The organism is Leptolyngbya sp. FACHB-671 (assembly GCF_014695745.1).
Taxonomy (GTDB): domain Bacteria; phylum Cyanobacteriota; class Cyanobacteriia; order Elainellales; family Elainellaceae; genus JAAUTN01.
The window spans coordinates 57672-114018 of sequence record NZ_JACJOV010000164.1; the positions used below are offsets into that span (position 1 = coordinate 57672).

General features: G+C 48.9%; 60 protein-coding genes (1 of these 60 running past the window's edge). 37 read left to right on the forward strand and 23 right to left on the reverse strand.

What is annotated here, in order from left to right; translation table 11 throughout:
* Positions 1 to 112 precede the first annotated feature (112 nt).
* From H6F93_RS31015 to H6F93_RS31040, 6 genes are all read left to right on the forward strand, one after another.
* Positions 113 to 3640 carry a PAS domain S-box protein gene (locus H6F93_RS31015; protein WP_190689595.1) on the forward strand — a complete coding sequence of 1176 codons (3528 nt, stop codon included), beginning with the start codon at positions 113 to 115 and terminating at the stop codon, positions 3638 to 3640.
* Between the two features lie 42 nt (positions 3641 to 3682).
* Positions 3683 to 4222, forward strand: a complete 540-nt coding sequence (locus H6F93_RS31020; protein WP_190689599.1) for a GNAT family N-acetyltransferase — start codon at positions 3683 to 3685, stop codon at positions 4220 to 4222.
* Positions 4223 to 4330: 108 nt separating this feature from the next.
* Positions 4331 to 4558 carry a type II toxin-antitoxin system Phd/YefM family antitoxin gene (locus H6F93_RS31025; RefSeq protein WP_190642433.1) on the forward strand — a complete coding sequence of 76 codons (228 nt, stop codon included), beginning with the start codon at positions 4331 to 4333 and terminating at the stop codon, positions 4556 to 4558.
* Positions 4555 to 4941 carry a PIN domain-containing protein gene (locus H6F93_RS31030; protein WP_190689602.1) on the forward strand — a complete coding sequence of 129 codons (387 nt, stop codon included), beginning with the start codon at positions 4555 to 4557 and terminating at the stop codon, positions 4939 to 4941. Before H6F93_RS31025 ends, H6F93_RS31030 begins: the two co-directional genes overlap by 4 nt.
* A gap of 2 nt (positions 4942 to 4943) precedes the next feature.
* Positions 4944 to 5687, forward strand: a complete 744-nt coding sequence (gene sfsA, locus H6F93_RS31035) for a DNA/RNA nuclease SfsA (protein ID WP_190689606.1) — start codon at positions 4944 to 4946, stop codon at positions 5685 to 5687.
* Positions 5688 to 5865: 178 nt separating this feature from the next.
* The gene (locus H6F93_RS31040) at positions 5866 to 6090 is read left to right on the forward strand and encodes a hypothetical protein (RefSeq protein ID WP_190689609.1); all 225 of its coding nucleotides are present in this window, start codon (positions 5866 to 5868) and stop codon (positions 6088 to 6090) included.
* A 49-nt stretch (positions 6091 to 6139) separates the two neighbouring features.
* On the opposite strand, the gene H6F93_RS31045 is transcribed toward H6F93_RS31040, so the two are convergent.
* Positions 6140 to 7129 (reverse strand): glycosyltransferase family 2 protein, encoded by a 990-nt coding sequence (locus H6F93_RS31045; RefSeq protein WP_524538048.1) that lies wholly within the window; start codon positions 7127 to 7129, stop codon positions 6140 to 6142.
* A 12-nt stretch (positions 7130 to 7141) separates the two neighbouring features.
* Positions 7142 to 7354 (reverse strand): hypothetical protein, encoded by a 213-nt coding sequence (locus H6F93_RS31050; RefSeq protein WP_190642431.1) that lies wholly within the window; start codon positions 7352 to 7354, stop codon positions 7142 to 7144.
* Between the two features lie 101 nt (positions 7355 to 7455).
* On the opposite strand from H6F93_RS31050, the gene H6F93_RS31055 reads away from it, so the two are divergent.
* The 6 genes from H6F93_RS31055 (at position 7456) to H6F93_RS31080 (ending at position 15823) form a co-directional block, all read left to right on the forward strand.
* The gene (locus H6F93_RS31055) at positions 7456 to 8133 is read left to right on the forward strand and encodes a pentapeptide repeat-containing protein (RefSeq protein ID WP_199314231.1); all 678 of its coding nucleotides are present in this window, start codon (positions 7456 to 7458) and stop codon (positions 8131 to 8133) included.
* A 196-nt stretch (positions 8134 to 8329) separates the two neighbouring features.
* Positions 8330 to 10513, forward strand: a complete 2184-nt coding sequence (locus H6F93_RS31060; protein WP_190689615.1) for an esterase-like activity of phytase family protein — start codon at positions 8330 to 8332, stop codon at positions 10511 to 10513.
* A 568-nt stretch (positions 10514 to 11081) separates the two neighbouring features.
* Positions 11082 to 13304, forward strand: coding sequence for a sensor histidine kinase (locus H6F93_RS33580; RefSeq protein WP_199314233.1), 2223 nt, complete (start codon positions 11082 to 11084; stop codon positions 13302 to 13304).
* A 96-nt stretch (positions 13305 to 13400) separates the two neighbouring features.
* Positions 13401 to 13706 (forward strand): acylphosphatase, encoded by a 306-nt coding sequence (locus H6F93_RS31070; RefSeq protein ID WP_190689617.1) that lies wholly within the window; start codon positions 13401 to 13403, stop codon positions 13704 to 13706.
* 121 nt (positions 13707 to 13827) lie between these two features.
* The gene (locus H6F93_RS31075; RefSeq protein ID WP_190642426.1) at positions 13828 to 15255 is read left to right on the forward strand and encodes an NCS2 family permease; all 1428 of its coding nucleotides are present in this window, start codon (positions 13828 to 13830) and stop codon (positions 15253 to 15255) included.
* A gap of 79 nt (positions 15256 to 15334) precedes the next feature.
* Positions 15335 to 15823: an ureidoglycolate lyase gene (locus H6F93_RS31080; RefSeq protein WP_190689619.1), complete on the forward strand. Its 489-nt coding sequence runs from the start codon at positions 15335 to 15337 to the stop codon at positions 15821 to 15823.
* Between the two features lie 136 nt (positions 15824 to 15959).
* Here H6F93_RS31080 and H6F93_RS31085 read toward each other — a convergent pair whose 3' ends face one another.
* The gene (locus H6F93_RS31085; RefSeq protein ID WP_190689622.1) at positions 15960 to 16424 is read right to left on the reverse strand and encodes a hypothetical protein; all 465 of its coding nucleotides are present in this window, start codon (positions 16422 to 16424) and stop codon (positions 15960 to 15962) included.
* Between the two features lie 190 nt (positions 16425 to 16614).
* Between H6F93_RS31085 and H6F93_RS31090 the strand changes: the two genes are divergently transcribed.
* From H6F93_RS31090 to H6F93_RS31100, 3 genes are all read left to right on the forward strand, one after another.
* Positions 16615 to 16893, forward strand: coding sequence for a hypothetical protein (locus tag H6F93_RS31090; protein ID WP_190642421.1), 279 nt, complete (start codon positions 16615 to 16617; stop codon positions 16891 to 16893).
* A 271-nt stretch (positions 16894 to 17164) separates the two neighbouring features.
* Positions 17165 to 18295 (forward strand): HetZ-related protein 2, encoded by a 1131-nt coding sequence (locus H6F93_RS31095; RefSeq protein ID WP_190689624.1) that lies wholly within the window; start codon positions 17165 to 17167, stop codon positions 18293 to 18295.
* Between the two features lie 70 nt (positions 18296 to 18365).
* Complete coding sequence (locus H6F93_RS31100; RefSeq protein ID WP_199314234.1) at positions 18366 to 19685, forward strand: ATPase, T2SS/T4P/T4SS family; 1320 nt, start codon at positions 18366 to 18368, stop codon at positions 19683 to 19685.
* A 107-nt stretch (positions 19686 to 19792) separates the two neighbouring features.
* On the opposite strand, the gene aroF is transcribed toward H6F93_RS31100, so the two are convergent.
* The 4 genes from aroF to H6F93_RS31120 all read right to left on the reverse strand — a co-directional run bounded on the left by aroF (position 19793) and on the right by H6F93_RS31120 (position 22543).
* Positions 19793 to 20851, reverse strand: a complete 1059-nt coding sequence (gene aroF, locus H6F93_RS31105; RefSeq protein ID WP_190689625.1) for a 3-deoxy-7-phosphoheptulonate synthase — start codon at positions 20849 to 20851, stop codon at positions 19793 to 19795.
* Positions 20852 to 21097: 246 nt separating this feature from the next.
* Entirely contained in the window at positions 21098 to 21661 is a 564-nt protein-coding gene (locus tag H6F93_RS31110; protein WP_190689627.1) for a PAM68 family protein, read from the reverse strand.
* A 29-nt stretch (positions 21662 to 21690) separates the two neighbouring features.
* A complete protein-coding gene (rpsO, locus tag H6F93_RS31115) occupies positions 21691 to 21960 on the reverse strand; it encodes a 30S ribosomal protein S15 (protein WP_190642417.1) in 270 nt (89 codons plus the stop codon).
* A gap of 115 nt (positions 21961 to 22075) precedes the next feature.
* Positions 22076 to 22543 (reverse strand): DUF4278 domain-containing protein, encoded by a 468-nt coding sequence (locus H6F93_RS31120; protein ID WP_190689630.1) that lies wholly within the window; start codon positions 22541 to 22543, stop codon positions 22076 to 22078.
* A gap of 231 nt (positions 22544 to 22774) precedes the next feature.
* Between H6F93_RS31120 and H6F93_RS31125 the strand changes: the two genes are divergently transcribed.
* On the forward strand, positions 22775 to 23080 hold the full coding sequence (locus tag H6F93_RS31125; protein ID WP_190642415.1) for a DUF3288 family protein: 306 nt from the start codon (positions 22775 to 22777) through the stop codon (positions 23078 to 23080).
* 45 nt (positions 23081 to 23125) lie between these two features.
* A complete protein-coding gene (corA, locus tag H6F93_RS31130) occupies positions 23126 to 24310 on the forward strand; it encodes a magnesium/cobalt transporter CorA (RefSeq protein ID WP_190689633.1) in 1185 nt (394 codons plus the stop codon).
* A gap of 18 nt (positions 24311 to 24328) precedes the next feature.
* Here corA and H6F93_RS31135 read toward each other — a convergent pair whose 3' ends face one another.
* On the reverse strand, positions 24329 to 25174 hold the full coding sequence (locus H6F93_RS31135) for an SH3 domain-containing protein (RefSeq protein ID WP_190689636.1): 846 nt from the start codon (positions 25172 to 25174) through the stop codon (positions 24329 to 24331).
* A 260-nt stretch (positions 25175 to 25434) separates the two neighbouring features.
* Here H6F93_RS31135 and H6F93_RS31140 point away from each other — a divergent pair, with 260 nt between their 5' ends.
* From H6F93_RS31140 to H6F93_RS31170, 7 genes are all read left to right on the forward strand, one after another.
* Positions 25435 to 25947 carry an adenine phosphoribosyltransferase gene (locus tag H6F93_RS31140; protein ID WP_190642412.1) on the forward strand — a complete coding sequence of 171 codons (513 nt, stop codon included), beginning with the start codon at positions 25435 to 25437 and terminating at the stop codon, positions 25945 to 25947.
* A gap of 68 nt (positions 25948 to 26015) precedes the next feature.
* Positions 26016 to 27077 carry an ABC transporter permease gene (locus H6F93_RS31145; RefSeq protein WP_190689638.1) on the forward strand — a complete coding sequence of 354 codons (1062 nt, stop codon included), beginning with the start codon at positions 26016 to 26018 and terminating at the stop codon, positions 27075 to 27077.
* Between the two features lie 17 nt (positions 27078 to 27094).
* Complete coding sequence (locus H6F93_RS31150; protein ID WP_190689640.1) at positions 27095 to 27409, forward strand: hypothetical protein; 315 nt, start codon at positions 27095 to 27097, stop codon at positions 27407 to 27409.
* Positions 27410 to 27550: 141 nt separating this feature from the next.
* Complete coding sequence (locus tag H6F93_RS31155; RefSeq protein WP_190689875.1) at positions 27551 to 28306, forward strand: winged helix-turn-helix domain-containing protein; 756 nt, start codon at positions 27551 to 27553, stop codon at positions 28304 to 28306.
* Positions 28307 to 28401: 95 nt separating this feature from the next.
* On the forward strand, positions 28402 to 29799 hold the full coding sequence (locus tag H6F93_RS31160; RefSeq protein ID WP_190689878.1) for an ATP-binding protein: 1398 nt from the start codon (positions 28402 to 28404) through the stop codon (positions 29797 to 29799).
* A 112-nt stretch (positions 29800 to 29911) separates the two neighbouring features.
* Entirely contained in the window at positions 29912 to 30688 is a 777-nt protein-coding gene (locus H6F93_RS31165) for a pseudouridine synthase (RefSeq protein ID WP_190642409.1), read from the forward strand.
* A gap of 21 nt (positions 30689 to 30709) precedes the next feature.
* Positions 30710 to 31519 (forward strand): helix-turn-helix domain-containing protein, encoded by an 810-nt coding sequence (locus tag H6F93_RS31170; RefSeq protein ID WP_190689642.1) that lies wholly within the window; start codon positions 30710 to 30712, stop codon positions 31517 to 31519.
* Positions 31520 to 31571: 52 nt separating this feature from the next.
* On the opposite strand, the gene malQ is transcribed toward H6F93_RS31170, so the two are convergent.
* Positions 31572 to 33086: a 4-alpha-glucanotransferase gene (gene malQ, locus H6F93_RS31175; RefSeq protein ID WP_190689644.1), complete on the reverse strand. Its 1515-nt coding sequence runs from the start codon at positions 33084 to 33086 to the stop codon at positions 31572 to 31574.
* A 271-nt stretch (positions 33087 to 33357) separates the two neighbouring features.
* Here malQ and H6F93_RS31180 point away from each other — a divergent pair, with 271 nt between their 5' ends.
* Positions 33358 to 33495, forward strand: a complete 138-nt coding sequence (locus H6F93_RS31180; protein WP_190642406.1) for a photosystem II reaction center protein K — start codon at positions 33358 to 33360, stop codon at positions 33493 to 33495.
* A 138-nt stretch (positions 33496 to 33633) separates the two neighbouring features.
* On the opposite strand, the gene H6F93_RS31185 is transcribed toward H6F93_RS31180, so the two are convergent.
* Positions 33634 to 34098, reverse strand: coding sequence for a hypothetical protein (locus H6F93_RS31185; protein ID WP_190689647.1), 465 nt, complete (start codon positions 34096 to 34098; stop codon positions 33634 to 33636).
* Between the two features lie 461 nt (positions 34099 to 34559).
* Here H6F93_RS31185 and H6F93_RS31190 point away from each other — a divergent pair, with 461 nt between their 5' ends.
* The gene (locus H6F93_RS31190) at positions 34560 to 35348 is read left to right on the forward strand and encodes a tetratricopeptide repeat protein (RefSeq protein ID WP_190689649.1); all 789 of its coding nucleotides are present in this window, start codon (positions 34560 to 34562) and stop codon (positions 35346 to 35348) included.
* Positions 35349 to 35469: 121 nt separating this feature from the next.
* Here the strand turns inward: H6F93_RS31190 and H6F93_RS31195 are convergent, their stop codons facing one another.
* Entirely contained in the window at positions 35470 to 36591 is a 1122-nt protein-coding gene (locus tag H6F93_RS31195; RefSeq protein ID WP_190689652.1) for a trans-sulfuration enzyme family protein, read from the reverse strand.
* A gap of 118 nt (positions 36592 to 36709) precedes the next feature.
* Here H6F93_RS31195 and H6F93_RS31200 point away from each other — a divergent pair, with 118 nt between their 5' ends.
* Complete coding sequence (locus H6F93_RS31200) at positions 36710 to 37501, forward strand: YdcF family protein (protein ID WP_190642402.1); 792 nt, start codon at positions 36710 to 36712, stop codon at positions 37499 to 37501.
* Here the strand turns inward: H6F93_RS31200 and H6F93_RS31205 are convergent.
* Positions 37469 to 38464, reverse strand: a complete 996-nt coding sequence (locus H6F93_RS31205) for a CHAD domain-containing protein (RefSeq protein WP_190689657.1) — start codon at positions 38462 to 38464, stop codon at positions 37469 to 37471. The genes H6F93_RS31200 and H6F93_RS31205 overlap by 33 nt on opposite strands.
* A 336-nt stretch (positions 38465 to 38800) precedes the next feature.
* Between H6F93_RS31205 and H6F93_RS31210 the strand changes: the two genes are divergently transcribed.
* On the forward strand, positions 38801 to 39037 hold the full coding sequence (locus H6F93_RS31210; protein ID WP_190689660.1) for a hypothetical protein: 237 nt from the start codon (positions 38801 to 38803) through the stop codon (positions 39035 to 39037).
* On the opposite strand, the gene H6F93_RS31215 is transcribed toward H6F93_RS31210, so the two are convergent.
* Together H6F93_RS31215 and H6F93_RS31220 are read right to left on the reverse strand one after the other, a co-directional pair.
* On the reverse strand, positions 39032 to 39259 hold the full coding sequence (locus H6F93_RS31215) for a ferredoxin-thioredoxin reductase variable chain (RefSeq protein ID WP_190642399.1): 228 nt from the start codon (positions 39257 to 39259) through the stop codon (positions 39032 to 39034). The two genes, H6F93_RS31210 and H6F93_RS31215, sit on opposite strands and share 6 nt — an antisense overlap.
* Positions 39260 to 39484: 225 nt before the next feature.
* Positions 39485 to 41533 (reverse strand): PP2C family protein-serine/threonine phosphatase, encoded by a 2049-nt coding sequence (locus tag H6F93_RS31220; protein WP_190689662.1) that lies wholly within the window; start codon positions 41531 to 41533, stop codon positions 39485 to 39487.
* 340 nt (positions 41534 to 41873) lie between these two features.
* On the opposite strand from H6F93_RS31220, the gene H6F93_RS31225 reads away from it, so the two are divergent.
* The gene (locus H6F93_RS31225; protein WP_190689665.1) at positions 41874 to 42323 is read left to right on the forward strand and encodes an NfeD family protein; all 450 of its coding nucleotides are present in this window, start codon (positions 41874 to 41876) and stop codon (positions 42321 to 42323) included.
* 30 nt (positions 42324 to 42353) lie between these two features.
* Complete coding sequence (locus tag H6F93_RS31230; protein ID WP_190642397.1) at positions 42354 to 43334, forward strand: SPFH domain-containing protein; 981 nt, start codon at positions 42354 to 42356, stop codon at positions 43332 to 43334.
* Here H6F93_RS31230 and H6F93_RS31235 read toward each other — a convergent pair.
* Positions 43331 to 43741 (reverse strand): Fur family transcriptional regulator, encoded by a 411-nt coding sequence (locus H6F93_RS31235; RefSeq protein ID WP_190642396.1) that lies wholly within the window; start codon positions 43739 to 43741, stop codon positions 43331 to 43333. The genes H6F93_RS31230 and H6F93_RS31235 overlap by 4 nt on opposite strands.
* A gap of 27 nt (positions 43742 to 43768) precedes the next feature.
* Between H6F93_RS31235 and H6F93_RS31240 the strand changes: the two genes are divergently transcribed.
* Positions 43769 to 43906, forward strand: coding sequence for a hypothetical protein (locus H6F93_RS31240; protein ID WP_190689668.1), 138 nt, complete (start codon positions 43769 to 43771; stop codon positions 43904 to 43906).
* A 359-nt stretch (positions 43907 to 44265) separates the two neighbouring features.
* On the opposite strand, the gene H6F93_RS31245 is transcribed toward H6F93_RS31240, so the two are convergent.
* The 5 genes from H6F93_RS31245 to bcp all read right to left on the reverse strand — a co-directional run bounded on the left by H6F93_RS31245 (position 44266) and on the right by bcp (position 48026).
* Positions 44266 to 44832: a late competence development ComFB family protein gene (locus H6F93_RS31245; RefSeq protein ID WP_190642394.1), complete on the reverse strand. Its 567-nt coding sequence runs from the start codon at positions 44830 to 44832 to the stop codon at positions 44266 to 44268.
* A gap of 139 nt (positions 44833 to 44971) precedes the next feature.
* The gene (locus H6F93_RS31250; protein ID WP_190689671.1) at positions 44972 to 45922 is read right to left on the reverse strand and encodes a M23 family metallopeptidase; all 951 of its coding nucleotides are present in this window, start codon (positions 45920 to 45922) and stop codon (positions 44972 to 44974) included.
* A gap of 164 nt (positions 45923 to 46086) precedes the next feature.
* Entirely contained in the window at positions 46087 to 46899 is an 813-nt protein-coding gene (locus H6F93_RS31255) for an alpha/beta fold hydrolase (RefSeq protein ID WP_190689674.1), read from the reverse strand.
* A 139-nt stretch (positions 46900 to 47038) separates the two neighbouring features.
* Entirely contained in the window at positions 47039 to 47494 is a 456-nt protein-coding gene (locus H6F93_RS31260; RefSeq protein WP_190642391.1) for an NUDIX domain-containing protein, read from the reverse strand.
* A gap of 61 nt (positions 47495 to 47555) precedes the next feature.
* Positions 47556 to 48026 (reverse strand): thioredoxin-dependent thiol peroxidase, encoded by a 471-nt coding sequence (gene bcp, locus H6F93_RS31265; protein WP_190689677.1) that lies wholly within the window; start codon positions 48024 to 48026, stop codon positions 47556 to 47558.
* A gap of 154 nt (positions 48027 to 48180) precedes the next feature.
* On the opposite strand from bcp, the gene H6F93_RS31270 reads away from it, so the two are divergent.
* From H6F93_RS31270 to H6F93_RS31295, 6 genes are all read left to right on the forward strand, one after another.
* Entirely contained in the window at positions 48181 to 48927 is a 747-nt protein-coding gene (locus H6F93_RS31270) for an MOSC domain-containing protein (protein ID WP_190642389.1), read from the forward strand.
* A gap of 306 nt (positions 48928 to 49233) precedes the next feature.
* A complete protein-coding gene (gene psbV / locus H6F93_RS31275; RefSeq protein WP_190642388.1) occupies positions 49234 to 49725 on the forward strand; it encodes a photosystem II cytochrome c-550 in 492 nt (163 codons plus the stop codon).
* 138 nt (positions 49726 to 49863) lie between these two features.
* Positions 49864 to 50352 carry a photosystem II cytochrome PsbV2 gene (gene psbV2, locus H6F93_RS31280; protein ID WP_190642387.1) on the forward strand — a complete coding sequence of 163 codons (489 nt, stop codon included), beginning with the start codon at positions 49864 to 49866 and terminating at the stop codon, positions 50350 to 50352.
* 232 nt (positions 50353 to 50584) lie between these two features.
* Entirely contained in the window at positions 50585 to 51004 is a 420-nt protein-coding gene (gene petE, locus H6F93_RS31285) for a plastocyanin (protein WP_190642386.1), read from the forward strand.
* A 386-nt stretch (positions 51005 to 51390) separates the two neighbouring features.
* Positions 51391 to 51834, forward strand: coding sequence for a VOC family protein (locus H6F93_RS31290; protein WP_190689680.1), 444 nt, complete (start codon positions 51391 to 51393; stop codon positions 51832 to 51834).
* 494 nt (positions 51835 to 52328) lie between these two features.
* On the forward strand, positions 52329 to 53576 hold the full coding sequence (locus tag H6F93_RS31295; protein WP_190689683.1) for a pentapeptide repeat-containing protein: 1248 nt from the start codon (positions 52329 to 52331) through the stop codon (positions 53574 to 53576).
* Between the two features lie 248 nt (positions 53577 to 53824).
* Here H6F93_RS31295 and H6F93_RS31300 read toward each other — a convergent pair whose 3' ends face one another.
* The 3 genes from H6F93_RS31300 to ppsA form a co-directional block, all read right to left on the reverse strand.
* Positions 53825 to 54082, reverse strand: coding sequence for a hypothetical protein (locus H6F93_RS31300; protein WP_190689686.1), 258 nt, complete (start codon positions 54080 to 54082; stop codon positions 53825 to 53827).
* 165 nt (positions 54083 to 54247) lie between these two features.
* The gene (locus H6F93_RS31305) at positions 54248 to 54832 is read right to left on the reverse strand and encodes a L,D-transpeptidase (RefSeq protein ID WP_347277385.1); all 585 of its coding nucleotides are present in this window, start codon (positions 54830 to 54832) and stop codon (positions 54248 to 54250) included.
* Positions 54833 to 55113: 281 nt separating this feature from the next.
* Positions 55114 to 56347, reverse strand: partial view of a phosphoenolpyruvate synthase gene (gene ppsA / locus H6F93_RS31310; RefSeq protein WP_190689689.1) — the final stretch only. 1298 nt of this gene lie beyond the right edge of the window; the window shows 1234 of its 2532 coding nt (coding positions 1299-2532); the start codon falls outside the window, past its right edge — the gene reads right to left on this strand; it ends in the stop codon at positions 55114 to 55116.

The following is a 56347-nucleotide window of genomic DNA, read 5'->3' on the forward strand; positions in this document are numbered from 1 at the left end:
ATGAGTTAAATCGATAAATGTTTCCTTGGAACGGTGTGTAAAACCTGTCATCCCCCTTAAGGTAAGCAGAGCTACACCCGTCCATAGTTTGAGGACCAGGCAACTCGTCACTATGCTCAATGTCACCCGTTCCTCACTCCAGCGCTGTGGCGTAGCTGCTTTGTCCGTTGGGCTGGCTTTGGTGCTCACAATCTGGCTGGGGGCGTTGATTCAGCCTAAAATTCTGATTTTGTTTTTTGCGGCGGTGACGGTGAGTGCCTGGTTTGGTGGGCTGACAGGTGGACTGACTGCAACGATACTGTCTTGTCTGGCGATCGCCTTTTTCTTTATTCCGCCCCTCTATTCATTCGTCGTTGACAGCCAGGCTGACCGCTTTCAGCTAATCACATTTGGGCTGGTTGGACTTCTGATCAGCAGCTTAAATGCCGACTTGCGAAATTCCAAGCAAAGAGCTAAAACCGCTCTGGCTCAATTGCAAACGAGTGAGGATCGGTATCGGCAAATCCTGGATACCTCCTATGAAGGGATCTGGCTACTGGATGCCAACTTACGTACCGAGTACGCCAATCAACGGTTAGCTGAAATGCTGGGCTACAGCCTGGAAGAGATGCAAAACCGCTCTTTGTTTGATTTTATGGATCAGGCAGGGCGGGTTGAGGCTGAATATCGGATCGAACGCCGCAAGCAGGGAATTAAAGAGCAATTTGACTTTCGCGTTCTTCGCAAAGATGGCTCAGATCTATGGGTGCTAGTTTCAGCTAGCCCAATTTTGAATCAGCGTGGTGAGTTTGCTGGAACGTTAACCATGCTGACCGATATTAGCGATCGCAAACAGTCTGAAGATGCCCTTCGAGCCAGCGAATCTCGCTTTCGGCGGCTGTTTGAATCCAACATTATTGGCATTAACTTTGGCGACCTGCAGGGCAACATCCTCGATGCCAACGATGCCTTCTTAAACTTGATTGGCTACACGCGAGCAGACTTGCAGGCGGGGCAACTCCAGCTTGAGGCCATTACTCCACCTGAATATCACCATTTGGACGAACAGGCTGGACGTCAAAGCCTTTCCTCCGATGCCTGCGCTCCTTACGAAAAAGAATACATTCGTAAAGACGGGAGCCGCGTGTCTGTCCTGGTTGCAGGCGCTCGACTAGAAGCTTCCAAGACAGGAATTGGGTTTATCGTAGACCTGACAGAGCGCAAACGAATTGAGCAAACCCTGCGCTACCTTGCCGAAACCAGCATTGACTTGTCCACCTCTCTGGACTATCAAACTACGCTGGATCGGGTTGCCCAGATTGCCGTTCCAGAGATGGCAGACTGGTGTACGGTAGACCTGCTCAACTTTGACGGCACGATTTCTCGCCTGCCTATTGCTCATGCAGACCCAACAAAGGCAGTATGGGCACAGCAACTTCAGCACTATCCCCCCAACCCACAAGGAAAAAATCCGATCGCCCAGGTCTTAAAAACAGGCGAGTCTGTTCTGTTAGCCGAAATTCCTGATGCGCTGATCAAACAGTTAAGCCATAACGCTGAGCATCTGCAAATAGTCGAATCGTTGTCCCTCAAGTCTGCAATGATTGTGCCGCTGATTGCCCGTCAGCAAATTTTAGGAACCCTCTCACTCGCTATAGCCGCATCAGAGCGACGCTATAGTATGGACGACCTGTCTCTGGCAGAAGATTTAGCCCGTCGTGCAGCCCTGGCGATTGACAATGCCAGACTATATCGCGCTACCCAGGAAGCTCAGCGGGCTACAGAACAAACGGCTAATCGCACCGCTCGACTGCAAAAAATTACGGCGGCGCTTTCAGAAGCACTAACCCCTCACCAAGTCGCTGATGTCGTCATGAATCAGGGAATCGCTGCCCTGGGAGCTACTGCTGGCTCGGTGGCGCTATTGGTAGATCAGGGATTGTCGATTCGGGTGGTGAATGCGATCGGCTATCCGTCAGAGGTGGTGCAGCCCTGGCAAAGCTTTTCCGTAACAGCCCCCACGCCCCTGGCAAAAACGGTGCGAACGGGAGAAGCTATTTTTTTGGAAAACGCCGAAGCATTGGTGGCAGACTATCCTCACCTTGCCGATGAGATCGCCACAACTGGCAATCAAGCATTCACCTGTATTCCGCTGAATGTTGAGGGACGCACACTGGGTGCAATGGGCTTAAGCTTTAGAACTGCCCAGTCTTTTAACGAAGAAGATCGAGCCTTTATGCTGACTCTGGGACAGCAGTGTGCCCAAGCGATCGCCCGCGCTCAGCTTTATGCTGCCGAGCAAACCGCCCGCAGTGCCGCCGAATCAGCTAACCGAGTCAAAGACGAATTTCTCGCTGTGCTTTCCCACGAATTGCGCACGCCGCTCAACCCGATTTTAGGCTGGACTCAGCTGCTCAAAAACCGCAAACTTGACGCTCAAACCGTTGCCCGTGCCCTGGATACAATTGAGCGCAACGCCAAACTGCAAACCCAACTGATCGAAGATTTGCTGGATGTATCGCGGATTTTGCAGGGAAAGCTCAAGCTCAACTTCTGTCCGGTTAACTTGGTTTCTGTGATTGAAGCGGCAATCGAAACGGTGCGTCTCTCTGCTGAGGCTAAATCTATTCAGCTTAGTTTTCACCTGCTGGATGCAGGCTTTGATCAAGACGAGGTTGAGGCGATCGCCCTCCCTTCCCCCACTCAGTCACAAGCAGTCGAAACGGATGCAGTCACCCCAACAAATCCGGCAACTCAGCCCAACCTCACCGTTCTGAGCGAACCACCACAAAGCTCGCACTTTCAAGTCTCAGGGAATCCGGCCAGACTCCAGCAAATTGTTTGGAATCTGCTCTCTAATGCGGTCAAATTTACCCCTAACGACGGCAGGGTAGAAATCCGCCTGGAACAGGTGCAAACGGAAGAAGCGATCACCTACCCATACGCTCAAATCACCGTCAGCGACAGTGGCATTGGCATCAACCCTGAGTTTGTCCCCTACATCTTTGACTACTTCCGTCAAGCTGATAGCGCTACCACACGCAAATTTGGCGGACTGGGACTGGGGTTAGCGATCGTGCGTCATCTGGTCGAGCTACACGGTGGTACCGTTCGTGCTGAAAGCTCAGGAGAAGGACAGGGTGCTACCTTCACGGTCAAACTACCGCTCTGGCAAGACGAAGAAACTTCGGGTACAGCGCCAACCCCGCCAGCTAATCTAGGGCTCTCTTCCACCCCGTACTCGGAGGGACCTATTCCAACTTTTACCGCTGCTTTGGCAGGTATCCGAGTGCTGATTGTAGATGATGAGCCAGACACGCGAGAACTACTGGCTTTCCTGCTTAGGCAGGCGGGAGCAACGGCGATCGCCGCCGCTTCTGCCGGGGACGCTTTGGAGACTCTAGACCAGTTCCCTCCTCAGACTCAACCTCACATTCTGTTAAGTGATATCGGAATGCCTGAGATCGATGGATACATGTTGATCGAGCAAATCAGAGCCCGATCGCCTGACCAATGCGGAGACATTCCAGCGATCGCGCTCACTGCCTATGCCGCAGAATATGATCAGCAACGGGCAATATCTGCTGGATTCCAAATGCACCTGGCAAAGCCAATTGAGCCTCAGCGGTTAGTTGAGGCGATTATTCAATTGTTGGCTTAGGGGAATTGGGGTTTGGAGATTAGGGGTTGGGAGTGAGAAATAATGGCTATCTTGACGGAAACTGAGCGTCTGGTTATTCGGAATTGGATACCCCAGGATGACGCAGAGCAAGCTTTTGAGATTTATGGCGATCCTGAAGTAATGCGTTTTATTGGCGGCGGCAAGGAGGAGAACGTTGAAACTCAGCGGCGATCGCTACAACAAAGAACCGACCGCACTGCTGCTCTAAATAATGGAACTGGATTTTGGGCGATCGCCGACAAAGAAACTGGCGAAATCTTTGGAACCGTTATCCTCAAACAACTGCCCGACAACGACGGAAACCCCACCTCGGAAATTGAAGTCGGCTGGCACCTTAAAAAAGCCGCCTGGGGCAAAGGATACGCTACTGAAGCAGGGCAGGCTGTCCTGAACTACGGATTTAACGTGCTGAAACTGCCCGTCATCTACGCTGTCGTCAACCCCGAAAACACCGCCTCTATCCAGGTCACCCAACGACTAGGTATGTCTCCCCTCGGACGCACTCAACAGTATTACGGAAAGGAGCTAGAACTCTTCAAGCTAGAAGCCCCTAATCCATGAACATTTAGTTTCATTCCAATTCCTTGCACGGAGTGTTTGGGCAAGAAAGACGCTTATCACAGCAAGCATCGACTATATTAGGAGACTGGTTCTTTTTAGGAATCACCCATGCATCAAGTCAACTTAAAAGAAGCTGAAACTCAATTGGCAAAGCTAATTGAAGAAGCGGCAAATGGAGAAGAAGTGATCATAACCCGCAGCGACGGTACCTCTTTTAAAATTATGCCAATCAGCACTGTAAGGGCAATTCCAAAATTTGGTAGTGCTAGAGGATTGGTAAAGATGGCAGAGGATTTTGATCAGCCACTGGAGGACTTTGAGGAATATGCTCCGTGAAGCTCTTGCTCGATACACATGCGTTTCTGTGGTTTATCGAAGGCAATTCTACTCTCAGTGAGCTGGCAAGAAATCTGATTGAGGAACAGGCAAATCAGAGATTTTTGAGTGTTGCAAGTCTTTGGGAAATAGCGATTAAGAGTAGCATTGGCAAACTAGAACTCAAGATGACACTGACTGAGCTAGTTGAACGAGAAGTGTATGGTAACGCCATTGAGCTGCTTGAAATACAGCCAGAACACTTGGATGAGCTAACGAAACTGCCTTTTCATCACAGTGATCCATTTGATCGACTCATACTCGCGCAAAGCTTGACAGAGAATATTCCCGTGGTAACAAAAGACGATGAATTCAAGAGTTACTCTACAACCCTACTTTGGTAAACGTGCAACAAGCTGATACAACGAGCGATTGGTTTTATCCTTACCCAACTCTTTATCCAGGTATCTTATTGAAGCGCTACAAGCGCTTTTTTGCTGACATTGAGCTAGATTCGGGCGAAACCATCACCGCTCATTGCCCCAACACTGGTCCAATGACGGGCGTTTGCAAAATTGGCAGTCGGGTTCAGGTGTCTCGCAGCGATAGCCCAACCCGCAAGCTCCCTTACACCTGGGAACTGATTCAGGTTAAAGACACACTAACCTGGGCAGGCGTCAATACTGCCTTACCCAATCGCGTCATCAAATCGGCACTAGAAGCAAAGCTCTTTCCCCTGAGCGACTACAACCAGATTTTGCCAGAAGTGCGCTATGGGGCAGACCAAAAGAGCCGAGTCGATTTTCTACTAATGGGTGACGAATCCGCTCCACCCATCTACGTAGAAGTGAAAAACACCACCTGGACACAGGGAAAACTGGCGCTGTTTCCTGATACCGTCACCACACGCGGGCAAAAACACCTGATTGAGCTAACAGCACTCTTGCCCAAAGCCAAAGCGGTAATGCTCTATTTCATCAATCGCGGTGACTGCACCCATTTCGCCCCGGGTGACAGCGCTGATCCGCTCTATGGGAAGCTGCTGAGGGAGGCGATCGCCCTCGGCTTACAGGTTCTTCCCTGCCGCTTTGACATTAGCCCAGCCGGAATTCGCTATCTGGGGTTGGCAGAGACGTTTTTTGAGGATTAGGAGTTTGGGATTGGGAGTTAGGACTCGGTGAAATCTTTTGCTGAATGCCTTTGATTCGGATTGCGCTACCATTTTTTTAGACTTGGTAAAGCTGGGCACAAACGCACTCAAGTTGGCAGCTACAGCGGAAAAAGTCTGCCGATCGCTTTGGTGAATGAGAACTGAGGAGAAGTGTTTAATGGAACCTGCTCAAATTGACTGTGCAGTCTCTTGTGTAAATGGCTGTGTATTGGGTGACCGATGCCCCAACTTGGAATACAAAGAACAGGCCTCAAAGTTTGTTCAAGAAACATCGTTGGATGACATGATTGCGATCGCCGAAGAAGCCATTCGCAAAAAAGCAATGCAATCGCCGCAATGGGTCTTTCCTGAAGACGGCATTGCGCCCGACGAAAAACCTTGAGTTGTGTAGGGGCTGGGGGCTGGGGGCTAGGGAAGAAGATGTTCCCCCCTCATCCTTCATCTTTCAAAGCGTCCGCATAGGCGGCATACACGCCCTGTACGTTGTACCAGTTGAGAAAAATGCGGGCGGCTTCGAGTGCCAGTTGGGGTTTACCGCTGTCGATCAGCCATTGCAGAAAAGGTGCCATGGTGCGTTCGTTTAACCTGCCGCCTAGGGAAAGTAGTCCCCAAAGAACTCGGTGCAGCCAGGTCATCTGGATCATCAGTCGCACATCCCAGGTTGGGTGTTTTTGGTAAAACAGCACGCCCATACGTCCCCGCTGAATTTCACGGTCAATCATGAGCGGAATCTGGTCAAGTGAGAAAGGGGGATGCCAGTGATAGCCTGGGGCTTCAGGACATTTGACCAGCTTCAATCCAAGCTGCTTCAGCCGCACGCCCAACTCCAGATCTTCCCAGCCATAAAGCTGAAAGCGAGTGTCAAACAGCCCGGACTGGTCGAGCCACTTGCGAGCAATCGCCACATTTCCCGTGGCAAAATACGCTGCTGAAAAGTCCGTTAGCTTATACGGTTCGGAAGTGGGCTGATCAAAGTTGCTGGTGTTGATCACAGCCCCGTAGGTAAAGAGGCGATCGCTTCCCAGTTTCTTCTCTCCCTCAATCAGCGCATCGGCATGAGCCTGTAAAAAGCTCTCCGTCACGACCAGATCACTATCAATAAAGATAATCGTGTCGCCGACCGCCTTTTCCACACCCAGATTCCGCGCTGCTGCTGGTCCTTGATGGTCCTGCTGAAACAGGCGTACATGGGGAAAATGGGTAGTGGGGGATCGCAGCCAGTCTACCGTGCCATCGGTCGAACCATCATCGACTAGCACCACTTCATAACCTTCAAGGATCGTATTTGCTGCCAACTGTTGGTTTTCCAGCGCTTTCAGGCACTTCTCCAAAATTGGCTTACGGTTGTACGTCGGAATCACAACGCTGAAAAACACACCATTCTCCCCACCCAACACAACAGTTATCGCCGGATGCAGCACACCACAGCTTTTCTAGCGTACCAACTGTAAAGGGAATTTTTGGAGGGCGATCGCCAGCCATTTCTCAGAAATAATCCAGCCAGGGCTTGAAGAAACTGTAGGGATGTTTGCCTCTAGTCCGAGTTCAACACGTAGGGGCGTAGCATTCGGCAAGCAGTCTTTGGAGTTGATCAAAGATTCTTGCCCGAATGCTACGCCCTCACGGAGACATTCGCTACGTCTCAAACATCCCTAAGCAGAATGACAGTGACGAGATTCTGAGTTCCTTAGATAAGCCAGGGTCTTATATCAGTGACATTTCCTTATAGCGTTGTATTTCTGAAGCTATGTCAAACCTTGGTCAAAACATGGAGCAAACAGAACAACCGTCTCAACGTTCAGGCTGGCGACTGTGGATCAATCGCCGCTCCCTCATCGTTGGTGGTTTCGGTTACATTGCTGGATTTGCCACACTTCCCCTTGCGGTGATTTTATGGGTCAACACTCCCGAAGTTAGGCAAGAAAAATTCCTGGAAGGAGTCCTGCGTGACTGCCCAGCCTGTGATTTGTCAAATGAAGATTTATCCTTTGCAGAATTAGAGGAAGCCGATTTATCAAAGGCTAACCTTGAGGGTGCAATTCTAGGAGCTGCGAAGCTGAGTTCTGCTGATTTGTCTGGAGCAAATCTCAGGTTTGCAGTTTTACGGCAAGCTGAATTGTACAACACAGTTTTTGATGGTGCAGACCTGACCTCTGCGGAGTTTCGCTGTGGCGCGGGCACCTGCACTGGGCTTTCAGGCACCAGCTTTAGAAATGCTAATCTTACCCGCGCCGATTTCAGAGTCGTGGGATTTACTCCAGTCGGTGAAGAGGGGCTAGAAGGAGTTGATTTTACCGGAGCAGACCTCACAGAAGCGTCCTTTGAAGGTGCAAGTTTAAGAGGCGCTTTGATGGAGCAAGCCAAATTTTGTCGAACGGTCATGCCCGATGGCTCCCTCTCCAATCGAGATTGCGAAGCGGAGTAGCGATCGCGTTCTGATGCTTAAGTACTGCCTGGATTTAAGCTTGAGCTAGATCGAATTTCTAACTAACCATTCTTTGCAACCACTGCTCAATGAGAGCTTAACCTTCTCATAAACCAGCCACCATCTGCATCGTTTTATACTCCCATCGATTGGAATTAACTGTCACATCGACATCTTGGTGAGGAGTGCTGGGTTTATGGTGAAGTTCTCAATTCATGCTCTTATTTCTGCATCTTTAGTCTCAACGGTGCTGTTGGGCAGTGCTGGAGTTGCTCAAGCGCAGATTCGTAGCTTTGTGCCGCTCAATCGCTACGTAGTGGGTGGCGCAGTGGCGGAAATTATTGACGTTAGCCCCGATGGAAACACGCTGGTTTTCACCAACTCAGGCGACCAGCAAGTTGGCTTTGTTGATATCACCGATCCCACAAATCCGCAGCCGCTTGGAATCATTGAGGTGGCTGGGGAGCCGACTTCGGTTGCGGTTACGCCTGACGGTAAGTATGCGATCGCCGCTGTCCTTTCCCTCATTGACGAAGATGCCGGGCAAACGATCGCCGATCAGCAACCCGGCAACCTCGTCTTCATTGACCTGATGACTCGCGAAATCGTCGGACAGGTGCAGCTTCTGGGCATTGGACCTGACAGCATTGACATTTCCCCCGACGGCAGCAAAGTAATTGTGGCGCTTGAGGACGAGGAAGACACTGACAACCTGCCTGGCTCTCGTCCTGGCTCGATTAACTTTGTCACGATTAACTATGACAACCCGAGTGAGTCTACCGTTTCGGCAGTAGAAATCGATCTAAGCGGTGTGGAAGGCGTGAACTATATCGAAGACCCGCAGCCAGAGTATGTCAAATTCAGTCCCGATGGCAGCACGGCCGCTGTAACGATTCAAGAGAATAATGCGATCGCCCTAATCGACGTTGCTTCCGAAGAAATCACTCGTATCTTCTCTACTGGCAACTCCATCCATTTAGCTGACCTGACTGAGGATGGTGAGATTACTGTCACTGAAGAGTTTGAAGGACGCAGAGAGCCGGATGCGATCGCCTTCACCCCTGATGGTCAATACCTTCTTACCGTCAACGAAGGGGACACCGAGTTAGAAAGCTTTGGCGACAACATTTGGTCAGGTGGACGCGGCTGGACAATCTTTGACCTGGAAGGCAATGTCGTTTACGACAGTGGCAGCAGCGTTGAGGAACTCGCAGTTACCAGAGGGCAATATCCTGACGATCGCTCCGAAGATCGTGGACTTGAAATGGAAGGTGGCACCATGGCCGACTTTGATGGACAGCCCATTGCTTTCGTCGCCTCTGAGCGGGGTAGCTTTGTCGTCGCTTACGACATTAGCAACGTCGAGGAACCTGAACTGCTAAGCTTCCTGCCTACTGGACTGGCCCCCGAGGGAGTTTTGGCAATTCCACAGCGCAATCTGCTGCTAACCTCCAATGAAGACGATGGTACAATCGACTTCTTTCAAGCTTCAACTGACCCAGCTGCATCAGCCTATAGCCCAACTGAGCCGCTGATCACCAGCACAGGGTTAGGTTTACCTTTTAGCGCCATTAGTGGACTACATCAGGTACGCTATAACCCGAATGCCCTGTACGCCGTACCCGACAACGCGGTGTCACCTTCTCGCATTTATCGAATTGAAATGGAGAATTCAGTCGCTACAGTTGTCAGTGCGCTGCCAATTACCAAGGATGGCGAACCTGTCAGCTATGACCTGGAAGGCGTAACCCTTCATCCTCCTGGTGGTTTCTGGGTGGTCAGCGAAGGAGATGATCGTGAAGGTCAAGAAGCCCCCAACTTACTCAGCTATGTCAACGGCATGGGCGAAGTGCAGCAAGAAATTCCGCTACCCGAAGCGGCAGCAGGCACAATCACCCGCTTTGGCTTCGAAGGAGTCGCAACCAACGCCGAAGGCACCAAAGTCTATGTCGCAATTCAGCGCGAGTTTGAGGGCGACCCAGAAAACACCGTGCGAATTGCCGAATATGACCTGGAAAACCAAACCTGGAATTACTATTTCTACCCGCTCGACACAGACAACGTAGAAGAAAGCTGGGTTGGCTTGAGCGAAATTGCCCGCGACACCGACGGCAGTTTCTTGATCGTTGAGCGAGACAATCAGGGCGGTGAGAATGGCTCAGCCAATGCTCGAATCAAGCGCATCTACCGCGTTTCTCTAGCCGACGCAGAACCTGGCGCAACGCTAGAGAAAACCCTGGTGCTGGATTTGCTCTCCGATTACGACTGGATCGAGGAAAAAATCGAAAGTCTAGCCGTAACCGAGCAGGGTTATTGGCTTGCCAGCGACAACGACGGCGGCATTAACTACACTCGAATGCTATTTGTGCCCAGACCATAGGAAGTGAACGGGTTAGAACAAGCTTAGCTCAGGTCTACGACTTCTTCAGGAAGTTGCAGACCTGACAGCATCTGCTTAGGTCAGTACCGTTTGATGAGAATGGTACGGTTCAGGAAGGACAGCAAACCCAATCGAGTTGAGTTGACCTCGATAGTCAGTCGTTGCAACTTGGACAAGAAAGAGGAATAAGGTTTTAATGAATTCAATCAGGTAAAAGGGCGCAAGTATCATATCGTTAGAAATGCGCTGGGCTTAGTGCTGGGATTGTATGTGACTGCAGCTATCAGCAGAACAATTACCCAGTCACTGAACTAACAGTATTTGTGTAGTCCAAATTGGCTTTGGATGAACTTACATCCTTAACTGTTTCTGCACAGGGTTAAGTTGTGTCGTTTTAGGTGTGAGCACTTGATGACTGGGAATTCTAAGAATGGAAGAGTAATAGCTTTAACCTATGCGACAGAAGAGCCAAGCAGTACTGCCTAGCACAAACTTCTTTGAGGGATACACTCGTATCATCTTCGCCACGTTCTCGTTAGTCACTGTCGTATCATCCAGCTTATTTTACTTGCAATTCCGTTCGCGCTACCAAAATGAATTAGAGCAGCTGCAAGCAAGATTTCTACAGGAGGCATCCAGTCTAAACTATCTTGTGAAAGGAGCCTCTGACCATGTCCATAGCCTTAAAACTGAAGCCGAGTTTTATCTAGCAACTCATTCTTCTGAGGAGACACCTTCCCTACTCCTCTCTCAGTTACAGAATCTACCAGAAGAAGATTACTACGTCTTAGATCAGATTCAGCCTCCTTTTACTAAGGACATGGTTGGTAACGTGACTGGAATAGGCTCAGTGGAGCAGATTTCACCCGATGTCAAGCGAGAGATTGAGATGGCGTTATCACTCAACCCTCTTTTTCAAGCGTCCAGAGAAAATATACCTAATTTCGCTTGGGTATATTACATATCAGAAAACAGATTCGTTAATATTTATCCCTGGGTTTCAAGCAGTGAGTACTTGATTAAGGAGAGTGATTACGATCAAGATTTTTATCAACTTGGACTACCAGAGAACAATCCTCAACGCCAAATTTTTTGGACTCACGCCTATACCGATACAGCAGGCAAAGGGTTGATGGTTACCATTTCCGCCCCAATCTATGACAAAGATAATTTCTTAGGTACCATTGCTTTAGATTTTACACTAGATGTACTGAATGAAACGATCAAAAACTCTGCGATTGAGCGCGATCGCCAAATAAATACATTTATTATTAATCAATACGATCAACTATTAGCTCATCCCGACTTAGTTAACTCAACCGATGCTAAAGTAAAGTCTATTCAAGCTGCATTGCCAGAAGATTTACAAAACCAATTTAAGCAACTTCTACAAACTCCTGCCGACCAAATCAACTCCGTCAATTCCTATATATTACTTCACCATCAACTAGAAAATGCACCATGGAAGCTAGTTCTGTGGGTTCCTAAAACAGCAATTACTTTAAAGGCTTTATCTGGAACGAATTGGCTATTTCTAGCTCTCCTACCTGGACTAGGTTTAATCCTTATCGTTGCTAATCATCTCACTCGCAAAAGATTTATCTTACCCGCTCGAAAATTAGTAGAACACATTGAAACCGAGAGCCAAGGAATTATCTCTGATGAATTAGAGGTGCCTAAAATTTGGCAGCCCTGGTTTGAAAGAATTTCTTACATTTTTGGTGAAAACCGCACTCTACTTCAAAGGTTGGAAGCCTACACTCAACAATTAGAAGCTAAGAATGCTGATTTGCAGAGAACAGAAAACTTGTTAGCTGAGCATAACCGCAACTTAGAGATTCAGGTTGAAGAGCGAACTAACCAGCTCAAGCAAGTTATTTTACAACTTCGCCAGCAAACTCAAGACTTAGAAAACACACTAGAGGAATTAAGACAAACGCAAACTCAGCTTATTCAAAGTGAAAAAATGTCTAGTATGGGCCAACTTGTTGCAGGAGTTGCCCATGAAATTAATAACCCAGTTAACTTTATTTATGGCAATATCGAACCTGCTAGTAATTATGTTGAAGATCTATTTAATCTAATTGATTTGTATCAAGAATATTATCCCAATTCGTCACCAATTATCCAAGCAAAACTTGAGGAAATCGAACTTGAGTTTTTAAAGGAAGATCTACCTAAATTGTTGTCATCCATGCAGATGGGAGCCGAACGTATTCGCCAAATTGTTCTTTCCCTACGTAACTTTTCTCGCTTAGATGAAGCTGAATTTAAAGCAGTTGATATTCATGAGGGAATTGAAAACACTTTGATCATTTTGGAGCATCGCCTCAAAGCTAAACCTGACTGTCCAGCTATTAAAGTAATTAAGGAGTATGGAGAGTTACCGCTAGTTGAATGCTATGCAGGACAGCTAAATCAAGTGTTTATGAATGTCCTGACCAATGCCATTGACGCTTTAGAGGAGCAAAACCAACAATGCGCTTCCCGTGAGAGCAAAAGTTCTCAAGGTTATATTCATATACGCACTAAACTCACTGATAATAATCAAGTTACTATTAAAATTGCTGATAACGGTTCAGGAATGTCAGAAAAAGTAAAGCATCACATTTTTGATCCCTTCTTCACTACCAAATCTGCTGATAAGGGAACAGGTATGGGTATGTCAATTAGCTATCAAATTGTGACAAAAAATCACGACGGCTCGCTCGGCTTTATTTCATCTCCTGGTCAAGGTACAGAATTTGTAATTGAAATTCCTCTACAGCAGCGCGTCAAGTTTTCCAGATGATGTTGACTGCTGCCCAAACCACTCTCCCCTCAATTCTTTAATTCTGAGGAGAATATTTCAGGATTCAATTAGACAAGTGCAGGGAGCTTAACCTAAATGAACAGCTCATCGAGTGCTTCGTCTCAAGCCAATATTATTCGCGCTCACGTTTTTGTCTCTGGTCGCGTTCAAGGAGTTAGCTATCGGGCTGCGACTGCTGATACTGCCCAACTGTTAAAGCTAAAAGGCTGGGTTTGCAATTTGCGCGATCGCCGAGTTGAAGCCGTGTTTGAAGGCAATCGCGCCACCGTTGAAGAAATGCTGCGCTGGTGCCACGAAGGACCTCCCGCTGCAATCGTTGACCAGGTTGAAATAAATTACGAAACGCCAGAGGGACTTAAGGAATTTCAGGTGCTTGTGTAGCCAACTGCACACTTTGCGGCTAGACCTGCCGTAATATCATGGTCGTCTCTGGCGGCTATCGATAGTTAAGTGCGATCGCCCACCAGAAATTCCTTCAAAACCTAAAATCCAAAATTGCCGTATGAGTAGTGGATCTACTGAACTTGAACCAAACTCTTCCCCTGGGTCACAACCGCCTGAGGACACAGGGGTGATCGCCCGCTTCTTCAAATTTGCCGAACTGGGAACCAACCTAAGAACTGAAGTCATCGCCGGGATCACCACCTTCGTCACGATGGCTTACATTCTGGTGGTAAATCCTGACATCCTTTCCAACGCCATCTTCTTACAGGAAGCTGGTGATCTGTTTGGGGAACTGGTGATTGCAACGGCAATTGCATCGGCGATCGCTACCCTAACCATGGGTTTATTAGCAAACTATCCCTTTGCTCTGGCACCTGGCATGGGATTGAATGCTTTCTTTGCCTTCTCAGTCGTGCTGGATTTGGGGATCAGCTGGCAAACTGCCTTGGCAGCCATTCTGATTGAAGGACTCATCTTCATCGCAATGACAATCTCCAACATTCGCAGTCAAATTATTACAGCGATCCCTGAATGCCTTAAACATGCCACCGCTGTAGGCATCGGTTTGTTCATTGCCTACGTTGGGCTATCAGGCGATCCAGCAGTTGGTGGAGCTGGAATCATTGTTGCTAATGAAGCGACCAAAACTGCTTTAGGAGATTTAGGACAACCTCAAACTTTGATGGCCATCTTCGGCATTGTGATCACCTCTGCCTTCATTGCTCGTCGAATCAAAGGTGCTTTGCTTTGGGGCATTCTCGCTACTGCCGCCTTAAGCTGGATTCTTCAGATTTCACCCCCGCCCAGCGGCATCGTGGCATTGCCTCAGTTTCCTGTGCATCTAGTTGGTCAAGCCTTTGTTGGACTTGGACAAATCAACAGCACAAACCTGACAAACTTTTTAGCAGTCACCTTCATCTTCCTGTTTGTAGATCTGTTTGACACCGTTGGCACCCTCTCAGGGGTCGGACTTCAGGCAGGACTGATCAACGAACGGGGCGAATTGCCCAGAGCAGGGAAGGCTTTCATGGCAGATGCAGTCGGCACGACTTCAGGCGCGATTTTCGGTACTTGCACCGTTACAACTTATATCGAGTCGGCGGCTGGCATTTCTGAGGGCGGCAGGTCTGGGTTTACTGCTGTTATAACCGCCGGATTTTTTTTACTCGCCATCTTCTTTGTTCCTTTGTTCTCTGCCATTCCAGGCTTTGCGACCACCTCTGCTCTAGTCATCGTCGGAGTGCTTATGGTGGGTAACGTATCGGGTATCAAATGGTCAGATCCGGCAGAGTCTATTCCCTCGTTTCTGACCATCATCTTCATGCCGCTGACCTATTCGATCGCCGAAGGATTAGCCGTTGGCTTCATCACCTACCCACTCATCAAAGCCTTCCAGGGCAAAGCTCACGAAATCAATTTTGCTATTTGGATCTTGGCAGCCGTCTTTGTGCTGCGCTTTATCCTATTAGGTCTTGGGATAGCGTAAAAGAAAAGCGTATCACCCTGCTTCCTAGTCCAGCTTGGAAACCAGAACAATCACTAACCCCTGAACCCTAGCGCCCCCCATGCAATCCACCTCAGTCCAACACCTTCCTGCCCAGCAAATTACCGCTGAAAGCTTTCAAGCTTACGGACAGGTCATTTTTGCTAGCGAGGATGGCAAGCCCTGTGACCAAGAAGATGCTCGTCTAAGTCTTGACCAGGGTATGCCACGCTTTTACATCATGCGGCTCCAGCAAAAGGGGCGCAGGTTTTCTCAAATTACCAGACACGTTCGCTGTACCCAGTGTCTTGGCTCTCTAGAGGGCAAAGATTGGTTGATTGTAGTCGCGCCACCCAGTGAAGCAGCAGAACCCTCACTCAATGACCTTGCTGCTTTCCGCATTCCTGGTAACTGTTTTATCAAGCTAGAAGTCGGAACCTGGCACGCTGGACCGTATTTTGACCATGAGTGGGTAGATTTTTACAATTTGGAGCTAAGTGACACAAACGTAACCGATCACCAAACCTGCAACTTACTAAACCGCTTTGGGCTAGTGTTTGAGATTACTTAAACGGTTTACATATAAAAAGCAGGAAGGCAAGGTCTAACCTTGCCTTCCTGCTTTTGTCCTGATTTAAGTGATTAGCATTACAAATAATCTGGAAACCTGAACGATTTAAAGAAATATTTCGAGCATGTTTCTTGATCTAACAAGCATGACAAGACTTATTGCTGCGGCGATCGCGCCTCACACCCACACTTGAGTCCATCAACTCTCCAAGGCTTGCTCTGAAATTGGGCTTATAAGACTGAACGACGCTGATGCCATTGATTTCTACATCCACTGCGCCACTTGTCCCCAAAGCAATAGCAATCATTTGAGTGAGCAGCCGTCGATTAGGAATTTTCCCTAGCAGCACAACTACTGCTCCCCGCTGAATAATTCGCAGGTTTTCGATTTCGGTTGCTTCAAAACTCTGGCTGAATCTCAAAGACACTCTTTTCGCTAAACCACCATGGTCGTATTCTCCGTTTAATCCTACCCGTTCAGGAGGAATATTCCTAAACGTTGTAAAACGGGGAGCCAAGTTCGGTTGGCTATTTTCGACGCCACAGCTTCCTTGAGATTCGTGATGCTGCTCTACCCCTGAGAAATTTCGTAGCACATCCATTCGCCCTTAGCACTCTGTAAGACTTGATGAACTAAATGTAATCTTTTCCTAAAGATATAGACAATCTATCTCAAGATCGGTGTCTTTAAATTAAAGAGAGGTTGGCAAGACAACAACAACTTTGACCAGATGCGGGTGCAATAGAGTAGGCTTAAACGTAAATCAATTTGGACAAAAAGGTTGTTGAGGAGTGGAAGTCAAGCTAAATCGCCTGGAATCAATTGTGCAGCAGATCGGGGAAGCTGTTTTAGCAACGACTGAGACGGTAGATCGTCTATCCGATCGCGTAGACGCTCTGGCAACTCAGGTTCAGCAGCAGGGCTATCAAATTTTTGCGTTGAGTGATGCGGTGCAAACCCTGGCTGAGAATCAAGATACGGCTTTGGAAAAATTAGACCAATTAACACAAGCCTTGCAGCAGCTTGTGTCTGCAATTCAAGAAACAGACGAAGCTGATTCTGACCGGTAAAGTGTTGGGCGGATGACCCAAGCGGGTGAGTGCTTTGGGCCTCGCCTTCAGACTAATATTGGGGGACAGATTCAGGTAGGGTCGATTTTAGTCAGCCTAATGTCTTCCTGATCGACGGGTGGATCTACTTGGTATAAAATGTAAGACCCTGCACTGACCCTACATTCAGTAGCTCAGGGGGATTTATTTAGCGGCGATACATTAGGCTACTTCAAACCCACTGATGAAGCAAACCCATTGATGAAGTGATACGTTGAAGGATTATTGTTCCATGACAGTGGTTGAGGATCTCCGGCAAGAGTGGCGATCGCGCCTCAAAACAGACTCTCCAGATCAACCGTCCGTAGCTCAGGAGAGTATCCTCAACTGGCTATTGGGGGAAGAACCCGATCGGTTTAACGAGCTTTCCCTGGAGCAGCTTGCGATCGCTCAGCAGGCGATTGACTACCGCTATCGGATTTTGCAGCAGCGATATCTAGGAGCGCATCCAGAGCAAGCCTACCGTAAATTGATTCAGCGGTTAGGCAGCCTGTTCCTGATCCGCAGCAAAATTCGCACTTGGGTTGCGTTGTCTCGCGATCGCCACCGCAGCGTGATGGATGTGCTGCAAGAAGTGATTCAAGAGCTAATTCAGAACGACCGCTATATGCGTCAGCAAATGTTATGGATTGGTCAATGCGCCACCAATCCTCGTTTGCGAAATGCTCTGATGTTAGCCAGCATCGAAGAATATTGCTTACGCCCTATTCGCAATCAGCCCTTGCTAGTTTATCGATTTGTTAACTATTTGCGGCGATCGCAGCGGGGCGGCATGACGCAGGTTCCGGCTGGTGATTTGGTGCGACTAGTGTCTGAGGAAATTACGCCCGATGACGCCGACAACCCGGTGAGCTTACTCGATTCAGAGGCGATTTCCCAACACCAGGACAATCAAGCCTGGGAAGAACAACAGATGCTCCGGTCTGCCGTCAGTCAGGAGTTTGCGACTTATCTAGAGGAGCAAGTTGATCCCGTTGCAGCACGGTGGCTACATCTGCATCTACAGGGGCGATCGCAAGAAGCGATCGCCAAAGACCTGAATTTGCCGATTAAGCAGGTTTATCGCCTGCGCGAAAAGATTAGCTATCATGCAATTCGAGTTTTTGCTCTGAAAAAGCACCCTGACCTAGTGACCACCTGGCTAGGAACGTCCCTACAAGAACATAGCTTGGGGCTAACTCCTGACCAGTGGCAGCAATTTTGGCATAGCCTCACCCTCGATCAACAGCAGTTGTTAAATGCCCTGAAAGCCGGTAAAACCGTTGAAGCGATCGCCCAAGACCTCGATCAGAAAACCAATCAAATCATGGGCGAATGGATTAAACTTTACTTAGCTGCTCAGGCGTTGCGGAGCGCCTCCTAATCTCCGTTGCCAGGGTGCATTTCAGGATTAGCTCACTCTCACCATCCAAAGCATTGCGGAACCTGTTCCTATGGCGTTTCCCCTGAGCGATCGCATTGAGCCAAAGCGCGTCAATCCTGTTTACCAGTCCGTTCTAGACCAGTTCAAAGAAGATTGGGTAGAGCAGTTAAACATCGAACAGATGTTCATCCTCATTGATGGCGTTCTACCATTTGAAGCTTGTCTCTATTACCAGGTTCTTCCTCTATTTTTAGAAGGAAGTCACCTCAACTTGGGCATGGTCAGCCCTGAAGACACTGCCGCTTCTGACTATGTTCGACGAATCATTTCCTACCTGAACTATACTCTGGTGCCTCGCCGCATCTCTTCTGAGGCGCTCCAGGCTGTTTTATCTGCTCATCTAAGTCACGCAGGGAGTCACCGTTCCCCGACTCAACCAGGACGCTCTCCCGTCGTTGGACGAAGAGACCCTAGTCGCTCTCGATCCAAACCGTCGGTCAATCGAAACCTGCAAGCAACGCTTGTGGTAGACAGTCCAGAGAGCCTAAACTTAACCGACATTCACGAGCGAGGAAATTCTCACGCGACCCCTTCGCCCCCGCCAGAAATTCCCTTTGTGCCCCCCAAGGATGCTGAAGCGCAACCCTCGGCTCAGCCCGATCCACAAAACACGCTCCTGGCATTACCAGAACCAGAACAGCCTGAGCAAGAACATTCTCCAGCTTCAGTTCCTCTGCTCAACTCCTTGCCTACGCTAGATGTACAGGCTAAATACCTGTCTAGCCCCGTAGAAGTCTTAGCAACCCTGCAATCCAAAGAACTGCTGCAAGAATTGCTGGGGCGCATTTTGTTTGGCGGAATTGGGCGACTCTATTTTGAACGCCAGCAGCAGCATGGGCGAATTCTGTGGAGCCAGGACGGGGTTTTGCAATCGGTGATTGACAAGCTAGACGTAACGACTTTCCAGGGTGTGATCAACGAGTTGAAGCAAATGACTCAGCTTCCTTTAATTACCGTTGACAAGCCAAAGCAAGCTGAGATTGAACGGTTCTACCAACAAACACGGTTGCTGTTGCGGTTTCGGGTAATGCCTACCGCTCATGGCGAAGAGGCAACATTGCAGGTGTTGCGGGGAGCTGCGCTCAAGTTTTACCAACAGCAGCAGCTGACAAATCTGGGACGAGATGCTTTGGGTATTGCCAAACAGCTTCAGCTTAAGGTGAATGAAATTCGCGATCGCGCCCGTACTAGCTCTAGTTTCTCAGCAGATCGACTAGAAGCATTGCCGGCCCTCAATCAACTACTGCACTGCATCGAAGCAGAGCTAGAGCAACTGCAAGTTGAGAAAGGATCGGACGAGCCTAAAGATGAGAACGACTCAAAATTTTAGGTAAGAGACTATAGTGCAATATTTCTATTACCGCTGTAACTATTACAGAGAAGGAGTCAGGATTTTATCCTGACTCCTTCTTTATGTAGCGTTTTCAGATAGGTAGCTTATGCCAGAGCTGCAAGAGATAAGGGCCAACGATCAACCGCTTTCCCAATCACGGATAGTTCTTGAACCAGACGATCGAATCGATCTGGAGTCAAGGATTGAGGCCCATCTGACAGAGCCTTTGCAGGGTTAGGGTGAACCTCAATCATCAAGGAATCGGTGCCAGCCGCGATCGCAGCCATTGCCATTGAGGGCACATACTCCGCTCTGCCAGTGCCGTGGCTGGGATCAATCATGATCGGCAAGTGAGTCAGCGATCGCAGTACAGGGATTACCGATAAATCTAAAGTGTTGCGAGCATATTGGCGATCGAACGTGCGAATTCCCCGCTCACACAAAATCACGTTGGGGTTTCCTGCCGCTAAAATGTATTCTGCTGCCATCAGCCATTCTTCGATCGTGGCAGACATTCCCCGCTTCAGCAGTACGGGTTTGTCTTGTGCGCCGACTTTCTTGAGTAGCGAGAAGTTTTGCATATTTCGGGCACCCACTTGCACCACATCAGCAACTTCTGCCACTTTGTCTAAATCGGCAGTATCCATTACCTCAGTGATGATGCCCAGACCACTTGCATCACGGGCAGCTGCTAGCAAACCCAATGCGCTTTCACCGTGTCCCTGAAAAGCGTAGGGCGAAGTACGAGGCTTGTAAGCACCACCCCGCAAAAACTGTGCCCCTGCCGCCTTGACTCTGCGAGCCGTCTCAACGATCATCGTTTCGTTCTCGACCGAGCAAGGTCCAGCCACAATAGCGATCGGGGAGTGTTCTCCAAAAGCCACAGGTCCATTAGGCGTAGACACAATAACGGTGCTAGCTTCGCCATGACGATATTCACGGCTGACTCGCTTAAACGGTTTTTCTACCCTCAAAACTTGCTCAATCCAGTCACTCATTTCCTGGAGTTGCAGTGGGTCTAAGTCAACTGTGTCGCCGACCAGCCCAATTACAGTTTTGTGCTTGCCAACGATCTTTTCGGGCGACAGTCCCCAGGTCTGTAGCTCTTCAGCTAGCCGGGATATCTCGGCTTCAGGAGTGCCGATCTTCATGACCACAATCATGTCAAAAGTCCTTAACGTGAGTTATCGGTTAACAGCTTGCAAAAATCCTTTGGCTAGATGATTAGCTCAGCCTTCGATATTTTACGTCTGAGCTAGCTCTAGGCTACGTATGGCTTAATTCTATTGATGAATCTCAATGAATTGGAACAAATTTACGTTAAATCAGAACGTATTGCAGAAGCATTCGTAGCGAGATTGCTCTGGTGCAAACGGGATCAAAGTGCATCCGCACAATCAGAATACCGATTAGGGTTTCTTTCCAGCTGAGCGCCACGCTTCAGTCATTCTTCCTAGATTGGTTGTAAATTCTGACCAGCCGAGGGCACTACCTGCAATCGCTTCATCCCACGATGCAGAGAGTACACCGTAGCTTAGCCCAACCACACCTAATCCAAAGAAGCCCATGCTGACCAGCACAACGGCTGCATTGGGCAACGCAACTAGGTCGTGAGTGATGACGAAGTAGCTGACAAAAAATGTTGAGATCCCCAACGCAGATGGAATGCCGCAAAATAGTGCCATTCGCCGTACCATTCGCCGACTGACTGCATCTGGAATGGACATACTAGCTGCAGTATTTTGACCCGAGCGATCGCTCTTCACTGCTTTAGCAGCCACCTTTTTAGCCTCCGACTTAGCGTCTGACTTTTTAGAGTCAGATTTTCTTTCTGGTTTGACCGGTGCTGTCGGAGTTTTCTTTTCAGGTTTTTTGCGGCTCTTGGTCGGCTCGAAGGGTAAGCGATCGCGGTTTACGGCATTCGCAGCATCTTTAGAATCTGATTGAGCATCAGGTTGGGGTTCAGGAGACATGCACTCTTCCTATCAGGTTTTAGTCCGCGCTATCCACGAATTCCGAGGCGGGTAATCAAAGCCCGATAGCGTCCCTGGTCTTGCTTCAGAATGTAGGCAAGTAAGCGCTTACGCTGACCGATCATCTTTAGCAAGCCCCGACGAGAGGCATGGTCTTTCTTGTTGATTTTGAGGTGGGCGCTGAGTTTGTTAATGCGCTCAGTTAGCATTGCCACCTGAACGTCTGCCGATCCGGTGTCGGTTTCGTGAATTTGGTACTCGTTGATGATTTCGTGTTTGCGCTCTTGCAGCAGTGCCATGATTAGGTTAAGCCGTCTCTTTAATACAGATACAATCAACCATGTTATCACAGCCTTTCGCTACAATCGTTAGCGCCCAAAACTAGAGAACGCCTGATTTTTAACTTCAGTCGCCTCAGCGGACTTTGGCTCCTCGATATTGAAGCTCTACCGTAGGTTGATGAGGCGATCGCTCTACTGGCTGACCCAGTTCACAAACAGCCCCACGATATTTCCCTAAAACAACTTTCTCGGCTGGATTCTGCTCTGCATCCGTCTTTATCGTTGAAATAGTTTCTACAGCTGAAGTCGAAATAGTGGATGCTACAGCATCACTGCCATCCCTAGCTCTACTGGAAGGAGCCACATCTTCACGACGGGAAAACAAGAAGTCTAGGATAGCCGCCCATTTGACGTTAGCCAAAAGCAGCACGACTAACGAAAGCTGCACTTCCCAGGGCGACAAAATCAGCGTGAAAGCCAGACCAACCAATCCAACTGCAAATGCAACGGTCGCAGTTTCTGTGGAGGTATCTTTGGCAGCCTTGAATACACAGCCTGATCCCAAAGTAACTGTCAGTGGAACAAGGAATAGCAAGGACATTTGCTCAACCCTCTATGTTGCACCGTAGTATAACGAGTCACTTTATTAAAGTACAACGGTTTGTTTGGGATTGCTCACATTTGGCTTGAGGTCGAGCTGTTACTGCACCCTTGGCGATCGCCAGTCTTCCGAAAAAATCGCATCAAAGCATTAAATAAAATCTACAGCCTTAAGATTGTGTATGAGATTAAGACCTTATTGTAAAGGTTCGCACCTTTTGACTTTTAGCTTATGGCCTCTTCAAACGACTCTACTAGCGCTAGCAAAGACCAGCAGCATCCGCTTTATAAAAGCGATCGCGACATTATCAATAGCCTTTTAGCTGGCGAACCCAATGACTATAACCTGGTAGAACTTGCCCGGCTCCGCATTCGCTATCGGGGCTTTCCAGGAGCACGTGACATTCAGGCAGATCTGGAAAAGGTGCTAGAACAGTGGCAGCTTAGCGAAACTGCGCTCTACGAAAAAACTCGCCAGATTCATCAAATCGCCAAAGTTTACAAAGGGCGAGGCAGCCAGCGGGAAGACTGGAGTTAAGCCATTTCTATCTGGTTTTATCAAAACACCTCGGACAAACTCAGCATGATCAGTAAACTGTCGTGGCAATCTTCGAAATCTAACCCGCCCAAACCCGCTGTTTCAGCTTCGTCTAGTGAAGAAGAATCGTCCTATGTCGATTACTTTTACGACGAACCAGGTAGCGCACCAGGGACGCTCAACATTGAAGATGATGCCCCGATTCCCAATATCATCCTGATTGACTACAACGAAACCAAGGCAACCCGCGTTCACCTTCCCACACCAGAAGCTTCTGCCCCCTATCTAGATACCGAGTCAGTATCGTGGGTAGATGTGCAAGGGTTAGGCAGCGAAGAGGTGTTGAGGCGGTTGGGGGATGTGTTTAGCCTTCATCCGATGGTGTTGGAAGATGTTGTCAATGTGCCACAGCGCCCAAAGGTAGAAGAGTATGACCAGCAGTTGGTCATTGTTGCCCGAATGGTGATGCCCTGCGACGATGGCAAAGGCTTTGTTAGTGAGCAGGTCAGTTTTATTTTAGGGCCGCACTACTTGTTGACGGTGCAAGAGGAGCCTGAGCTAGATACGTTCAACCCGGTGCGCGATCGCATTCGTACCTGCAAAGGCACCATTCGCAAACACGGAGCTGATTATCTGGCTTACACCCTGCTCGACACGATCATTGACGGATTCTTTCCCGTTTTAGAGCGCTATGGCGAACAAATTGAGGATTTAGAGGACGAGGTTGTAATGAGACCGACTCGTCAAACACTCGAAAAAATCTACGCCTTAAAGCGCGAATTGCTTACCCTACGTCGGTCGATTTGGCCTCAACGAGACGCAATCAACTCCCTGATTCGTGATGGCAGTACCCTGATTAGCCCAGAGGTGCTGATTTATCTAAGGGATTGCTATGACCACGCGGTTCAGGTGCTAGACATGGTAGAAACTTACCGAGAACTGGCAGCAAGTTTGATGGACGTGTACCTCTCATCAGTCGGCAACCGCATGAACGAGGTGATGAAGCTGCTGACGGTTATATCCAGTATTTTCATTCCGCTCACTTTTATTGCTGGGGTATACGGGATGAACTTTAATACAGAAAAATCACCCTGGAATATGCCAGAACTGAACTGGTACTGGGGCTATCCAGTGGCAATGCTACTGATGGGGACGATCGCTGCTGGTCTCGTCTACTTTTTTTGGAAGCGGGGCTGGTTTGAAAACTTCTCGGGGATCAAGGAAGATTAGGCATCCCCCCAGTTTTGCCTAATCTCCTTCTAAAAACACTGTCATCTGCCATTCGCCGCCAATCTTCTCAAACAACGCCCGGTAGCCCGAGGGAGTGTAGGAGTAGCGACTGGAAACATAGCCCCGCAGTCCGTTAGGCGTAATAATGGGTCGCCAGCCCTCAAAGGTTTCTAGTGATGCACGCTCCTGATCAGATATTCCCCGCTGCCAAACCTCTGAATCATGCCTGACAATTTCGTTCGATAAAACGTCAATCACTGGGCTAGAGGAACTTGCTGCCTGACGCACATTGACATTCTCACCCACAATAAAGATCTCTGCGCCCGTCTCAATATAGGTTGAGGCAAACACATTTGGGCAAACCCAGGTTTGAGAATCTGCATCCGCTTCGAGACTACGAGCTAACGCATAGACTACGCAACCTGGAGCGATCGCCCTTTCTATCTGTTGCCAAAACGGAGCATCGGGATTATCCACGTTTAGATCGTTTGCAGTTAAAGTCGTTGCTGCAAAGGTCGGTAGCCCTCCCGCAGGAATAATCGAGCGAATAAAGACAGAGTCGCGATCGCGAATTGCCTGCTTGAGCCGCTCACGAAATCGATAGAAATCGCTGCCAGGTTGAGCTTCATCCACCAACTCAAAAGTTTGTCGAGGATAGGACCCGACGCGGGACGCTACAGTCACAGAGGAATTACTCACTGCTTCCGCTTGTGCTTGAAGGGAGGGTTGGGTTGGGATGTGGGAGGAGCTAGCTACACTGAGCTGCGGTTTGCTGGCGCTGCTCCAAGAGACGATGGAGGTGCCACTGACGGTGGCAGAGACGGCGATCGCTCCCGCAATCAGGAAAAACTGAAAAGGTTTCATGATGTGTTCTTCCCAGGCAAAACATCGGATAGTTCCAAAGTATGATCCCTTTGAGTCGATCGCCCTCATCTATATAGCTCGTATATAGCTCGTATATAGCTCGTCCAACCAGGTGATTTTGCTTGAATAGGAGAAGCATTTTGAACGAAACCAAAATTTCACATCTAAAAGCGTTCTCCATTCAGCAACACCGATAGGATGCTGTAGGTGGTAGGATTTCTACGACATTGACTATTCCTTCCTTAAATCCCCATCGCTTCATGGATCTAAAATCCCTTATTCGAGACATTCCAGACTTTCCTAAGCCCGGCATTCTGTTTCGAGATATTACAACTCTGCTTCGTGATCCCGAAGGGCTACGCTACACCATCGATCATTTGGCAGAAAAATGTGCCGATTTATCAGCCGATTACATTGTAGGTATGGAGTCGCGCGGGTTCATCTTTGGCACTCCATTGGCTTACAAACTGGGGATTGGGTTCATTCCGGTTCGCAAACCCGGTAAGCTACCCGCCGCCGTACACTCCGTGAAATATGAGCTGGAATATGGGATGGATTGCTTGGAAATACACCAAGATGCTTTTCACCCCGGCAGCCGCATTCTGATTGTGGATGACCTGATCGCGACAGGTGGCACAGCGGCTGCAACGGCAAAGTTAATCGAGCAGTCTGGCTGCGAATTAGTAGGTTTTGGTTTTATCATCGAGCTAACGGCTTTGGGTGGACGCGATCGCCTACCAAACGTACCAATCGTCACCCTGGTCGAGTACTAAATCCAGCTATCCGGTCAAATTCCTGATTGGGTAGCTTGCTTGAATCGTCTCCCCGTCAGCTTGAGCGCATGACTCACACTAAATTTCCTCCCGCCCAGCAGCGTCTTAAAGCCTTTCGCGATCGCTCCATCCGCTTCATTACAGGCGAAACTACGTCTTACATTGTGAAGCGGCTTCTGCAAGCTCTATTGACGCTGTTGCTGGCCTCAGCTCTGAGCTTTTTTATCATCCAACTGGCTCCAGGAAACTTTCTGGACACGCTGCGACAAAATCCTCAGATTTCGGAGGAAACAATCAATTCTCTAGAGGCGCAGTTTGGGTTAGATAGACCCGCGATCGAGCAGTATTTTCTGTGGCTTAAGCAAATTGTGACTAAGGGAGACTTTGGCATTAGCTTTGCCTATCAGCGCCCAGTTTCTTCACTCCTGTGGGAGCGGATTCCGCCAACGCTGCTGCTGTCGATCGCCTCGATTATTATCACTTGGGCGATCGCCATCCCTCTGGGGATTGTAGGAGCGGTGCATCAGAATAAGAGGAGCGATCGCATCCTGCGGGTGATTAGCTACATCGGACAAGGCTTCCCAACCATCATCACCGGCTTGCTGCTGCTGTTTTTTGCACAGCTCACCTCTCCTCTATTTCCAGTTGGCGGCATGACTAGTATCGATCACGCTGACCTTTCCCCTATTGGCAAGCTCCTTGATATTGGTTGGCATCTGATCTTGCCAACCCTCGCATTGAGCATTACTGGATTCGCTGGACTACAGCGCATCACACGAGGAGAACTGTTAGACGTACTGCGGCAAGACTACATTCAGACTGCTCGTGCCAAAGGGTTGCCCGAAAACCGCGTGATCTACGTTCACGCACTTCGCAATGCGATTAACCCATTGATTACACTACTGGGCTTCGAGTTTGCCAGTCTGCTAGGTGGCGCATTCATCACCGAAAATTACTTTAACTGGCCTGGCTTGGGACGGTTAATCTTGCAGGCAGTTACTGCTCAAGATCTCTATCTGGTCATGGCTAGTCTAATGATGGGTGCAGTGATGCTAATCTTGGGCAACTTGCTGGCAGATTTGCTGCTCAAAGTTGTTGATCCCCGCATCAAGCTCAAGGACATTAACTAGCACGCTGCAGAAAAACTATGTCACAGGTCTTTTACCTGGTTCGTTCCAGGGTAGATGGTCAATACCTGGTTGCCCATCCTAAACCAACAAATTCGCCTGCTCAAGAGCAGTCTGGTCAACCCAACAGCGGATACTTGCTGATGTTTCAAGAACATTTTGACGCGCTTAGCTATCTCAACACTCACGGTGCGGCAGTAGCAGATCGCTTTGCCGTAGAGTCGATCCCAAATACTCAGTTGAACGGTCTGCTCAAACGTTGGGGATTCATTGGCATCGGCGTTGTCAAAGATCCCTTACTGCCCCAAATTGAATTTCTGTCGCGCACTGCCTGATTTCTCTGAAAACGTATCGGCAGAAATGTAACTCAAGTAACAGAATAAAAGGAATTATTAACCCTTGCAGATCAAGCAGACTGGCGGCATTTTGGTAGGATCAATCTGGACTGCCTAAATACCAGTGCTTAAATGCTGAATATGCTAACGCTAGAAGCTACCAGATCTCATCAACAGGATGTCAGGTTAGGGCGGGTCTTGGTTGTTGAGGATGAAGAGTTAATTCGTGAAACTGTTGCTTTGGCTTTGAGTGAGGAAGGGTATGAGGTGCTGACTGCGGAAGATGGCCGCAGCGCCTTGGATCTCGCCTGTAAGTCTGAAGAAGGGGGCTACCCTGAGTTTTCATCTTTAGATCTAATCATTTTAGATTTGATGCTGCCTTACGTGAATGGGTTAGACCTTTGCCGTCTGATTCGTCATGAAGGCAATAGTGTCCCTATCCTCATGTTGAGCGCCAAGGGTAGTGAGACCGACCGTGTGGTTGGCTTAGAAGTTGGTGCAGATGATTATCTAACCAAACCGTTTGGAATGCGTGAACTGATTGCTCGCTGTCGAGCGTTGCTTCGCCGCCATCGTCATGCTCATCCCCAGCCGGAGGAAACCACTCTAAAGTTTCAAGACATTATTCTGTATCCACAGGAGTGCCGAGTCACAGTACGTGGCGAAGAAATTAGTCTTTCCCCTAAAGAATTTCGGATTTTGGAGCTGTTTATGAGTCATCCCCGGCGGGTCTGGTCGCGTGAACAGCTTATTGAGCGAGTCTGGGGTCCAGACTTTATGGGAGATAGCAAGACGGTGGATGTCCACATTCGCTGGTTGCGCGAGAAGTTGGAAGTTGACCCCAGCCATCCAGAATATTTGATGACTGTGCGCGGGTTTGGCTACCGATTTGGTTAGATTCACGATATGTAGAGTGTCTACTCAGGAAATCGCAGTAAGCTAATTGTGGGTTTAACCACAATCGTTTGCAATTATTTGCAATTGAGTTAGCTGTGCGAGTCCTGTGTTTCTTATTAGGATTGATAGTTGGGTTAGCTCTCTGGAGGTGGCAGCGATCGCGCTACAATGTCCGGCTCAAGAAGCTTTTAGGGGATGTAGACACTGATATTGCTACCTCTGCCTTTTCCTCTACTTCTCAGCTAGCCCTAGCAATCACCCACAGCCAGAGAGACCGTTGCCAATTAGAGCAGCAGGTTGAAATTTATAAACAGATCTTGCAGATAGCTCCCATTGGCTACCTGCAAGTAGACGATGAAAACCGATTGCTCTGGTGCAATGTCAAAGCCCGTGAACTACTGGCAATGGCTCCAGACCAGCAGTCAAAGCCACGTTTGCTTTTGGAGGTAGTTCGCTCTTATGAATTAGACCACCTGATCGAGCAAACCCGCGAAGCTAAAAATCCTTGTACAAGCGACTGGACTTTCTACCCAGTTAGCCCTGATCCATCCCAGTTGTCACAGCAGCAAGCTTATGCGCTGCGGGGTTACGGATTACCTTTGCCTACCGATCAGGTTGGCATTTTCCTGGAAAATCGGCAAGAAGCCGTTACCCTAGTGCAGCAGCGCGATCGCTGGGCATCGGATGTAGCCCATGAGTTGAAGACACCGCTCACCTCAATTCGCCTCGTCGCTGAGACACTTCAAACTCGATTGGAGCCACCCCTCAAAGGTTGGGTCGATCGGTTAATTAATGAAACTATTCGCCTCAGTAATCTAGTTCAAGATTTACTGGACTTAGGCCAAATTGATCGGAACACTCCAGGGGCTTCCCTTAAAACCAGAACAACTGATTTAGTTGAACTCATTTTTTCTGCCTGGGCTAACCTTGAACCTCTGGCTCGAAAGAAGCATTTGCGGCTAGACTATTCTGGACCAGATCGGTTGCTCATGCAGCTTGACGAGCCGCGTATGTATCGTGTTTTGTTCAACCTACTTGATAACAGCATCAAATACAGCCCGCCTCGTCAACAAATTCGGGTGCAGGTAGGAATTGAAGCACTGAGCCAGGGCTTATCCGAACCGGACGGGTATGTAGCCAATCAACAAATTCGTTTAGAAGTAATTGATGCTGGCCCTGGTTTTCCAGAAAATGCTCTGTCTTATGTATTTGAGCGATTCTACCGCGCTGATCCGTCGCGATCGCACAGCGTCCCACTCCGTGTTTCAAATGTAACATCGGTAACCGACCCAACCCAAGACTCCGGTCATGATCAGGTTGATCTAGGAGAGCGAAACAGCAGCGGACTGGGTTTAGCCATTGTTCGCCAGATTGTAGAAGCTCACGCTGGGTCAGTGAGTGCAAGCAACCACCCAGATACAGGAGGAGCTTGGCTACAGGTTTGCCTCCCCTGGCATCAACCCGAACCAACCTCAAAAAATAAAGCTTCTTAAGCAACAAAGCTTCTGGATCTATTCCACTTCCTGTAATATTTGTACATATCGCGCTGGCTTCGGCTTGCTGTTAACCTACTAATGAGTTCTCTGTTCATTCGGCACACTACCTATGGATGAAAGACTGCAAAAAATTCTCGCGCAGTGGGGAGTCACCTCACGACGGGGGGCTGAGCAGATGATCCTAGAAGGGCGTGTTCGGCTTAACGGGAGCGTAGTTCAGCTTGGGCAGAAAGCAGATCCCAATCGCGATTGGATCGAGGTAGATGGTAAATTACTCCAGCCCGAATCGCGTCCAGAATTGATTTACCTGCTGCTACATAAACCTGCTGGAGTAGTGACGACCTGCAACGATCCTCAAAACCGTGAAACTGTTCTTGATCTGCTGCCTCACCAGTTGAGACAAGATTACAAGGTGTATCCAGTGGGGCGGCTAGATGCAGATTCTACAGGCGCACTGCTACTGACTAATGATGGCACTGTAACGTTTTGCCTGACCCATCCTCGGCACTCGGTGCCTAAAACCTATCATGTTTGGGTTCAAGGTCATCCCCCCGAGTCTGCTCTAGAAGCGTGGCGAAAGGGCGTAATGTTGTCAGACAGACTTACTTTGCCTGCTGAAGTTAGAGTCTTAGAATCAGACAAAGACACTCAAACACTCCTGGAAATTGTGTTACGAGAAGGACGAAATCGACAAATTCGGCGGGTAGCAGCTCAACTGGGGTTTCCAGTTCTCCAGCTTCATCGAGTTGCGATCGGCTCCATTCAGCTTCAGCAGTTGCCCAGCGGGCAGTATCGTCCACTGCAAGATACTGAAATCAGTTTTCTGAAAACTCAGGCTAGTCAGTTCCAGCAAGAGTTGCCAAATCCAATAGTGGTAGGTCGCTAGATATCGAAGGGTATGGAAGTTATGAATAAAGATATAGTTTCTCAAGCAGAGCAAAATCAGTCAGATAAGTTATCAGAAATCGGAGCTTACCTCAGACAAGCTCGCGAAGAACGTCTGCTGACTTTGGAGCAAGTCGCTGCAAAAACGCTAATTCAAGCTCGTCTGTTAAACGCAATTGAACACGGCAAGCTACACCAATTACCTGAGCCTGTTTATATTCGAGGCTTTATCAAGCGCTATGCTGATGCTCTAGGGTTGAGTGGAGCGGAGGTTGCTAATGCTTTTCCAGCGGGTTCTGGATTGCGGGCAACCCAGCCTTCCTGGAAAAATTCTCCTGCGGCTCAACTGCGTCCGATCCATCTTTACCTGATTTATGTTTTGTTGATTGTGGCAGCCGTAAGCGGATTGTCCTACCTGATGAGCCGCTCTGCCTCCTGGGTGAGCGCAGAAACAAATAATGTGATTCAAGCTCCTGCGACTGAGACGACCACCCCTGAAGCCTCTCCAACGGCAAGCCCTGCACCTCAAGCTACAACGCCTGCTGCCTCTGATAAACCTGTGCGAGTCGCAGTTACTTTGACTGAGCAGTCTTGGTTACGAGTTGAGGTAGACGGGCAAACAGACTTTCAGGGAATTTTGCCAGAAGGGACGGAGCGCACTTGGACAGCAGATAGCCAGCTTACAGTGCGGGCTGGCAACGCGGGCGGCGTTCAAGTTTCGTACAACGACAGTAAACCCGAAAGCATGGGGGCTGCAGGCAATGTTGAGGAGGTAACCTTCTCTGCTAGCCAAGATTCAGCAAGTTTGCCAGTAACAGCACCGTTGCAGTAACACCGATGCTGCTATTGCAATTAGAACTTGCACTTAAAACTGACGCAAAGCACTATGACGTTGCCTTCTCGCTGGGGGCACGTCCATAGGTTTCGGTGAGAATCCGCAGGCGATCGCTCCAACCCGACCACAATGCCTCAGACCGATAGCGCCATTCCCAGTTGCCAGCAGGTTGTCCAGGGCTGTTCATCCGTGAGTCAGAACCAAGCCCCAGAATGTCTTGTAAGGGGAAGATAGCGCGATCGCCCACAGAACTCATCGCCAATCGGATCAGATCCCAGTGGATTCCATCTGAACTCGTGCAGCCTAGATAGCGAAATAGGTTTTCGCGCTCGTAATCCTGCAATTCCTCATACCACCCAACAGTGGTGTTGTTGTCGTGAGTACCTGTGTAAACCACATAGTTTTGCCCGTAGTTAAACGGCAAATAGGGGTTATCAGGACCGCCACCAAAGGCAAACTGGAGAATCTTCATCCCTGGAAACTGAAACTTATCCCGCAACGCTTCTACGTCTGGCGTAATTAGCCCCAAATCTTCTGCCAAGATGGGCAGGATGCCTAACTCTCTCTCGATCGTCTGGAAAAGCTCTTCTCCTGGCGCATCAACCCACTCACCATCAATGGCAGTCGTTTCACCCTGCTTAACCGCCCAATAAGCGCTGAAGCCCCGGAAGTGGTCAACCCGCGTCAGGTCAACATAATCTAACATTGCCTGAAAGCGCTGTAGCCACCACTTAAAACCTCGCTCCTGCATTGCTTCCCAGTTATAAATCGGGTTACCCCAAAGCTGTCCAGTAGCGCTGAAGTAGTCGGGAGGCACCCCTGCCATCAAAGCAGGTTCCAAAGTTTCAGGATCAAGATGAAAAATCTGAGGATAGGCCCAAACGTCAGCACTATCATGAGCTACGTAAATGGGCATATCGCCAATGATAATGATGCCGCGTTCGTTGGCATACTGTCTCAGATGCGACCACTGGCGGAAAAACTCAAATTGCCAGTACTTGTGACGAAAGATTTCAGCGGTCAGCTGTCGCTGCCATTGCTCCATTGCTTCAGGCTGGCGGGTGGCGATCGCTTCATCCCACTGATGCCACCCCTTACCCTCATAAGCCTCTTTCAACGCCATGAAGAATGCATAGTCGTCTAGCCAGAAACTCTTCGCTACACAGAATGCATCAAATTCCTGACGCTGCTCAGCAGAGGCATTCGCACTAAAGTTTTTTGCAGCCTGAACCAGTAGAGGAGTTTTAACCTGAGACACCAAATCGTAATCTACCCGATCCAGTGGAAACTCCGGCAGGTTAGCAAAATCGTCCTCACTTAGCAAATTTTGCTCTCGTAGTAAATCCAGGCTGATCAGCATTGGATTACCCGCCATTGACGAGTAAGACATGTAAGGAGAGTTGCCGTGCCCAGTTGGACCCAAAGGCAGGATCTGCCAAATCTGCTGTTTACTGTTGTGTAGAAAATCAACGAACTGATAGGCTTCTGATCCTAAATCTCCAATACCGAATCGGCTCGGTAGAGAGGTCGGGTGAAGCAAGATACCACTGGCTCTTTGAGGCATGGGCAAGGGCGGAAAGTAAATAGGACAACTGCTGAGATGCTTGCTTAGACGGGGACGGGTGCCCGTCTAACGCATTGACTGTAACATGTCGCCCTACCCCCAAAACTAATTCGCTAGATATATTCCGCAGCCTGTTGAGTGACATAAATTTTGACTGCTTCCTAAGCTAAAAACTCAAGTCTTATTTGAGGTATGAACTGATAACATCTCACGTAGCTGTGTTAAGATACATGGCAATTATGAAATCTGTGTTGAAGAGGTAGGCTCATTTATGGAAGCGGCACTGCTGTTGGCAAAGTTACCCGAAGCTTATGCAATTTTTGATCCTCTAGTGGATGTTTTGCCTGTAATTCCCGTCTTTTTCTTCCTGCTGGCTTTTGTTTGGCAGGCTGCGGTTGGTTTCAGATAATCTCAAAACAAGCAAATTTAAGCTCTAGATAGTTTGAATAAATGGTTTTGAATAGATAGTTTGAAGCGGTTCTCATTAATTAATTGAGAGCCGCTTCAAACTTTTAAACGGAATATAAGCTGTGAAATTTTATGCAGCTCAAAGAACTTGATGGGTATAAGCGTGTTGCTTGACGTTGTCCTCGTTTTTGATGATGCGCTCAGAATTCAAAACTCGTTTGCGCTCCAAGGAGAAGTTGAAGTCTTGTCGAGTTGTCCCTTGGAGAATGTGCTCAGTCGCAGCAGGGCGAGTTTTGTAAGTGCGGGCAGCGGCGATCGCCCGGTTAGCAAATTCGTCACAAAACTGAGCCTCCGCTGGAAAACTGGTCAGCATTTGTGGCTCACCCTCAACTAACACTGACCCTAAAGTGGTAGCACAAGCCAATTCATAGGAGGTTGGAATTCCCTTCAATATTGCCTCCAGTGCTGCCGAGGGAATCGGTTCCGCGACTTTGACCTGGTGAATTTCACCCTCTTCTTTGATGAAGCAAGTAGCTAAACCAACCACTACATAATCATCTGTAGAGAGGTCTGAAGGGTTGGAATTGGTGGTCGTAGTTGTCATAGCCTAAATAGCGCCCTCGCAGCATTGCAATTCCTTTGCATTCTACCGTGTCCGACTCTACAGGCTTGTGTCAGCTTCTAAAGCTGTTACAAAATCGGCTGATATATGACGAGATTTGCAAATTTTTTACAAAGATTCGGAAATTACACGGACTTCGGTTAGTCCTCAATGGAAGAATGAATTGCTTGTAGTTCCGCTCTAACTCTAACTTACGGGTGTTTCTGCTCACTTGATGTTTCCCTGAACCCGTTTGCAGGCAGGGATGAAGGTTTCAGTACTTATACGCTGACATCTATCGCTAAGACACATTATCAAGTGACACATGGATAGATGTGTCAAACGCCAAGGCGAAAGACACTTAAATCATAGACTCCGATACTCAAAATCCCCTTAGACCGAGAACGCTGGACTTAGTTCCGCTTGATCGTGTCTCTCTTGAGCCTATATACCCCGAGGATAGAATGAACACGCGCCCTTCTAACCGTCTGAGCCGTCTAAACAAAAGTTGCAAGAATGGAAACAGCCTGAGCAGTACAGCAAGTGCCTGCCCTACCTGCTCGGTTCATCGGACTCCAACGCGCTGGCAGCCAAAGCAGCGTCGGTCTTGTAACGTGGTTAGTCGTAAGCCGGTTGAGTTGAGCCAGACCGATCGCAATACGCTCTTGCGACAGCAGGCAATGAATCGGGTGCAGCAAGGCGATCGCCTTGGAGCGATTGAAATTTTTAACGAACTCATTGAGCGCCATCCTGACAACGCGACTGATTACAACAACCGAGGACTGGTTTATTTTCAGAATGGTCAGTTAGAGGAAGCGATCGCCGACTACGATACGGCCCTAGACTTAAATCCTTGCCTAGACAGCGTTTACAACAACCGCGCCAACTATTACGTCACCCAAGGGCTGTACCTGGATGCAATCTTGGATTACGAAATGGCGCTTGAGCTAAACCCTAGTAATGTCCGTGCCTGGATCAATCAGGGCATTACCTTCCGTGACCTACAAATGTATGATCGTGCCGTTGAAAGCTTTGACTTGGGGCTACACCTGGGTCGGCTAGAAGGACACATTTATGCTGAGCGAGGACGCACTTACCATCTTTGGGGTGATTGGAATTGTGCTGCGGCTGACTACCAACGGGCGATTGACTGTCTCCCCGAATCTGCTGCCTCTACCGCCAATCCATCTGTGCGTTTGCGCCACCAGGTAGAAATCTGGCTGGATGAGCTGCTCCGTCCCTTGGAATTCTAGATGAGAATTCCGTCCCCAGGTTCTACCTGGGGATGCCTACAGCGAGGCTCTGCCTCCTGAAATAGATAAGAGGCAGAGGGCTATAACAAGAAAAGCTTTGTCCTGAAAAACGTTGCTCTTGCTAACTAGCGATCGCCTGCTCCAAATCCTCAATCAGGTCTTCAATATTTTCCAAACCGACCGATAGTCGCAGCAAATTTTCAGGGGTTTTGGTATCTGCCCCTTCGATTGAGGCTCGGTGTTCGATCAGGCTTTCAACGCCTCCCAAACTGGTTGCGCGAGTGATGAGACGCAATTTTGCCGCTACTGCAAATGCCTGCTGTTTGTCGCCTTTAACCTGAAACGAGAGCATTCCGCCAAAGTTTCGCATCTGCTGAGCGGCGATCGCATGACCTGAGTGCGTTTCCAATCCAGGATAGTGAACCGCTTCAACTGCAGGGTGCTGACTGAGAAAACGAGCGATCTGCATGGCATGGTGAGAATGCGCCTGCATTCTCCAGGGCAAGGTTTGAATCCCTCTGAGTGTCAGCCAGCAGTCGAATGGAGCTGCCACTGCGCCGCCTACAGTTTGAATATGCCGAACTTTGTCAAAAAACTCAGACTCTGCCTGCGCTACCACTGCCCCACCCAACACATCACTATGTCCGCTCAAATATTTAGTGGTTGCGTGAATTACTAAATCAGCCCCTTGTTGAAGTGGCTGTTGCAAAATTGGAGTCGCCCAGGTGTTGTCACAAGCGCAAACCGCTCCAACCTGATGGGCAAGATCAGCAACTTTGCCAATATCTGTCACTCTTAGCATCGGATTTGAGGGTGTTTCAATCCAAACGAGGCGAGTGTTGGGTTGCAAAGCCTGCTGTACCTGCGTGGGATCGGTCATGTCTACGAATGTGACTGACAGTCCCCAAGGGACAAACATCGTTTTCAGCAATGTTGTGGTTCCGGTGTAGGCATCACAGGGTGCAATTACGTGATCACCGGGAGCAAGCGCTTGAAAGATGCTCATGGTTGCCGCAGACCCGGATGCAAACGCCGCTGCCACTGTTCCCCCCTCTAAGGCAGCAAGACATTGCTCTAGAGCTGTTCGGTTAGGATTGCTGGTGCGGGTGTAGATATAGCCTTGGGGATAGCTGCCATCTGCTGCTCGCTCAAATGTCGTTGATAGCTGAATGGGAGGAGCGATCGCCCCCGTCGTAGGATCGACCTGACGACCTGCATGAACTGCTAGCGTCTCAATTTGCATGGCACATTGCTCTGAATAAAGTTGAACTGTTTGGTCAAATGGTAGGGGGTAGGAGGGGGGCTTCTCTGCCTCCCTCCTACCCCTTCATCCCTCATCCCTTATTCTCTTTCCCTGTTTTATGTTCCTTTTCCTATCTAAGCTACTGCCCCTGTTCGTTTACCCGTTGGGATTATCCTGTTTGCTGCTGCTGCTGGCTTTAGTGCTGCTCTGGCGCAAGCCAAGACTTGCCGCGTTGAATATCGTTTTGGCGCTGGTGCTATTGCTAGCTGGGGGCAATACCTGGGTCGCCAACCAACTTGTGCAATCGCTGGAATGGCAGCATATTCCTACCTTTAGGCTACCAACAGCAGATGCGATCGTGGTCTTGGGCGGCGGGATCAAGCCCGAAACACCTCCTCGCCCCTGGGTAGATGTGAGTGAGGCAGGCGATCGCACCCTTTATGGCGCACAACTCTACCGGGAAGGCAAGGCACCCCTTGTGATTCTTAGCGGTGGTCGAATTGATTGGAAGGATGGTGGTCCGCCAGAGTCAGCCGATATGGCAAAAATTGTTGAAGCACTGGGTGTGCCAGCAACGGCAATTTTGCAAGACCCCAGTTCGCTTAACACTTATGAAAATGCGGTTAATGTCCGCCAAATTTTGCAGGAACGCAATTTGAATCGGGTGCTGCTAGTGACTTCGGCAATGCACATGCCGCGATCGCTAAAAATCTTCCAAAAACAAGGGATCGAAGCGATCCCCGCACCTACTGACTTTTTAGTGACAGAGCGCAATGCTGAAGAAGCAAGCCAAACTACAGAGGGACTGGTCTTAAGCCTGATCCCCGACGCTGAGCCGCTGCAACAAACAACCCGCGCCTTGAAGGAATACCTGGGCTTAGTGGTTTACCGGTTGAAGGGATGGCTTTAGGGGCGTAGCAACCAGTTGACGAAGCTGTTCTCGAAAATCGAGATTCAAATACTGCCGCTGGATGGGCTGCCAATTTGCCCAGGCACGAATCCGATTTTCTTCAAGCTGCTCAGCTAGCGTTGGCAGTTGTTCTTGCCAGTTGAGCTGTAGTTCACTGGTCAAAAAGTCATTGAGGACAGCAGCATCTTGCAATTCCCCCAAAATTTCCTGCACAGCCTGAAATTCTCGCACCCGCAACATGAAAGTGGGTTCGTAGAAATCGGTGAAGAATTCAGTTTGATAGCGTACCCGCTTCATCTGTTTGCGAAGGTCGTGCAGCACTTCTGCTTGCTCATCTAGCTGTTGGTTGATATGTTCCGAATCGAGCAAAGTCGGTAGTTTGATTTCACCAGATTCTACCCAGGTGCTGAATAGCCAACCAGGATGCAGCAACAAATTACTGATCAAAGGTAACAACAGATCTGGCAAAACTTGCAGTAGCGGTAGCGGAGCGATCGCCCTATAGCTAGGTTGCTCTAACCAGCCTTTGAAAGATTGCTTGAATTTGCGGTACTGTTGGCTTTCAAATAATTTTTTAATTCGGCTAAATTGGCGATCGCGCTGCTTTTGTAAACTCTCTACAACCTGATCTAATTTCTTCTGTTCTTTTCCCTTCAACTGCGGGCGATAGCTTTCTTTGAGTGCTATCTCTAAAACATCTAGATCTCTAACCGCCCCCAAGCATTGAGCAATTTTTTTGATTTGGCGATCGCTTACTGCTTCCGGTAGATCTAAGGCAGGTTCAAATACCTGTAGGGCTGTCCTTAAGCGACGCATCCCCACTCGCATTTGATGCAGTGGTTCTGGATCGCTACCCTTCAACACATCTGATTCGTGTTTTATAGATTTCTTAAAATGTTTTTGAATTGCTAAATGAGCATAATCTTTTAATGTCTCATTTGCTTGAGCTTCCTGTGTTTTCATTGCTAGTCCCTGTTAAGTTCGTAGCTCACATCTAATTCTCTTTGGGCAGCGTGTCTTAGAGCGTAGCTGCGTACACAGAACACGTCCCAAAATATGCAGCTTCAAACAGAAACAGCATTAACTTCAGATTAATGAGCAGTCCTATTTAATTTATGAACGAGATAGTCTGTGAAAGCGCCTATTTGGGGACTTTCACAAACCATTTAGGATTGCTCATATGGTAACGCAGTGCCCTGAGGCTCCGTCCTCACACCTACGGACGTTTCCTTGCGCTAATCTTGAGCTAAGTCGCTACTGTGTTCTATTAAGTTGCTGAAATATTGCTAAATTGCACCCATGTCCGACCAACACTCCCTATTGATTCCTCAAGCGGCTCAGCCAGAGATTGAGATTTTTGCTAGCTACCGCATCACTTACACCTTTTATGAAGAAGTTCGTTTACGGCAGGCGTTTGAAGAATATTGTGAAGAATATCAGCAGTTAGCAAACCAGCATCGCCAGGAATTGATCAAGATGCAAAGCGATTTCAACTTGTTGGGTTGGTTTTACCGAGCCTGGAACAGGCGGTCATGACTCAACCAACTCCAGTTCGCTTTCGCGCAAGTGCGCCCTGAGTTTACCTGCAAACTTGACATGAATTGGAAAATTAGCGCTGATGGGCTTACCTTTCCATTCACTTGCAATCCCGATTACTTCGCCTTCTTGCCCATTGATGTCAAAAGGCTCGTTTCGGTGTTCGGGGTGATGGTAGACAGTAACAGATTCTTTTACGCGAACGCGATCGCCAACTTTCATAAACTTTCGGTGTTCTCTCTCAAGTAGTCGCTAATGTTTACGTCTGAGTCAGCGCATTTTGCCTCAGCCTTGGATCAGACTCCTCATCCTTATCTTTGCATATAAGGTGACATGCACTCAAACCCCTTGTCCCATTGGGCAGCACTACTCACTAGACTGCTTGCGGGGAATCGCTGCCTGACAGAGACGTACAGCAATTCACACCATTTATGTAGGGGGTCTGCTTTAAGGGGAGGATTGAGAAGATGGCTGGAGCAGTCGTTCCCAGGTTCGGTTAAAGCTTTCGGGATTGATTTGTCGCCAAGCAGCAACGCCCGCTACCCCCAGTAGAAACATTAAGACTGCAAGCCCAAAAGCGATCGCCAGCGGACTCGCTTTCTGGCGAGAACGGGTTGCAGAATCGGTTGTTTCTAACTCAAATTCTTCCTCGTCGCCATATAGCAATGCTCTGGAAGATTCTGATAGTTCTGACTGACTGACGAGCGGTGCAGGTGGCAGTTTTGGCTCGAGCGGTTGAGGATACTGAGGTGAAACCTGACACTGCAACAGCACCACAGAAATGTTGTCGTGTCCGTTTTTCTCGCTGGCGAGCTCGATCCAGGCTTGAACAGCTTCGTCTAGAGTAAGCTCTCCCTTAAACAACTGGCGAGTAAGTGGCTCCCACGACTGCTCAACTCGATTGTGGTCGCTCAGCCCATCCGAGCAAAGCAGCAGCACACCATCCTCCTCCAGAACGAACCGCTGCACGACTGGATGTAGAAACTCACCATCCCGTGTGCCTAAAGCTTGAGTCAGGGCTCCAGCATCGGGTCGCTTTAAAGCATCTCGGTAGAGGCTGCGCCCCATCCGCACTTCCCGAGTAGCGACATCATCATCCACGGTGAGCGTGTGGCAATAGCGCGGAGTCAGCCAATAGGCACGACTGTCTCCCAGATGTGCTAGGTAAAGTTCATGGGTGTTACTCGTACCAGTTGGAGTCTCGATTTTCTGGGGCAGTTGCAGTGCCATCACCAGGGTTGTGCCCATGCGCTGACGCAATTCTCGTCCCTGAGTATCGTTTTGCGCGGCAATTAGGTTGTTGACCACACGAATGATTGCTTCTATTTGCTGAGTCACAACCTCTGGAGTCATCAGTTCTGGCTGCTCAGCAATCTCAGCCAGCAGTGCCCGAAACTGAAGCTGCAGAGAGCGCAGGGCAAGCTGGCTGGCAACTTCTCCACCTGCGTGCCCACCAATGCCGTCACACACGATCGCCAGATGGGGCAGCAGCTCACTAAACTGGGGCGGTTCAGCCGCATTCAGCGTGATTGGATAGCAAGCATCTTCGTTGTGTGTCCGTTTTGGACCCGTTGAGGTTGCGCCAGCGATGCTGAGCTGGAGGGGCTGCTGAGCTGCCTGTTCTAGCAAAAGCTGGTTGAGTTGAGTGGCGATCGCCCCAAAGGGGGAACTGCTTTGCATCGCCCCCTCCGCTTCCTTAGACGTAGCAGACTGCATTTGCTGACAAATCTTTCGTAAGGGTTGGATCAACGCTTCCTGTGAGTCATCAATCCAAGTCAACCAGACGTCTGCCAATTCTTTGAGCGATCGCGGACTGGCTGTCTCCTCTGTCGTGGATTCTAACCTCCCCTCATTTGGCTTAGCAGTCTCTAGCTCACTCGTATTTGACTCACCCACGTCTGGCTTAGTAGTATCCAGCTGATCAATCTCTGGCTCATCGCTGTAAAGCTCTCGCAGCCGCACTCGCCACCCCTCAATCCGCAGATTATCTGGAGTCAGGAGACTAGCAGCAACTCCCATCTCCTGAAGTGGAGTCCACAGTTGCAGAATTTGCCACAGCCAGTAAACCTGACGCACCGCTGTTCCCCGTGACCAAACTGTGGCGATCGCTGGGTAAAGCTTACCTGTCAGGTCAATAGGAGCATTCTCCAGCAGCATGGCTACGTCGCCTCCCTTGAGAGCGCAAAACCCAAACACTCCTGGTACATAAAGCCGTTGGGGATATAGGTGCAAGTAGGGCAAAGCTGCATCAGGTAAGCTCGATGGGACATCGGGCGATCGCCCCGGCTGCGTATCCAGCCAGATTCTAGGAGCCACCACGCCATATCTACCGTTTATCCGGGTTCCAGTCGGGATGTGGTTTACTGCCCCGACTGCCCATAGGTAGTTATAGAGCAGTGGCGTTTGGCAGCGATCGCAGATACGGCTACCGAGCGAATTATTGGAATGAAGGCACTCCGGGTTGGGGCATTCAATCGAAGAATGGGGACGGCTCATGCACTCAAACAAGACGAACAATTACCCTTAAAGATAAGCTGACATTGCAACGATGTAATACCGTTTCTACATGAAGCTGCATATTTTTGAACCTGCCCCGCGTATGCGAGGCAGGTTCAAAAATATGCAGCCTTAAAGTTGGTATAAAAAGTGGGTATAAACAAACGGAAGATAAGCTGACATCACTGTGATGTAAACAAACACTAAGTTAGATTGAAATGTGGGCAAGCTTACTCTAATCAAGCCTGTAGTGATTCTCTGAAGCTGAAATAGCGGAATTGCCATTGCTACCAGTGAAGTTATTGAATATCGACAGACCTGTGTATCGAGAGCTGAATATATGTCGCTAAGTCCCACAGTTCTTTGGCTGATTGCTGGTGTAATTCTCTGCATCATGGAGATGACTTTACCGACAGCATTTGTGGAATTCACGATGGGAGTCAGCGCCATTGTGGTCGGCTTGGTGGCGCTAGTAGTGCCCCACTTCGGGATTCAGGTTGTTCTCTGGCTAGCACTGTCTGTAATTCTCACTGTCTTGTCTCGCCGCTTTATTCCTCAAAGCAAACATCGGTTAATTGCTGATGCGACGGAAGCACAGACAATCACAGAAATTCTGCCAGGGCAAACAGGTCGAGTACTTTATGAGGGAAATTCCTGGCAGGCTCGTTGCGAAGATGATGAAATGGCGATCGCTCCCAACCAAAGAGTCTACGTCGTAGAACGTCGGGGCAACACACTTATCGTCATGCCAGAAAGCCTGTTGCGGGCACAGCCTCAGCAGTTTCCCTAATGAAAACCCAAAAATTGGAGGTTGTTTAACGTGGGTGACTTGGTAGGATTCTTAATATTTTTAGTTTTTGGTGGTACTGTTCTGACAAAATCGGTTCGCATCGTTAACCAGGGAAACGAAGCATTAGTTGAACGGTTAGGGCGATACAACGGTAGAAAACTTTCGCCAGGACTTAATTTCACGGTTCCTTTCCTGGATCGCATTGCTTACCAGCAAACCATTCGTGAGCGGGTGATCGACATTCCGCCGCAGCAGTGCATCACTCGTGACAACGTCTCGATTTCAGTTGATGCCGTCGTGTACTGGCGTATCATGGACTTGGAGAAAGCCTACTACAAGGTCGAGAATCTTCAATCGGCAATGGTCAATCTGGTACTAACTCAGATTCGCGCCGAGATGGGTAAGCTAGAGCTAGATGAAACCTTTACCGCTCGCTCTGAAATCAACGAACTGTTGCTACGAGAGCTAGACGTCTCAACTGACCCCTGGGGCGTTAAAGTGACCCGGGTTGAACTGCGAGACATTGTTCCCTCTAAAGCTGTACAGGAGTCGATGGAGCTCCAGATGTCGGCGGAGCGGCGCAAGCGGGCATCCATTCTCACATCTGAAGGCGAAAGAGAATCAGCCGTTAACTCAGCAAGAGGTAGTGCTGAGGCCCGCGTCTTGGAAGCCGAAGCTCGCCAAAAAGCAACCATCTTGGAAGCTGAGGCACAGCAAAAAACAATTGTTTTACGAGCACAAGCAGAACGCCAAGAGCAAGTGTTGCGGGCACAAGCAACGGCTGAGGCTTTACAAGTCATCGCGAGTACGTTGAAATCTGATCCCAATGCTCATGAAGCACTTCAGTTTTTGATGACTCAAAACTACATCGACATGGGTTCCAAGATCGGCACCAGCGGCAGCAGCAAGGTTATGTTTATGGACCCACGCAGCATTCCTGCTACGGTTGAAGGAATGCGCTCCATGATTGGAGATAGAGATAAGGACGAGCCAAAGATGTTTGGATCTTAGTCAGAAGTGTTATCGCTTGCGTGAGCCAGCTGGCATTCAGTACACAGCCCAAAAAACTCCAGAGTGTGGTAATAGATTTTGAAGCGGTAAGACTGGTGCAGCTGGTCTTCTAGATCGTGAACGGGGCATTCATTAATCGGAATAGATGCCCCGCACTGCAAACAGGTCAAATGGTGTTTGTCTTCCTGAATAGAACTGTAAAGCGATTCTCCGGTTGCTAACGTGCGAACCTGAATCACTCCTTCCAGTTTGAGCGCTTCTAAAGAGCGATAGACCGTTGCTAGCCCCATTCCTTCGTTGCGACTACGCAGCTCTACATAAATATCTTGAGCAGAAGCCGCTCGATTCAAAGTTCTAAGCAGGTTAAGAATCCGCTCCTGGCTGCGGGTACGCTGTTGGGCTTTCATGGCAAAGTAAGTGGTGTTTTAGTTCCTATGAAACCAGGATTTGCACTTAATTCTGATTTCAAGTTTAAGGGGCTAGAAAGAGGAGTTGGGGCTGGAGGCTGCGATCGCATTGCCTCATCTCAGTGCGTCATCTATTTATTACTAGAAGCCTTGGCAAATCTATAATCTCAAGATTTAATCCTTGGGGAACTAGCTATTACTAGATTAGATAATTAAACCTGTACTGAGTCTAGCTTTTCAGTAGAGATCTGATGAAGAATTAAAGAACTTGATTCAAAAATAATTAGTTAGAATAGGTAGGGTATAGCCTGAAGAGGCTTAAAAGCCGAAGCTTTAGCCCTATCCCCCCCACCCTCATACTAATTCAAGCAGACAAACCCCTAATACTCGACCGCGAAAACCGTTGACTACCTAAAGCTAGACTTTGAGGATTCGATCGCAAACTTTAAGCGGAAGTGTAGCTATTCTGCTGCACTTCCGCTTAAAGTTTAGAGCTATTCAGTTCAAAGCTCTTAGTCGAAATTCTAAGCAATGCCCCGATCGCCACTGGGCTTTGATCCAGCTTCAAACTTGGGAGCATAGGTTTGCAGCAAAGCACTAACCTGAGTAAGCACTTCGTCACCTGCATTTTTGCCCAATACTTGCCGTTCTGGGAAGAATTCTGGTTTATCTAGGTTGCGGGCGATCGCCTCACTCACCTGCTGAGCAATCAGCGTTTGAAGTTCGTCTTTTGCCCGTCCTCGTTGGTAGTCAGCACCCTCTTCAGTGGTGGCATAGAGCGGCGGCAGGCGGTTGAGCGCGTAGGCGGCGATGTCACCCAGGTCGAGGGTGACATCACTCGTGGCTTCAATTTCTGCGACGCGGGCGATCGCCTCCGTCAGTACCAACTCTTCCATTACGTTAATGAACTGCTTGCGGGGAACTGCAACCACTTCGCCGGTCAGCAAAGCTCCCATCAATCGATCCAACGCCATGTATTCTTCAATCGACAGCTCAGAGGCGGTGTCGCAGATGCGCCCAACTTCTGCTTCCATGGCAGGGGTCAGATAACCATCCTGTAGAGCTTGGTCAACAATTTTTTCGATACTCATAAAGTTTTTTACGCTCCACCGCGCCACTTGGGTGACAAACTTACAATCAATCTTCTTGAGTTTAGTTTGCCCCAGAATTTGGAAATCGCACGAAATCAGTCCGACTTAAGCTAATCTTAATTTCCGATCCGGTGTGAGATTACTCAAAGCCGTCGTATCGCCAGGGCGCTGGGTCAACAGCCAGTCCATGAACGTAGAGCCCCCAGTGTAGATGCGGTCCGGTGACTGCACCTGTTGCCCCGACAGCTCCAACCACCTGTCCAGGTTGTACAAAGTCGCCTTCTTGTACGTCGATCCGGCTTAGGTGCAGAAAAATGCTAGCAACGCCCTGTCCATGATCGATCCCAATAGTATTGCCGTGTAGCTGAAAGCCGTCAGATTCGCGCCCCACAAGGGCAATTCTCCCAGCGGCAGGAGCCATTGCTGCGGAACCGGTACCACCGCCGTAATCTACGCCGCGATGGTAGTAGTCTTGGGCAAATACACCGTTGTAGTAACGTCGAATTCCATACCCAGAGGTAATTTCACCCGCATTAGGGCGAATGAAGGGAGTCGTCCAAAACTTTTCGGGAGTGACCAGTTGCTTAAATTCAGCGACTCGATCAAATTCGTAATCGGTGCCCTCTACACCGCCGCCACGCAGGGTGATGCGCTGGGTAGGAAAGGAGCGATCGCGCAACCAAACTGCCAAATTGCGCTGGTCGCCTTCGCCATTCACCCGAATTTCATAACGTCCTGGTGCATCTAGTGGGGTGGTGGGCAACAGGGCGCGAAATCGATTGCTACCGATCGCGAAGGTTGGGTAGGTCGTCTGATTCATGGTGACAGTCGGGGCTTCGACATCAGCTGAACTGGTTTGCACGATGACTGCGATGGTATCGCCCAATTGCGGGCTATCAGGCTGAATCTGGACTTCGATGGCTTGGGCAGGAGTGATCAAAACCAGGATGAAGGCGATCGCTCCCAGCAAAGCACTGATGCCCAGACGGTGTTTCCACGACCAGCGACGATTCAGTCCAGCAGCAATTATTTGGTTTAATTTCAACTGAGATGTTACAGATGTTGGGTTGGAACGATCAAAGACACTCATAACGATCAAAGACACTCATAATGACGAGATGGGCGAATTGACTAGCTTGAAAGTTGCACAAACTTTATAGTTTCAACTTTATAGTTCAAGCTTTAGCCTGCTACGACTGAAATCGTCACTATGAACGTTACAGAATTTATGATTTGATCGGCAATTAGCGTGCTTCAGGCAGTTTCTACAAACTTACGGATTTCGGTGGCGATCGCCTTAGCTTCAGTCTGCAATAGGTCTGGATCGAAGCTGGAAATCACTTTTAGCTCTGCTTGGGGAGCTTGGGCAAAGACTTGATGACTGCGAATTGCTGCTGCGTCATCTTGCTCTCCTTGCAAAATCAGGATAGGCAGTTTTAGCCAGGAAATTTGGTCTTCGGGTAATAGTTCTGCCCGAATTTCAGACGCGCGACGGTTAAACAAGAGTTTGCAGGCAACAGGCGCTTGCATCAGTTTTTGGCGAAGCTGGAGCGATCGCTCGACCCATTCTCGCCAACCAAACACTTTGGCAAAGGGCAACAGGAGTTGTAAGAACCGATAAGCCAGTGGCGGTCGTCCAGTGAGCCAGCGTGACCAATGCCAGCGATCGCCCTTCCCTTCTAGCTGTACTCCCTCTGGCGCTAGCAATATTAACCCTTTCACCTGGTCTGGAAAGCGCAGCGCGTAGCTGGATGCAATCCACCCGCCCAGAGAATGCCCAACCAGGTAAACCTGACGTAATTTCAACGATTCCAGGTACTCCGCCAGACATTCCACCTGTAGCTCAACGGAGTAATGCAGTTCAGGGCGCTCTGATTCTCCAAACCCCAGCAAATCAGGCACTAGGCAATGGTAAGTTTGGCTCAAACGTTCCACCAACGGCAACCACTGGCTGCTGTCATTCCAAGAGCCGTGTAGAAAGACCAATACCGTCCCTTGACCCACTTCGCGCCAAAACAGTTGCCCTTGAGACAGTCGAATACGGGAGTTGCGGATTGGTAAGGTCATCCTAAACTACAAGGTAACAGCTAGACGGGTAATAGCCAGGTCAGGAATAGCCAGTTAGAGCCGCCAGTTAGTGATTCTAACAGTCAACCTATGTCATTTCAGAAAATGCTGTTGATCTTGAGATGCTGACACAACCTGGTCAGGCTAGGGTAGTCACGCCGCTGAAATAGTCTTGCAATTGCTGGTCATGATCGTGGGAGAGCTTACCTTGAGGCAGGCTTGATGGCTGAAACGCTCTTACGTCAAGAATTTCTAGCTTATCTTTGATTGACATTTTGCCTGTTACTTCCGCCTCGACTACCACACAAATGGAGTGAAATCGAGGATCGCGATCAGGTGCAGAGTAAACGCCGACCAGACGGCGGATTTTGACCAACTCCAGCCCGGTTTCTTCAGCGAGTTCTCGCTTCACTGCCGTGGGAATGTCTTCTCCCCAATCGACAATGCCGCCTGGTAGCCCCCAACAGCCATTATCCCGTCGTCGAATTAATACAATTTGTCCGTCGGGCATCACAGGAATGATGCTAGTGCCCGTAATCGGGTGACGAAAAATAATGCCCAGAGCGGTTTGGATGATTTGCCACAGCCGAAGCATAAGTGATGGTGCTACTAAAAGTGCTACGCCATAGAGAGTAAAGATGGAACAGGTAAAGTATTCACCCTGACACGTTAGCTAGATCTGCCAAAATTTCAGCCGCATGAGCTTCTGGCTTGACTTTGCGGTAGATCTTTTCAATTTTGCCGTCCGGCCCAATGATAAACGTATTCCGACTAATGCCCATGTATTCCTTACCCATGAACTTCTTTAGCCCATAGCTATCGTAGATTGTGGCAACTTGCCCAGCTGCATCTGACAACAGCGGAAACGGCAAGTTGTATTTAGTTGTGAACTTAGTATGCGCTTTGGCATCATCGGTGCTGATCCCCAGCACGACTACATCGTTGGACTGATAGTCCGGGTAGGCATCCCGAAACCCACAGGCTTCTTTAGTGCAGCCAGGCGTGTTGTCGCGGGGGTAGAAGTAAAGCACCACTCGTTTCCCACGAAAATCTGAAAGACTAACGCTGTTGCCTTCTCCGTCGGGCAGGCTAAATTCAGGAGCAGGATCGCCGGGGCTTAGGGTCATCTTTACACCTTGGTGCAGTCGGTTCGAAGGTAAAACAAATTTGGATCAGTTCTGATTTTAAGCCTTCTGTGGATGATTCAGTGCAAATACGTACTCCAAGCTTTCAGAAAAGCCCTTATGCTATTGCAGTCCCAAATTAGGTTATGAGGAGCCTGTGAAAGCAGTAAAGCTTTTTGCAAAGCAGCATAAAGGAGCAGCAACTACTGAACGTGAAGAGTTGCTGCTTAAGCGTGGCGTGGGTGTAGAAGGGGATGTTTATGCGATCGCCGGCAACCCCCGTCAGATTTTGCTTGTAGATACCCCTACCCTTGCTGAATTTGATTTGAACCCTGGAGATTTACGAGAAAATTTACTGATTGATGCACCAATCGAGTCCTTAGCTTCGGGGCAGGTTTTACAGGTGGGTCAGTCTGCTTTAATCCGGATTACGTTTCCCTGTGACCCCTGTTCTCAGTTAAATCAACTCAAGCCTGGACTTGCCACCCGAATAAAAGGCAAACGCGGGCTACTGGGGATGGTCGTTAGGGATGGCTTGATCAAGGTGGGGGATCAAGTGCAGATCAGTCCATACCAATTTTCCCCCCTGCCAGAAAATGCCAAAGGCAGGTTTACAGAGTTTGTGACGAGAATTCAGTCCGGTAAAGTCGTTAGCACAGCTCACTTGCTGATGGCACTGGGATTAGCTCGCAGCTATTACCGCACAATTCCAATTTTCTTGAAGAAGGCGGGCGATCGCCTCCCCATTCATCGCATCGTTGCCCCAGACGGTGGACTGATCACAAAACACATGCCACAGCAACAACAGGCGCTTGAGGATGAGGGCATTGGCGTTATCGAGGGGCGAGTGTCCCCTGATTTCTTCTGGGAACAGGCGCACTTTCATGACATTGGCGCTTTTTGAGATTAAGCAATGTCTCCAATTCTAATCTGGCTTGGGAAAGCGCCCGATCGGTGGCATGATATTGAATTAGGACAGCTCAATCCTGCCTATTCAGGAACTTGTAGCCTGAATGGTTTTAGAGGATGTCAAGAGTAATCATACTTAAAGTTGCTGGAGAGAAAAGTCTGAGTTCTAATTGTGAACTTTATCCTGATCATTAGGAATCAGCTTGCCTGTTCAGCAGATTTTTGCCAAAAGATTCAATCTTGAGATTGAGCCTTGCTGTGTTGAGTTGCTAATACCTGAGCGACGTGTTTAAGGAGAACCATGCTTAAGAGATACATTTGGCTTGTTGTGGTCACTGTATTTTTCGCTTTTCAATTGTTTACAGGAAGGGCGATCGCCGCTGAACTCGACCAAGCCACCCGCACCGTCAAACTAAACGAAGCAGGAGAAACGACTGTTCTCAGCCTGGAGCAGGTTTCTGAGGGCAAGCGCCTATTTAACTATGCCTGCGGTCAGTGTCACGTAGGCGGCGTTACCAAAACTGACCCCAATGTGGGTCTAGATCCAGAAGCTTTAGCGCTGGCATCGCCACCTCGAGATAACCTGGAATCTCTGGTCGATTATTTGCACGATCCCACGACCTATGACGGGTTAGAGTCTATTGCCGAACTGCACCCCAGCACTCAAAGCACAGACATTTTCCCTAAGATGAGAAACCTGACTGAAGACGACCTCGTTGCCATTTCAGGTCACATCCTTCTACAACCCAAAGTTGTAGGTGAAAAGTGGGGCGGCGGCAAAATTTACTACTAAATTTCTGCCAGCTCTCTGTCCGACCATTAGAAAAACTTGTTTTTCCTTGGGGCAGCCTCTACGTCTGCCCCTCTCTTTTAAGAATGTTCCAAGGCAATTACGGTAAAGCCTGCAAGCGTAAGCGGTCATTCCTGTGTCATGTTGCGTTCTACAGTTCGTTACCTGCTAATTCTGCTCATCGTGAGTGTTGGTCTGATTACCTGGAGCCTACCTACACAGGCAGCTACTCTAGACCCCTATGTCGTGAGATATCTGAAGGTTTCTGAGCCAATCGCTCTTGACCTGGACGAAAAGCAGACCAAATTGTTTTCTGCTGAAAACCTCTCTCAAGGCAAGCGCCTGTTTGAGGAAAACTGCAAAAACTGCCATGTGGGTGGGGCAACTTTGCCAGATCCACTCGTTTCTCTGTCAATTGAAGCCCTGCGAGGAGCCATGCCTCCGCGTGACAACATCAACGGCTTAGTCACTTTTCTCAGACAACCGATGACCTACGACGGGACAGAGGAATCCTTCTTCTGCCGTCAGATGCCTGAGAGTTGGGTATCCCAGTCAGAAGTTGAGAACCTGGCAGCTTTTATTTTGAGGGCAGCCCAGAAAGCTCCGGGGTGGGGAAGCGCCTCTTTTTAGCGCAGAGCCGCAAATTCGTCCCACAAAAACTTGGATTTACCCAATATTGACCTTTGGAAAGCTTTAGAAGGTAAACATTCGGGCTAAGATCTGATTTGATAATTGTGAAACTTATGGAGTAAGTTCATTTATGGCTTACCCTTCATGAGAAGAATTGACGAGGTTCGGCCTCTAAGATTTTCTACATTTGTAAGTTTCACAACAAGTTAAATTTAAACCTCTAGAGGTAACCATGAAATTGATTGCTCTAGTTTCAAGGAGTTTAAGTCTAGCCCTCTGCACAATTGCATTGGTTGTTAGCACCTTCCTACTAGTAGTTTCTCCCGCATCGGCGGCAACTCACACCATCAAGATGGGCGCTGACAACGGCATGCTGAAGTTTGAGCCGTCTACTTTGACTGTTCAAAGTGGCGATACCGTTAAGTGGGTCAATAATAAACTCCCTCCCCATAACGTCGTTTTTGATGACAAAGCCATCCCCACTAACAGTAAGGATTTGGCAACCAAACTTTCACATCAACAGCTGATGTTTGCTCCTGGCGAATCGTTTGAGGTTACTTTCTCATCCGACATGCCTGCTGGTGATTACAGCTATTACTGTGCTCCTCACCGAGGCGCAGGAATGGGTGGCAAGATCACCGTAGAGGGCTAGTAGAATTCGGGCTGACAGTGCAGCATCTATGATAGGTGGGCTTGAAGCTCATGCCGGACTAACGGCTTATTTGTTGTTGCACTAGCCCGTCTATTAGAACTGGCTCAGAATTTTCGGCATAACGCTGAGAAGCGAAGCATTCGTAACTTAGGGGTAGAAACTTGAAGCGGTAAGGCTGTGTCTTTTCAGCCGATCTGTTCAAGTCGCTGCCCCTAGTTTTGTGTTTACAGGCATAGCTCTTGACGTAGTACAGATGTACCGATATTGTTTTTGGGTCGGTTACTCAGTCTTAGTTAAGTCCTTGAATGGCGTTAGCACATCACTTTTGTGCTTGCTTTTTGGTGTGCCTTTTCGTCTTCAAAGCACAGCAGATGGAGGATAAGGTAATGGAAGATAGTCCCAGTATTCTTTCACACATCTCGATTGGCACAAACGATTTTGAACGAGCGATCGCCTTTTATGACCAGGTATTGCTCACACTAGGCTGCAAGCGCATCATGGAGCATCCAGGTGCAGTCGCCTATGGTAAGCAGTATCCAGAATTTTGGGTACAAACTCCGATCGACGGTAACCGTGCAACAGTTGGGAATGGAACCCACTTTGGTTTTATTGCGCCCACTAAAGACTCTGTCCACGCATTTTATGAGGCGGCTCTAGCAGCGGGTGGTATGGACGAGGGGGCACCAGGAAGCAGACCTGATTATGGAGAACCCTATTATGGCTGTTTTGTCCGCGACCCAGATGGACATAAGATTGAAGCATCTTTCTGGGATATGCAGCTTGTCCACGAACTATATATTGACCAGCCTGGACCTGTGGAGAATTCCTAACTGACTAATTTATAAAGCTTCTGCATGAATGGTAGCGTGGCTGTGCTGGTCTACCATTCACGCTTCAAAAGTAATTCGTGCGACGGTCTAATCTTAATCCGTTGTAGGGGGTAATACCGATTCCAAAAATTAGGGCTACAGATGGAAGGGCACCCCGCCCTGCAGGGTGCCCTTCCATCTGTAGCCTCTTTTCAAAGAAACGTTATTAAGTGGGCTTTAGAAGTTCGTAGAATGTATTTCTCACGAACTCACGAACTTTTTGAAATTTCTATATTCTATATATGACATTGCAACACAGTTGCAATCCCATTCTTATAATCTGAGGATGTAGAGTAGATTTTTGTCGGAGACGGGTAATCAGTGGCATTAAAGTCAGTAAGAGTGGGAAATAAAGCAGTAAAATTTGTCACCGATACAGCTTTTCCTCTATGTAGGATCAGCGTAATCTGGGAAATTTTTTAGCTTTTTATCTTAGCTGTGCAAGGGGACTCTCCATGACAGACAATGATTACCTCTCCCTGATTCAGCAAGGAGTAGAAGCCTGGAACCGTTGGAGAAGCGAAAATCCCGAAGTTAAGCCAGATTTGAGTAGAGCTTATCTTTTTGAGGCTGATCTGAGTGGATTTGACTTAAACCATGTAAACTTCAGTCGGGTTTGTCTGATTGGGGCTAATCTTAAGCGGGCAAATCTGAGCGGCGCGGAGCTGGATGGAGCTTATGCAAGTGGCGCGAACTTGAGTGAAGCAAATTTAACCGGGGCCAATCTCAGTAGCGCGAACTTGAGTGAAGCGAATTTGAATGGGGCTGATATGACTTCTGCCCAGTTAGAAGCTACTGATTTGACGGCAGCTCAGTTGACGGGTGCTTGTCTAGAAAATTGGCGGATTAGCAGGGCAACCAAACTGCATAAAGTCGAAGGTCGATATGTCTACCTTGATCGGCAGCAGAAACGCTGTCCGCTAGAGGGTGACTTTAAACCAGGAGAGTTGGCTGTGATGCTCCAGGCAGAGAGCGATCGCTCACCCAGTCAGCCGTCCCCAACACCGTCTCCTCCCAAACATAAACAAGTTCCACCAGTCTGGATATCTCCCCAAGTTCCCGGAGTTGAATCTAAACCTGCTCCGGTTGAGTCACCTCCTGAAAAACCGACAGAAGTAGCTGCTCTGCAACCAGTTGCTACTCCAAGGCGATCGCGTTCGATTCCCTGGGAGATTTTGGTAGGAGTTGGAGTTGGGTTGGCGGTGATTGCTGCGATCGCTAGTTTTCCTCGCACTCGCACGGTAACTGAACTTCCGCCACTAGTCTGCAATGAGCCACCGTTACCGTCCCTTGCTGATAGAGCGCCCGACCATGAGTATGAAGATGGCACTCGCTTTTATGGCAGCTTTTCAAATACTGCCCCTCTGGATGGTAGAGGCAGCATGATGTATCCCAATGGCGATCGCTACGATGGCGAGTTTCGGGACGGGAAACGGAACGGTTGTGGAACATTTACTTTCGAAAATGGTCGCAACTATGTAGGTCAGTTTCGAGACGATCAGTTCCAGGGGCAGGGAATTTGGACGCTGGAAAATGGCGATCGCTACATTGGCGAATTTCAAGCCAACAAATGTAATGGGCAAGGAACATTTATATCCGTAGATGGATCTCAAAAGACGGGAATTTGGGAGAATGGTGACTTGGCGGGCGACAACCTGTCCTGCGACCGATCCCCTTTGAGGCTGCCGGGTTCTCCAGAATGAACCTTTTACCCATTTGACGGGAGTGTTAGCTTTGCTTTTACTTCTCTACCCACAAAACCTGGGGAAAAAGAGGTTGGCAGCTAGAACGGCTCCCTCATTTAGGGAATTGCACAACCAAACCACCGATACACCGTGAGGAGAAAACACATGGATAAGCGGTCGTCCAATTTGCTGAAGTTTTTATTTTTTGCGGTAACCTTGTTGTCTGCTGCTAGCCTAACCGTTACATCTCTAAAGCTAGCTCAAGCTCAAGACTCTCCCCCTCCAACGCCCACCCCTTCGCCAACGTTACCGACTCCGACTCCCACACCTGGGGCGACTCCCACACCCGGAGTGACTCCGACTCCAAGTCCAACTCCCACACCTGGAGTGACCCCAACTCCCACACCTAGGGTGACTCCGACTCCCACGCCCGGAGTGACTCCAACTCCCACACCTAGGGTGACCCCAACTCCAAGTCCAACTCCCACACCTAGGGTGACCCCAACTCCAAGTCCAACTCCCACACCTAGGGTGACCCCAACTCCAAGTCCAACGCCAACCCCAGATTCTAATCCTCGGGCACTTTGGTAAGAACCGGTAAAGAACTAGTTCGATTAGATCATACTAAAAAATAAGGGGGGGTTCACCCTCCCCTTATTTTTGATCTAACTCTTACAGTGTGGTTATATCTACGGTTCCACAATGACTGCTGTTCCAGGAGTGACAATTTCGTATAGCTCACGAACATCTTCGTTGTACATTCGAATACAGCCATGCGAAGCTGCACGCCCTACACTTTCGCGATTGGGGGTGCCATGAAAACCAATATAGTTATTGCCATCTGTCCAAAAGGCAATCCACCTTTCCCCAAGTGGATTTTCAGGTCCAGGTGGCATGGTTTCCCCAGTGAGCGGATTTGTCCATCCTGGGTCTTGTAACATGTGCAAAACCTCAAAACTGCCTGTTGGAGTTTCCCATCCCGCTCTACCGATCGCCACTGGATAGGTCGTTTTTAACTCATCATCTTGATAGACATAAACCCGGCGCTCCCTCAGCTTCAGCACCAGTCGCACTTCTTGAGCTTCTGGAAAGACGGGGTCTGGTGGCAACAGCTCCGGTACTACAATTTGTGGCTCTAGCGTCGTCGTAGAAGGAGTTGCAGCCTGATAAGTTGCTGACTCAGGAGCTACAGTTTGAGCCGCAGAGTAAGGCTGAATGGATAGAAGAAGAATTGCTGAGCCCAAGCAACCCCACAGAGAACGATTCAGAAACACGCTGTTACGACCCTTGCTAACTACAATCGAAAGTTTTAAAGGAGTAGTGTGAGACAAGTCTCTGGAATAGAATGAGAAATCTTAAGCTAAATGTCAAGATTCAAAGACAGAAGATTTCTTTACCAGGTTCCTCTGATAGACAACACTCTCGACTCTATTATTCTAAGAATAAAGTGCTCCATCAGCATGAGACGCAAAATAAGGCAGAGTTCTTAACTCTGCCTACCAAGTCGGAGTTTTGGAACGAGTTTTGTGAGTTAACTCGCTCCAAGACTGTAGGGCTAAGTGGGTTGGCTTGGGGACATTGATGCTTCGGTTTTGGCGATCGCCAACAATGTCTTTAACACCGAATCCGGATTCAAACTGATCGAATCAATCCCCTGCTCCACCAGGAATTGAGCAAACTCAGGATAGTCACTGGGTGCCTGTCCGCAGATGCCAATCTTGCGATTAAACCGCTTTGCCGTCGCAATTACTCGCTCTAGCTTGCGTTTCACCGCTTCATCGCGCTCGTCAAACAAGTGAGACACGAGGGCTGAGTCGCGATCAAGTCCTAACGTGAGTTGGGTCAGGTCATTGGAACCGATCGAGAAACCGTCAAACACTTCACTAAAGCGATCGGCTAGCTCCACGTTGCTAGGTAACTCACACATCACGTATACCTGCAAGCCATTCTCTCCTTGCACCAGTCCGTGCTTAGCCATCTCGTCCAGAACTTTACGCCCCTCTGCTGGAGTGCGGCAGAACGGAATCATTGGAATCACATTCGTCAACCCCATTTCATCCCGTACACGCTTAAAGGCTTCGCACTCCAGCCCGTAAGCAGCCTGATACTTCGGGTCGTAGTAACGTGATGCTCCACGCCAGCCCATCATCGGGTTTTCTTCTTCTGGCTCAAAATCCCGCCCTCCAATCAGATTGGCGTACTCATTACTCTTCAAATCCGACATTCTCACCACGACTGGATTGGGATAAAATGCTGCCGCTAACATACCAATTCCAGATGCTAGTTTGTCTACAAAGTAGTCTGACATCTCCTCATACTGAGTGGTGAGCTGACTAATTTCCCACTTAGCGGCTTTATCCTTAAGCTGGTTGAAATGCAGCAGTGCCAATGGATGCACTTTAATGTGATTGGCAATAATGAACTCTGTTCGGGCTAACCCTACCCCATCATTCGGAATTAGTGATAGCCGAAACGCTTCATGAGGATTGCCTACATTCATCAACACCTTGGTACGGGTGCGCGGCAAGTCATCTAACTGGAGTTCTTCAATCTCGAACGGCAGGATGCCGTCGTAGACGTGCCCTTCCTCCCCATCGGCACAGGAAACGGTAACTTCCTGCTCATCTCGGAGAATTTCAGTGGCGTTGTCACAGCCTACAATGGCTGGAATTCCTAATTCCCGTGCAATAATTGCAGCATGACAGGTGCGCCCACCCTGATTCGTGATGACTGCACTGGCTCGTTTCATAATTGGCTCCCAGTCAGGATCAGTACGCGTCGTTACCAGC

Excerpts from the sequence above, each read along its gene's own strand:
- H6F93_RS31015 (WP_190689595.1), top strand. The coding sequence starts at position 113 with ATGCTCAATGTCACCCGTTCCTCACTCCAGCGCTGTGGCGTAGCTGCT.
- H6F93_RS31020 (WP_190689599.1), top strand. The coding sequence starts at position 3,683 with ATGGCTATCTTGACGGAAACTGAGCGTCTGGTTATTCGGAATTGGATA.
- H6F93_RS31025 (WP_190642433.1), top strand. The coding sequence starts at position 4,331 with ATGCATCAAGTCAACTTAAAAGAAGCTGAAACTCAATTGGCAAAGCTA.
- H6F93_RS31040 (WP_190689609.1), top strand. The coding sequence starts at position 5,866 with ATGGAACCTGCTCAAATTGACTGTGCAGTCTCTTGTGTAAATGGCTGT.
- H6F93_RS31055 (WP_199314231.1), top strand. The coding sequence starts at position 7,456 with ATGTCAAACCTTGGTCAAAACATGGAGCAAACAGAACAACCGTCTCAA.
- H6F93_RS31060 (WP_190689615.1), top strand. The coding sequence starts at position 8,330 with ATGGTGAAGTTCTCAATTCATGCTCTTATTTCTGCATCTTTAGTCTCA.
- H6F93_RS31070 (WP_190689617.1), top strand. The coding sequence starts at position 13,401 with ATGAACAGCTCATCGAGTGCTTCGTCTCAAGCCAATATTATTCGCGCT.
- H6F93_RS31075 (WP_190642426.1), top strand. The coding sequence starts at position 13,828 with ATGAGTAGTGGATCTACTGAACTTGAACCAAACTCTTCCCCTGGGTCA.
- H6F93_RS31080 (WP_190689619.1), top strand. The coding sequence starts at position 15,335 with ATGCAATCCACCTCAGTCCAACACCTTCCTGCCCAGCAAATTACCGCT.
- H6F93_RS31085 (WP_190689622.1), bottom strand. The coding sequence starts at position 16,424 with ATGGATGTGCTACGAAATTTCTCAGGGGTAGAGCAGCATCACGAATCT.
- H6F93_RS31095 (WP_190689624.1), top strand. The coding sequence starts at position 17,165 with ATGACAGTGGTTGAGGATCTCCGGCAAGAGTGGCGATCGCGCCTCAAA.
- H6F93_RS31100 (WP_199314234.1), top strand. The coding sequence starts at position 18,366 with ATGGCGTTTCCCCTGAGCGATCGCATTGAGCCAAAGCGCGTCAATCCT.
- aroF (WP_190689625.1), bottom strand. The coding sequence starts at position 20,851 with ATGATTGTGGTCATGAAGATCGGCACTCCTGAAGCCGAGATATCCCGG.
- H6F93_RS31110 (WP_190689627.1), bottom strand. The coding sequence starts at position 21,661 with ATGTCTCCTGAACCCCAACCTGATGCTCAATCAGATTCTAAAGATGCT.
- rpsO (WP_190642417.1), bottom strand. The coding sequence starts at position 21,960 with ATGGCACTGCTGCAAGAGCGCAAACACGAAATCATCAACGAGTACCAA.
- H6F93_RS31120 (WP_190689630.1), bottom strand. The coding sequence starts at position 22,543 with ATGTCCTTGCTATTCCTTGTTCCACTGACAGTTACTTTGGGATCAGGC.
- H6F93_RS31125 (WP_190642415.1), top strand. The coding sequence starts at position 22,775 with ATGGCCTCTTCAAACGACTCTACTAGCGCTAGCAAAGACCAGCAGCAT.
- corA (WP_190689633.1), top strand. The coding sequence starts at position 23,126 with ATGATCAGTAAACTGTCGTGGCAATCTTCGAAATCTAACCCGCCCAAA.
- H6F93_RS31135 (WP_190689636.1), bottom strand. The coding sequence starts at position 25,174 with ATGAAACCTTTTCAGTTTTTCCTGATTGCGGGAGCGATCGCCGTCTCT.
- H6F93_RS31140 (WP_190642412.1), top strand. The coding sequence starts at position 25,435 with ATGGATCTAAAATCCCTTATTCGAGACATTCCAGACTTTCCTAAGCCC.
- H6F93_RS31145 (WP_190689638.1), top strand. The coding sequence starts at position 26,016 with ATGACTCACACTAAATTTCCTCCCGCCCAGCAGCGTCTTAAAGCCTTT.
- H6F93_RS31150 (WP_190689640.1), top strand. The coding sequence starts at position 27,095 with ATGTCACAGGTCTTTTACCTGGTTCGTTCCAGGGTAGATGGTCAATAC.
- H6F93_RS31155 (WP_190689875.1), top strand. The coding sequence starts at position 27,551 with ATGCTAACGCTAGAAGCTACCAGATCTCATCAACAGGATGTCAGGTTA.
- H6F93_RS31165 (WP_190642409.1), top strand. The coding sequence starts at position 29,912 with ATGGATGAAAGACTGCAAAAAATTCTCGCGCAGTGGGGAGTCACCTCA.
- H6F93_RS31170 (WP_190689642.1), top strand. The coding sequence starts at position 30,710 with ATGAATAAAGATATAGTTTCTCAAGCAGAGCAAAATCAGTCAGATAAG.
- malQ (WP_190689644.1), bottom strand. The coding sequence starts at position 33,086 with ATGCCTCAAAGAGCCAGTGGTATCTTGCTTCACCCGACCTCTCTACCG.
- H6F93_RS31180 (WP_190642406.1), top strand. The coding sequence starts at position 33,358 with ATGGAAGCGGCACTGCTGTTGGCAAAGTTACCCGAAGCTTATGCAATT.
- H6F93_RS31185 (WP_190689647.1), bottom strand. The coding sequence starts at position 34,098 with ATGACAACTACGACCACCAATTCCAACCCTTCAGACCTCTCTACAGAT.
- H6F93_RS31190 (WP_190689649.1), top strand. The coding sequence starts at position 34,560 with ATGAACACGCGCCCTTCTAACCGTCTGAGCCGTCTAAACAAAAGTTGC.
- H6F93_RS31195 (WP_190689652.1), bottom strand. The coding sequence starts at position 36,591 with ATGCAAATTGAGACGCTAGCAGTTCATGCAGGTCGTCAGGTCGATCCT.
- H6F93_RS31200 (WP_190642402.1), top strand. The coding sequence starts at position 36,710 with ATGTTCCTTTTCCTATCTAAGCTACTGCCCCTGTTCGTTTACCCGTTG.
- H6F93_RS31205 (WP_190689657.1), bottom strand. The coding sequence starts at position 38,464 with ATGAAAACACAGGAAGCTCAAGCAAATGAGACATTAAAAGATTATGCT.
- H6F93_RS31210 (WP_190689660.1), top strand. The coding sequence starts at position 38,801 with ATGTCCGACCAACACTCCCTATTGATTCCTCAAGCGGCTCAGCCAGAG.
- H6F93_RS31215 (WP_190642399.1), bottom strand. The coding sequence starts at position 39,259 with ATGAAAGTTGGCGATCGCGTTCGCGTAAAAGAATCTGTTACTGTCTAC.
- H6F93_RS31220 (WP_190689662.1), bottom strand. The coding sequence starts at position 41,533 with ATGAGCCGTCCCCATTCTTCGATTGAATGCCCCAACCCGGAGTGCCTT.
- H6F93_RS31225 (WP_190689665.1), top strand. The coding sequence starts at position 41,874 with ATGTCGCTAAGTCCCACAGTTCTTTGGCTGATTGCTGGTGTAATTCTC.
- H6F93_RS31235 (WP_190642396.1), bottom strand. The coding sequence starts at position 43,741 with ATGAAAGCCCAACAGCGTACCCGCAGCCAGGAGCGGATTCTTAACCTG.
- H6F93_RS31240 (WP_190689668.1), top strand. The coding sequence starts at position 43,769 with ATGAAACCAGGATTTGCACTTAATTCTGATTTCAAGTTTAAGGGGCTA.
- H6F93_RS31245 (WP_190642394.1), bottom strand. The coding sequence starts at position 44,832 with ATGAGTATCGAAAAAATTGTTGACCAAGCTCTACAGGATGGTTATCTG.
- H6F93_RS31250 (WP_190689671.1), bottom strand. The coding sequence starts at position 45,922 with ATGAGTGTCTTTGATCGTTCCAACCCAACATCTGTAACATCTCAGTTG.
- H6F93_RS31255 (WP_190689674.1), bottom strand. The coding sequence starts at position 46,899 with ATGACCTTACCAATCCGCAACTCCCGTATTCGACTGTCTCAAGGGCAA.
- H6F93_RS31260 (WP_190642391.1), bottom strand. The coding sequence starts at position 47,494 with ATGCTTCGGCTGTGGCAAATCATCCAAACCGCTCTGGGCATTATTTTT.
- bcp (WP_190689677.1), bottom strand. The coding sequence starts at position 48,026 with ATGACCCTAAGCCCCGGCGATCCTGCTCCTGAATTTAGCCTGCCCGAC.
- psbV (WP_190642388.1), top strand. The coding sequence starts at position 49,234 with ATGCTTAAGAGATACATTTGGCTTGTTGTGGTCACTGTATTTTTCGCT.
- psbV2 (WP_190642387.1), top strand. The coding sequence starts at position 49,864 with ATGTTGCGTTCTACAGTTCGTTACCTGCTAATTCTGCTCATCGTGAGT.
- petE (WP_190642386.1), top strand. The coding sequence starts at position 50,585 with ATGAAATTGATTGCTCTAGTTTCAAGGAGTTTAAGTCTAGCCCTCTGC.
- H6F93_RS31290 (WP_190689680.1), top strand. The coding sequence starts at position 51,391 with ATGGAAGATAGTCCCAGTATTCTTTCACACATCTCGATTGGCACAAAC.
- H6F93_RS31295 (WP_190689683.1), top strand. The coding sequence starts at position 52,329 with ATGACAGACAATGATTACCTCTCCCTGATTCAGCAAGGAGTAGAAGCC.